This is a genomic window from Flammeovirga sp. MY04, assembly GCF_001682195.2.
GTDB lineage: Bacteria > Bacteroidota > Bacteroidia > Cytophagales > Flammeovirgaceae > Flammeovirga > Flammeovirga yaeyamensis.
On the sequence record NZ_CP003560.2, the window covers coordinates 2,479,874 to 2,537,544 of the forward strand.

The 57,671-nt window shown below is 35.5% G+C and carries 59 protein-coding genes and 1 pseudogene (2 of these 60 running past the window's edge); 18 read left to right on the forward strand and 42 right to left on the reverse strand.

Annotated features, from left to right (window positions below):
* From gldA to MY04_RS09970, 3 genes are all read left to right on the forward strand, one after another.
* Positions 1–433 carry the final stretch of a gliding motility-associated ABC transporter ATP-binding subunit GldA gene (gene gldA / locus MY04_RS09960; RefSeq protein ID WP_066209207.1) on the forward strand. Its footprint begins 476 nt before the window's first position, so the window shows 433 of its 909 coding nt (coding positions 477–909); its start codon lies beyond the left edge, outside the window; its stop codon occupies positions 431–433.
* A gap of 137 nt (positions 434–570) precedes the next feature.
* A complete protein-coding gene (locus MY04_RS09965; protein WP_066209209.1) occupies positions 571–1,377 on the forward strand; it encodes a DUF2490 domain-containing protein in 807 nt (268 codons plus the stop codon).
* Positions 1,378–1,386: 9 nt separating this feature from the next.
* Positions 1,387–2,277, forward strand: a complete 891-nt coding sequence (locus tag MY04_RS09970; protein WP_066209211.1) for an MORN repeat-containing protein — start codon at positions 1,387–1,389, stop codon at positions 2,275–2,277.
* Positions 2,278–2,359: 82 nt separating this feature from the next.
* Here the strand turns inward: MY04_RS09970 and MY04_RS09975 are convergent, their stop codons facing one another.
* From MY04_RS09975 to MY04_RS09990, 4 genes are all read right to left on the reverse strand, one after another.
* Entirely contained in the window at positions 2,360–3,913 is a 1,554-nt protein-coding gene (locus tag MY04_RS09975; protein WP_158297641.1) for a M20/M25/M40 family metallo-hydrolase, read from the reverse strand.
* 143 nt (positions 3,914–4,056) lie between these two features.
* The gene (gene murI, locus MY04_RS09980) at positions 4,057–4,836 is read right to left on the reverse strand and encodes a glutamate racemase (protein WP_066209216.1); all 780 of its coding nucleotides are present in this window, start codon (positions 4,834–4,836) and stop codon (positions 4,057–4,059) included.
* Complete coding sequence (locus MY04_RS09985) at positions 4,836–5,744, reverse strand: hypothetical protein (protein ID WP_066209219.1); 909 nt, start codon at positions 5,742–5,744, stop codon at positions 4,836–4,838. The genes murI and MY04_RS09985 overlap by 1 nt, the downstream gene beginning before the upstream one ends.
* Positions 5,745–5,747: 3 nt before the next feature.
* Positions 5,748–6,842 carry a DUF1573 domain-containing protein gene (locus tag MY04_RS09990; RefSeq protein WP_066209221.1) on the reverse strand — a complete coding sequence of 365 codons (1,095 nt, stop codon included), beginning with the start codon at positions 6,840–6,842 and terminating at the stop codon, positions 5,748–5,750.
* A gap of 393 nt (positions 6,843–7,235) precedes the next feature.
* Between MY04_RS09990 and MY04_RS09995 the strand changes: the two genes are divergently transcribed.
* Positions 7,236–7,793 (forward strand): SiaB family protein kinase, encoded by a 558-nt coding sequence (locus tag MY04_RS09995; RefSeq protein ID WP_066209227.1) that lies wholly within the window; start codon positions 7,236–7,238, stop codon positions 7,791–7,793.
* Positions 7,794–7,806: 13 nt separating this feature from the next.
* Positions 7,807–8,184, forward strand: coding sequence for a DUF1987 domain-containing protein (locus MY04_RS10000; protein ID WP_066209229.1), 378 nt, complete (start codon positions 7,807–7,809; stop codon positions 8,182–8,184).
* Between the two features lie 63 nt (positions 8,185–8,247).
* Here MY04_RS10000 and MY04_RS10005 read toward each other — a convergent pair whose 3' ends face one another.
* The 3 genes from MY04_RS10005 to MY04_RS10015 all read right to left on the reverse strand — a co-directional run bounded on the left by MY04_RS10005 (position 8,248) and on the right by MY04_RS10015 (position 10,132).
* The gene (locus tag MY04_RS10005; protein ID WP_066209232.1) at positions 8,248–9,156 is read right to left on the reverse strand and encodes a site-specific tyrosine recombinase; all 909 of its coding nucleotides are present in this window, start codon (positions 9,154–9,156) and stop codon (positions 8,248–8,250) included.
* A 2-nt stretch (positions 9,157–9,158) separates the two neighbouring features.
* On the reverse strand, positions 9,159–9,455 hold the full coding sequence (locus MY04_RS10010; protein ID WP_158297642.1) for a hypothetical protein: 297 nt from the start codon (positions 9,453–9,455) through the stop codon (positions 9,159–9,161).
* Positions 9,456–9,523: 68 nt separating this feature from the next.
* Positions 9,524–10,132, reverse strand: a complete 609-nt coding sequence (locus MY04_RS10015; RefSeq protein ID WP_066209240.1) for a hypothetical protein — start codon at positions 10,130–10,132, stop codon at positions 9,524–9,526.
* A gap of 223 nt (positions 10,133–10,355) precedes the next feature.
* Here MY04_RS10015 and MY04_RS10020 point away from each other — a divergent pair, with 223 nt between their 5' ends.
* The 7 genes and pseudogenes from MY04_RS10020 (at position 10,356) to MY04_RS10050 (ending at position 17,183) form a co-directional block, all read left to right on the forward strand.
* Positions 10,356–10,673 carry a thioredoxin family protein gene (locus tag MY04_RS10020; RefSeq protein ID WP_066209245.1) on the forward strand — a complete coding sequence of 106 codons (318 nt, stop codon included), beginning with the start codon at positions 10,356–10,358 and terminating at the stop codon, positions 10,671–10,673.
* Complete coding sequence (locus tag MY04_RS10025; protein ID WP_066209248.1) at positions 10,673–10,912, forward strand: DUF6952 family protein; 240 nt, start codon at positions 10,673–10,675, stop codon at positions 10,910–10,912. Before MY04_RS10020 ends, MY04_RS10025 begins: the two co-directional genes overlap by 1 nt.
* A 58-nt stretch (positions 10,913–10,970) precedes the next feature.
* A pseudogene (gene hisE / locus MY04_RS10030) lies at positions 10,971–11,243 on the forward strand (phosphoribosyl-ATP diphosphatase); the annotation flags it as partial.
* Positions 11,244–11,320: 77 nt separating this feature from the next.
* Positions 11,321–11,671, forward strand: a complete 351-nt coding sequence (locus MY04_RS10035; RefSeq protein ID WP_066209249.1) for a hypothetical protein — start codon at positions 11,321–11,323, stop codon at positions 11,669–11,671.
* A gap of 412 nt (positions 11,672–12,083) precedes the next feature.
* Entirely contained in the window at positions 12,084–13,589 is a 1,506-nt protein-coding gene (locus MY04_RS10040) for a helix-turn-helix domain-containing protein (protein WP_257794090.1), read from the forward strand.
* Between the two features lie 163 nt (positions 13,590–13,752).
* Entirely contained in the window at positions 13,753–16,320 is a 2,568-nt protein-coding gene (locus tag MY04_RS10045) for a TonB-dependent receptor (protein ID WP_158297643.1), read from the forward strand.
* Between the two features lie 2 nt (positions 16,321–16,322).
* Positions 16,323–17,183: a DUF4249 family protein gene (locus tag MY04_RS10050; RefSeq protein WP_066209257.1), complete on the forward strand. Its 861-nt coding sequence runs from the start codon at positions 16,323–16,325 to the stop codon at positions 17,181–17,183.
* Here the strand turns inward: MY04_RS10050 and MY04_RS10055 are convergent.
* The 3 genes from MY04_RS10055 to MY04_RS28095 are packed head-to-tail and all read right to left on the reverse strand — an operon-like array spanning position 17,170 to position 19,197.
* Complete coding sequence (locus tag MY04_RS10055) at positions 17,170–17,724, reverse strand: hypothetical protein (protein WP_066209259.1); 555 nt, start codon at positions 17,722–17,724, stop codon at positions 17,170–17,172. The two genes, MY04_RS10050 and MY04_RS10055, sit on opposite strands and share 14 nt — an antisense overlap.
* A 5-nt stretch (positions 17,725–17,729) precedes the next feature.
* A complete protein-coding gene (locus MY04_RS10060; protein WP_066209262.1) occupies positions 17,730–18,581 on the reverse strand; it encodes a hypothetical protein in 852 nt (283 codons plus the stop codon).
* Positions 18,582–18,588: 7 nt separating this feature from the next.
* Positions 18,589–19,197: a hypothetical protein gene (locus MY04_RS28095; protein ID WP_066209265.1), complete on the reverse strand. Its 609-nt coding sequence runs from the start codon at positions 19,195–19,197 to the stop codon at positions 18,589–18,591.
* Between the two features lie 205 nt (positions 19,198–19,402).
* Here MY04_RS28095 and hpt point away from each other — a divergent pair, with 205 nt between their 5' ends.
* Positions 19,403–19,948, forward strand: coding sequence for a hypoxanthine phosphoribosyltransferase (gene hpt / locus MY04_RS10070; protein WP_066209267.1), 546 nt, complete (start codon positions 19,403–19,405; stop codon positions 19,946–19,948).
* Positions 19,949–20,383: 435 nt separating this feature from the next.
* On the opposite strand, the gene MY04_RS10075 is transcribed toward hpt, so the two are convergent.
* From MY04_RS10075 to MY04_RS10160, 18 genes are all read right to left on the reverse strand, one after another.
* Positions 20,384–21,340, reverse strand: coding sequence for a Fic family protein (locus MY04_RS10075; RefSeq protein ID WP_066209270.1), 957 nt, complete (start codon positions 21,338–21,340; stop codon positions 20,384–20,386).
* A gap of 277 nt (positions 21,341–21,617) precedes the next feature.
* Positions 21,618–22,376: a linear amide C-N hydrolase gene (locus MY04_RS10080; RefSeq protein ID WP_158297644.1), complete on the reverse strand. Its 759-nt coding sequence runs from the start codon at positions 22,374–22,376 to the stop codon at positions 21,618–21,620.
* The gene (locus MY04_RS10085) at positions 22,366–22,521 is read right to left on the reverse strand and encodes a hypothetical protein (RefSeq protein WP_158297645.1); all 156 of its coding nucleotides are present in this window, start codon (positions 22,519–22,521) and stop codon (positions 22,366–22,368) included. Before MY04_RS10085 ends, MY04_RS10080 begins: the two co-directional genes overlap by 11 nt.
* Positions 22,522–22,826: 305 nt before the next feature.
* The gene (locus MY04_RS10090; protein WP_066209273.1) at positions 22,827–23,432 is read right to left on the reverse strand and encodes a hypothetical protein; all 606 of its coding nucleotides are present in this window, start codon (positions 23,430–23,432) and stop codon (positions 22,827–22,829) included.
* A 99-nt stretch (positions 23,433–23,531) separates the two neighbouring features.
* Complete coding sequence (locus MY04_RS10095; RefSeq protein WP_066209276.1) at positions 23,532–24,017, reverse strand: hypothetical protein; 486 nt, start codon at positions 24,015–24,017, stop codon at positions 23,532–23,534.
* 30 nt (positions 24,018–24,047) lie between these two features.
* Positions 24,048–24,485, reverse strand: coding sequence for a hypothetical protein (locus MY04_RS10100; protein ID WP_066209280.1), 438 nt, complete (start codon positions 24,483–24,485; stop codon positions 24,048–24,050).
* A gap of 314 nt (positions 24,486–24,799) precedes the next feature.
* On the reverse strand, positions 24,800–25,237 hold the full coding sequence (locus MY04_RS10105) for a hypothetical protein (RefSeq protein ID WP_158297646.1): 438 nt from the start codon (positions 25,235–25,237) through the stop codon (positions 24,800–24,802).
* Positions 25,238–25,401: 164 nt separating this feature from the next.
* Positions 25,402–26,253 carry a DUF4236 domain-containing protein gene (locus MY04_RS10110; protein ID WP_066209288.1) on the reverse strand — a complete coding sequence of 284 codons (852 nt, stop codon included), beginning with the start codon at positions 26,251–26,253 and terminating at the stop codon, positions 25,402–25,404.
* 351 nt (positions 26,254–26,604) lie between these two features.
* Positions 26,605–26,814 carry a hypothetical protein gene (locus MY04_RS10115; RefSeq protein ID WP_158297647.1) on the reverse strand — a complete coding sequence of 70 codons (210 nt, stop codon included), beginning with the start codon at positions 26,812–26,814 and terminating at the stop codon, positions 26,605–26,607.
* Positions 26,815–26,953: 139 nt separating this feature from the next.
* Positions 26,954–27,790 carry an abortive infection family protein gene (locus MY04_RS10120; protein WP_066209294.1) on the reverse strand — a complete coding sequence of 279 codons (837 nt, stop codon included), beginning with the start codon at positions 27,788–27,790 and terminating at the stop codon, positions 26,954–26,956.
* A 1,150-nt stretch (positions 27,791–28,940) separates the two neighbouring features.
* Positions 28,941–29,537, reverse strand: coding sequence for an SMI1/KNR4 family protein (locus MY04_RS10125; protein WP_066209297.1), 597 nt, complete (start codon positions 29,535–29,537; stop codon positions 28,941–28,943).
* A gap of 194 nt (positions 29,538–29,731) precedes the next feature.
* The gene (locus MY04_RS10130) at positions 29,732–31,198 is read right to left on the reverse strand and encodes a DUF1254 domain-containing protein (protein ID WP_101958140.1); all 1,467 of its coding nucleotides are present in this window, start codon (positions 31,196–31,198) and stop codon (positions 29,732–29,734) included.
* A 441-nt stretch (positions 31,199–31,639) separates the two neighbouring features.
* Complete coding sequence (locus tag MY04_RS10135; RefSeq protein ID WP_066209301.1) at positions 31,640–32,926, reverse strand: DEAD/DEAH box helicase; 1,287 nt, start codon at positions 32,924–32,926, stop codon at positions 31,640–31,642.
* Positions 32,927–33,000: 74 nt separating this feature from the next.
* Positions 33,001–33,207, reverse strand: a complete 207-nt coding sequence (locus tag MY04_RS10140; protein WP_066209305.1) for a YwbE family protein — start codon at positions 33,205–33,207, stop codon at positions 33,001–33,003.
* A gap of 5 nt (positions 33,208–33,212) precedes the next feature.
* Entirely contained in the window at positions 33,213–33,722 is a 510-nt protein-coding gene (locus MY04_RS10145) for an FKBP-type peptidyl-prolyl cis-trans isomerase (protein WP_066209307.1), read from the reverse strand.
* 98 nt (positions 33,723–33,820) lie between these two features.
* Positions 33,821–34,360: an FKBP-type peptidyl-prolyl cis-trans isomerase gene (locus MY04_RS10150; protein WP_066209310.1), complete on the reverse strand. Its 540-nt coding sequence runs from the start codon at positions 34,358–34,360 to the stop codon at positions 33,821–33,823.
* An 87-nt stretch (positions 34,361–34,447) separates the two neighbouring features.
* The gene (locus tag MY04_RS10155; protein ID WP_158297648.1) at positions 34,448–34,870 is read right to left on the reverse strand and encodes a hypothetical protein; all 423 of its coding nucleotides are present in this window, start codon (positions 34,868–34,870) and stop codon (positions 34,448–34,450) included.
* Positions 34,871–34,958: 88 nt separating this feature from the next.
* Positions 34,959–35,822, reverse strand: coding sequence for a lysophospholipid acyltransferase family protein (locus tag MY04_RS10160; RefSeq protein ID WP_066209315.1), 864 nt, complete (start codon positions 35,820–35,822; stop codon positions 34,959–34,961).
* Positions 35,823–35,954: 132 nt separating this feature from the next.
* Between MY04_RS10160 and MY04_RS10165 the strand changes: the two genes are divergently transcribed.
* On the forward strand, positions 35,955–36,542 hold the full coding sequence (locus MY04_RS10165; protein WP_066209318.1) for a Crp/Fnr family transcriptional regulator: 588 nt from the start codon (positions 35,955–35,957) through the stop codon (positions 36,540–36,542).
* A 664-nt stretch (positions 36,543–37,206) separates the two neighbouring features.
* Here the strand turns inward: MY04_RS10165 and MY04_RS10170 are convergent.
* From MY04_RS10170 to MY04_RS10185, 4 genes are read right to left on the reverse strand one after another with little or no spacing between them, the layout of a single operon-like run.
* Positions 37,207–38,610, reverse strand: coding sequence for an MATE family efflux transporter (locus MY04_RS10170; protein WP_066209321.1), 1,404 nt, complete (start codon positions 38,608–38,610; stop codon positions 37,207–37,209).
* Between the two features lie 51 nt (positions 38,611–38,661).
* Entirely contained in the window at positions 38,662–39,474 is an 813-nt protein-coding gene (locus tag MY04_RS10175) for a pirin family protein (protein WP_066209324.1), read from the reverse strand.
* On the reverse strand, positions 39,452–40,000 hold the full coding sequence (locus MY04_RS10180) for an NADPH-dependent FMN reductase (protein WP_066209328.1): 549 nt from the start codon (positions 39,998–40,000) through the stop codon (positions 39,452–39,454). Before MY04_RS10180 ends, MY04_RS10175 begins: the two co-directional genes overlap by 23 nt.
* 1 nt (position 40,001) lies before the next feature.
* Positions 40,002–40,427 carry a MarR family winged helix-turn-helix transcriptional regulator gene (locus MY04_RS10185; protein WP_066209330.1) on the reverse strand — a complete coding sequence of 142 codons (426 nt, stop codon included), beginning with the start codon at positions 40,425–40,427 and terminating at the stop codon, positions 40,002–40,004.
* A gap of 546 nt (positions 40,428–40,973) precedes the next feature.
* On the opposite strand from MY04_RS10185, the gene MY04_RS10190 reads away from it, so the two are divergent.
* Complete coding sequence (locus MY04_RS10190) at positions 40,974–41,552, forward strand: NAD(P)H-dependent oxidoreductase (RefSeq protein WP_066209333.1); 579 nt, start codon at positions 40,974–40,976, stop codon at positions 41,550–41,552.
* A gap of 689 nt (positions 41,553–42,241) precedes the next feature.
* Here MY04_RS10190 and MY04_RS10195 read toward each other — a convergent pair.
* From MY04_RS10195 to MY04_RS10210, 4 genes are all read right to left on the reverse strand, one after another.
* Entirely contained in the window at positions 42,242–44,008 is a 1,767-nt protein-coding gene (locus MY04_RS10195) for a cytochrome-c peroxidase (RefSeq protein ID WP_066209336.1), read from the reverse strand.
* 66 nt (positions 44,009–44,074) lie between these two features.
* Positions 44,075–45,745 carry a PhoX family protein gene (locus MY04_RS10200; RefSeq protein ID WP_236941109.1) on the reverse strand — a complete coding sequence of 557 codons (1,671 nt, stop codon included), beginning with the start codon at positions 45,743–45,745 and terminating at the stop codon, positions 44,075–44,077.
* Positions 45,746–46,425: 680 nt separating this feature from the next.
* Positions 46,426–46,956: a DUF1697 domain-containing protein gene (locus tag MY04_RS10205; protein ID WP_066209339.1), complete on the reverse strand. Its 531-nt coding sequence runs from the start codon at positions 46,954–46,956 to the stop codon at positions 46,426–46,428.
* A 1-nt stretch (position 46,957) separates the two neighbouring features.
* Entirely contained in the window at positions 46,958–48,163 is a 1,206-nt protein-coding gene (locus MY04_RS10210; protein WP_158297649.1) for a thioredoxin fold domain-containing protein, read from the reverse strand.
* 192 nt (positions 48,164–48,355) lie between these two features.
* Here MY04_RS10210 and MY04_RS10215 point away from each other — a divergent pair, with 192 nt between their 5' ends.
* The 3 genes from MY04_RS10215 to MY04_RS10225 all read left to right on the forward strand — a co-directional run bounded on the left by MY04_RS10215 (position 48,356) and on the right by MY04_RS10225 (position 52,123).
* Positions 48,356–49,699 carry a DEAD/DEAH box helicase gene (locus tag MY04_RS10215; RefSeq protein ID WP_066209344.1) on the forward strand — a complete coding sequence of 448 codons (1,344 nt, stop codon included), beginning with the start codon at positions 48,356–48,358 and terminating at the stop codon, positions 49,697–49,699.
* Between the two features lie 211 nt (positions 49,700–49,910).
* Positions 49,911–50,888 (forward strand): DUF481 domain-containing protein, encoded by a 978-nt coding sequence (locus MY04_RS10220; protein ID WP_169055528.1) that lies wholly within the window; start codon positions 49,911–49,913, stop codon positions 50,886–50,888.
* A gap of 62 nt (positions 50,889–50,950) precedes the next feature.
* On the forward strand, positions 50,951–52,123 hold the full coding sequence (locus MY04_RS10225; protein ID WP_066209350.1) for a hypothetical protein: 1,173 nt from the start codon (positions 50,951–50,953) through the stop codon (positions 52,121–52,123).
* An 82-nt stretch (positions 52,124–52,205) separates the two neighbouring features.
* Here MY04_RS10225 and MY04_RS10230 read toward each other — a convergent pair whose 3' ends face one another.
* From MY04_RS10230 to MY04_RS10255, 6 genes are all read right to left on the reverse strand, one after another.
* Complete coding sequence (locus tag MY04_RS10230; protein ID WP_066209353.1) at positions 52,206–52,568, reverse strand: helix-turn-helix domain-containing protein; 363 nt, start codon at positions 52,566–52,568, stop codon at positions 52,206–52,208.
* A gap of 53 nt (positions 52,569–52,621) precedes the next feature.
* Entirely contained in the window at positions 52,622–53,911 is a 1,290-nt protein-coding gene (gene argH / locus MY04_RS10235) for an argininosuccinate lyase (RefSeq protein ID WP_066209355.1), read from the reverse strand.
* 35 nt (positions 53,912–53,946) lie between these two features.
* Positions 53,947–55,023 carry a M20 family metallo-hydrolase gene (locus tag MY04_RS10240; RefSeq protein WP_066209357.1) on the reverse strand — a complete coding sequence of 359 codons (1,077 nt, stop codon included), beginning with the start codon at positions 55,021–55,023 and terminating at the stop codon, positions 53,947–53,949.
* Between the two features lie 546 nt (positions 55,024–55,569).
* Positions 55,570–56,352, reverse strand: coding sequence for an acetylglutamate kinase (gene argB, locus MY04_RS10245; protein ID WP_066209359.1), 783 nt, complete (start codon positions 56,350–56,352; stop codon positions 55,570–55,572).
* Positions 56,353–56,683: 331 nt separating this feature from the next.
* Positions 56,684–57,640: an N-acetylornithine carbamoyltransferase gene (locus MY04_RS10250; RefSeq protein WP_066209362.1), complete on the reverse strand. Its 957-nt coding sequence runs from the start codon at positions 57,638–57,640 to the stop codon at positions 56,684–56,686.
* A gap of 15 nt (positions 57,641–57,655) precedes the next feature.
* A protein-coding gene (locus tag MY04_RS10255; protein ID WP_066209365.1) for an aspartate aminotransferase family protein crosses the window boundary here: on the reverse strand, positions 57,656–57,671 show its end. Its footprint extends 1,124 nt past the window's final position; only the last 16 of its 1,140 coding nucleotides appear in the window; its start codon lies beyond the right edge, outside the window — the gene reads right to left on this strand; the stop codon is at positions 57,656–57,658.

Here is a 57,671-nt window from a genome sequence, read left to right on the forward strand (position 1 = left end):
ACCTACCACTGGTCTTGATCCTATTCAATTAGAAGATATCAGATCTTTGATAAAAAAAGTAAGTAAAAACAAAACCGTCATGCTTTCTACTCACATCATGCAAGAAGTACAAGCCTTGTGTGATAGAGTAGTCATTATTAGAAAAGGAGATATTGTCGCGAACGACAGTGTTGAAAATTTACGTCACTTAGGAGCTAAAACCACTATCAGTTTAACTTACGAAAAACCAACAAAAGCATCTTTTTTAAATTCTATCGAAGGTATAGAAAAACTCGAACTGATTAACGAACAGCAAATTTTAGTACACTACTCTCAAGACATAGATTTAAGAGGGGATATATTTAGGGCGTCGGCAAATAACAATGCAGCCATTATTGAGATGAATATGCAAATGCAATCCATGGAAGAAATTTTCCAGCAGTTGGCTCAATAATAGACCTTACTATCCTTTTTTTTATTATTTTTACTGCATTAACTGTATTGAGTAAATTAGAATTTTCATTGTTTTTAATACTGAGATGGTATTAAATCAGGGGCATTTTTTCTCTTCTTACTATTTATTTTTTTTACATGCTAAGAAAACTACAAGCTTTATTTATACTACTGAGTATAAGTTCATTCAGCCTTTTTGCACAAGAGGGACCAGAGGTTAATCTTGAGGAAACAGGCCTTTGGGAAGGTGTGTACATTAAAGTCAGATTTTCTGAGAAATTTGGCTATTATGGGGAGCACCACTATCGTTCGAGAAATGCTATCGACAATGTAAACTCATTTGTTGGAAGACCGAGACAGATCTATAACAGAGCAGGTCTAAACATATTTTTCAACGATTACTTTGAAGCCGTAATTGGTCCAACATACGTGGTCAATTATACTCCTGAACCTGGTAATGATGAAGAATACGAACCGTTCACAAACGAGTTCCGTATTTGGCATCAGTGGCTATTTAAAATGCCTGCCATGGGAAGGGTAAAAATGTATCATCAATTCCGTTTCGAACACAGATGGAAAAGAAAAAATGATATTGGTGCAGAATACGATTATACCAACAGGTATAGATATAAAGTTTTTGCCTATATCCCCGTAAACAAACCTAAAATTGAAAAAGGGTCAATTTTTGTTTCTCCAAGTGCAGAGATCTTTATGCATTCTGGAAAATCGATTGCTTACAACCCTTTTGAAGATTTCCGTACCTATAATGGTGTAGGCTATGTCATCAACAATAGCTTTACATTGTTTGCCGGTCATATGTGGACCATAGGACAAAAAACTTCTGGGTATCAATATAGAACAAGTCATATTTTCAGAATCAACGTATTTATTGGTTTAGATACCAGAAAAGGCGATGCTATTCCGAAGATCAACCTTGGTTATTAATTATCAGTTATGAAAAAAATACTTTATACTATTCCTTCTTTAATTATACTCATCGTAGTGGGTTTCTATATGAAATCTCAAATTGAAGAATTAGAAAAGGAAGTACTCGTATTGGAAGAGAAAAACGATGAATTGGAAAAATTATCACTAAAAAATAAAGCAGATTCTTTATTGATTAGTCATAATTTCACTGAAGCATTGATTCACTATCAAACATTGGATAGCATTCATCAAACGAGTGCGCATACGGATAAAGCCATGGAGTACATCTCCTCTCAGAAGGTGCCTTATAATAAAATCAACGAGTTAGAAGAGCGTTATTATCATAAGGAAAACCATATCTCTGAGTTGCGTTTTAATCAAGATGAATTATCGGATAGTATCTATTACTTGAAGAAAGTCAATAGAACACTAACCATCGATAAGGGACATTTAGAGTCTGATCTATTTAAAAACTATAAAGAGATCAAGAACCTGAAAAAAGAACTTGATTTAAAAGACAAGCAAATCAACCGTTTGGATATCATCAATTTTGATGGTGCCGAGATTAAATATATTGGTGAGGTGAGAAACGAAAAAGCCAATGGTTTTGGATATGCTGTTTTCGAGAAAAAAGGATTCTACGAAGGTCTTTGGGAGGACAACATGCAAAATGGTAAAGGTATTTATACTTGGGCGAATGGCGACCGTTACGAAGGAAACTATAAAAACGGTATCAGAGACGGTTTTGGAGTATATTACTTCCAATCTGGCGAAAGATACGAGGGTTTCTGGGCAAACAACTTAAGAGATGGTTTTGGTGTGATCTTCGATAAAGACAACAAAAAAATCTATGAAGGGGTTTGGAAAAAAGACAAGCCTAAAGGAAATAAGAAAGGAAAGGGTGAGAAGGAAATGTAATTCGCTTTCATCACTCATTATAAATAAAAAATCCCATCTTGATTTGCTCAAGATGGGATTTTTATTTTATCGGGACTTACGATTATTCATTCGCAATATCCCAAATATTTAAATAGCTTAATTTTGTAATTTCAGCTGCTTTATCCATCATAATTTTATCTGAATGATCAGAAACTTGATGGTAATCTTCATGACCTCCTGTATGGTACCAGAAATAAGGAATACCGTAGCTATCGAAGTTCACATTATCTGATCCACCGGCTTCACCTTTTTTCGACTTCCCATCAAACATTTCTAAGTTCAATGAATAATCTTTGATATTTTGCTCGTTTAGATCCCAAGTTTCAGGATGTTCGGCAGTGTAGATAAAGCTCACTTGATTGTCTTTTGAGTGCCAATCCCCTCTTCTACCAATCATATCAAAGTTAAGATACATCTTGATTTGTGATGGATCTTTATAATTCAGCAAGAAATTTCTAGAACCGTGCAAGCCTTTTTCTTCTCCAGTCCAAGAAGCAAATAACATCGTTCTTTTTGGTTGAACACCCGTTGCTTTCACGGCTTTTGCGATACCTAAAATTGCAGCCACACCAGAGGCGTTATCGTCGGCACCATTCCAAATATACCCCTCTCTTTTACCCAAGTGATCGTAGTGAGCACCAATGGCTACTACAGAGTCAGGCATCTGTCCCGTCACTTTTGCCAATACATTTCTCAGTCTTTTTCTCTCCACAATCGCATTTGATTTAAATGTGGCAGATTTTGCTGAAAGTGATGGGTTATACAGTTTTGTTTCACCCACACTCTTCATGTATTTAAACACTTCGTTCTTATTAATAAGACTAGCCATTAAGTATTCACCACCCATAAACACTGGTGCAATTTCACTTGGCTTCGACACTGGACTATAAAATCTTGTATCGTAAAAAGAAGATAGTTTATGATCTCCCTCGTAGTACTTTCTATTGTCTCTGAATGGGAAGTTGGCGGCTGTTGTTGGTAACTGACCTAAAGCATCAATTTCAATAATGGCCAAAGCACCATATTGCTCTGCTAACTTCTCTTTCGTTTTATGTAATTGCTTTGCTGGCAGATCTTTTAACGCTTCACCTACTTTCCCTTTCGTCGGTTTGCCTTTTAATCTTAACCACACTTTCCCTTCCACATTCTTTTTGTAGAAGTCGTTATACTTTAAAGAATCGATATCTAAACCATAGCCTACAAATACAATATTTCCTTTCCCTGAAATAGAAGCAGGAGCCGCTTTCACTTCAAAATCGGTATGATAAGTAAACGTATGTTCTTGTCCATTATTCGTTTTTACTGATAAAAACTGCTTGTCTGCAGCTCTGTATTCGAGTACATCAAAATTTTGAAAATAAGTAGGCTGACCATCCACAGAATCACCTGCAGGCTCTAACCCCATAAATTCAAACATGCTTGCAATATATTCTGCGGCCCTGTAGGCACCCGGACGCCCGGCTTCTCTACCTTCCATCCAATCGGAAGATAAGTACGTTAATGAAGACTGAATTGTCGCCTCGTCAATTGCTTGTAGACCTTTATCTTTTGGAGATTGCTGTGCCCATAATGTAGAGGCACTCAATAGTAAAACTGAAGTAAGTAATTTCTTCATTCTCATTTAGGTAGTATGTAATCGTTTTTAGTATTCAACTTTTAGGAATACCGTATTTATGACACTAAAGTCGTTAATCTAGTTCTTAATTTAAATATTGAATCGTTAATATTAATTATCCTGATATAAAAAGAACACCTTGTTTATTCGTACATAAACAAGGTGTTTTCTTCATCAAGTTGAAGCAATTGAAGGATGTTCCTTCTATATTCTTTTACTTTTAATCCTGAAGTGATAAAGCGATAATACTTTTTGATTTCAGGTTTAGATTCATCCTTTTGATATAACCTTTGTGCTTGTTGGGCTACCGCAGGGGAAGGATCAATTAATCTGACCTTATCTCCCAACATCTTTTGAATGTCATCTTTTAAGAAAGGATAGTGTGTACACCCCAATACCAAATGATCCACACGATGTGCCTTCATTTTAGCAATAATTGGATAAAGCACTTGATGCGCTTTATAGGTCCCCATCAATCCTTTTTCAACCAACTCTACTAATCCTACTCCTTCTTGAATGATGACCTCCACTCCTTGTGCGAACTTTTCTTTTGTTTGCTTAAATAGTTTCCCAGAAAATGTTCCTTCTGTCGCCAATACTCCCACTTTTTTTGATGTTGAGGCCAAAGCTGCAGGTTTAATCGCAGGTTCCATTCCCACAAAAGGAATATCGTACTTTTCCCTCAACGTATCTATAGCAGCTGCTGTCGCTGTATTGCAAGCAACAATAATTAACTGTGCTCCTTGTTCAATAAGTGCATCGACAATAAAAAAAGCTCTTTCTATCAACTCTTCCTTAGATTTTCTACCATAAGGACAGTATTGATGATCCGCAAAATAAACAATAGATGTGGTCGGCATCAATTGCATCACTGCTTTTTGAACTGATAAGCCACCATATCCAGAATCAAAAATTCCAATCATTATTTACCTCTTTTTCTTGGGTCATTAGCATCAAAGAAATGCCAAGAAACAAACATATCTTGAACTTGGTTGGGCGATAAAACACCTACCTCTTTTGTTAACGGAAAATAGAAGAAAACATTATCATCAAATGGAAAAACTTTAAATGAGGTATTGTAAGTAGGCACCATATCAGACATTTCTATTTCACAGAAAGGCTTAAACTTTTGAACCGTATCCTCATAAAATTGAGTTCCGTCTCTATATTCTTGCACTTGTAATTTAGGCAAAGCCGATATAAACTGATATACCGCTGCAGAATCTAAAGCAGTGACATCCTCTACCGCATAGAAAGGATCTTTGAATAGAATATTGACATTGTTCTCTGGGTTCAGTCTGTAATTCATACTGAATGACTTTAGGGTCTTCCAAGAAGTTCTAAAGACTGTTTTATCTCTCCAGCTAGTGTTAGCATCAAATAGTTGTTCTATATTGATAAACTGCCCTGGAATTTCTATCTGATAGGTTTTACCATTTTTCTGTCCAAAAGAGGATGCATCCCCTGAAGATGCAATCACACCTTCAAAAATAGTGGCTCCTCCCGTCTGTACTTTCACTTCAACTCCTTTTGTTGGCAAAGCTGCTTCAGATTGTTGGATGATAGAAGTTTGTTGAATGGCTTGGAATAAGTTGCCGATCATTCTCGGTGCCACATCCACTTTATTATTCAGCAACCATCTTCCATCATCAGTACGTTGGATTTGTTGTCCATTCAAAACAAAACCATCGACCACAGATAAATCCATGATACTAAAGAAAGTGGTTCCTTTATCTTTCTCTCCAATACTTTCTAAGGAGATAAAAGAGAAACCTATGGCCAAAAGAAGACATAGGTTCACTCCGATTAATATTTTTATTCTTTTTGTCATTTTCTATTCCTCAGCAGATTTAACATCAGCAGAAATTTGCAATGTATTTTCTGGATGGTCCGGATCGTTTGTAATTACTGTAATCGATTTTGTTACAGATCTATTGTAGTTACCCGCAGTAAAAGTAACATCCAATGTAGTCGATTCTCCAGGAGCTAATTCTGTTTTATTCGGCTTAGTCGCTGTACATCCACAAGAAGCTTTTACCTTACGAATTAATAATTTGGTTTTACCATCGTTTTTAATCGTAAACATCGTTGATGCTTTATCTAACGCCTTCATCTCGCCAAAATCGTGCTTTTTCTTATCAAAAGTTGCTTTAGGCCATTCTGCTTTTTTATCTGCCACACTAGAAAAGTCTTCTTTAATATGTGCAGAAATATTGATACGTTTCTTTGGTTGTTTTACGTCTGATGTTGGCAGTTGGAAATACTCGAAAATATATCCGTAATCTGTTTTCTGTGAAGCATCATAGCTTAAGTAAACCACAAGTGTGTCTTCCGCCGCAACAGTTGATTTATCACCCCAAAAAGCCATATGCTTAGGCAATTTGACTTGATCGTAATATAATTCGATAGGATTTTTAGTCTGGTTATAGATAATTGTTGATAAAGTATCCTTCTCCGTATTTTTGATATTATTGAAGACAAAATGAGTGGTTTTGAAACGTAAACTCCCCATTTCCATAGGATACCAGTCTTTCGGACCCTTTGGTCTTGGAATCACATTACCTTTAATAGATAATAAAAGTACCTGTGGTGTTCCATTTGTTCGCACAGAGATGGTTTTATTAAATTTCCCTGGTCTGCTTTTCGTTGAATATTTTACATTAATGTATCCCTTGGCATTTGGAGCCACAGGATCGGTAGACCAATCTGGAGTGGTACATCCACAGCTGGCTTTTACTGAAGTTAATGTAAGTGGTTTATTACCTGTATTTGTAAATTCAAAAACGACATCTGCATCTCCGTCGCTTTCCTGAATTTCTCCGAAGTCGTGAATGTTTTTATCAAATTGAATTTTTGCTTGTCCGAAAACTAAAGAGTGATGAAATAAAATTCCTACACAAATGACTAACCAACTGATTTTCCCTTTCATCTTATTATTTGTTGAAATATTTTTTTAATAACGTAAAATTAAAAGATCATTTATATACTGACAATCATTTTTTACCGTTATGACAATAAGTGGCAAAAAAGTTGTAGCAATAAAAGTAAATAGAGTGTAAAATTTCTATTTTGAAGTGAAAAACATCATTTTATCAATTATTTAAATGTAAAATGACTAAACTAAAAGGATCTTTTTTTACAGATGTAACCATGTTTTAAAAAATGATTCAATTTTTTCTTTCAAGAATTATGCTCTTTTTTTAAGTTTATTATTTTTAAAATAGTATCTTGGATGCTATCCTGAGCAACATAATCAGTTTTTTAACTATTGCCTAATTGATAGTTTTTACAGATTTTTTAAACGACAAAGAGGCCGATACTTATGGCATACATAGAACATTTCAGTGTTAAGACTTTTAAACAGCAATTGTCCGAAAGAAAAATATCTTTGGCTTTCCAAGGAATTTTCTCTCAGGATGTTCTTGCTCTTATAGGTAAAAGTCTTAGAAATACTCCTGAAAGTAGGGTTATAGCAAAACGTCTTTTCGCTATCGTCATCGAAATGGCTCAAAATATTCATCACTATTCTGCCGAAAAGCAATATTCTGAAAAAGATGGCAGAGATATTGGTGTAGGAATTGTGGCTATTGCAGAAGATGAAGATCACTATATCATCACTTCAGGAAACTGCATCATTAAAACAGAAGTTCCTCCTCTAATCGAAAGAGCGAACTACATTAATGGTTTGGATGCTGATGAGTTGAAGAAATTCTATCGCGAACAGCGTAAAATGCCTCAAAGGGAAGGTAAACCTGGTGCAAACCTTGGCTTTATCGACATGGTTAGAAAATCGGGTAACCCTATTGAAATAAACATAAAAGACTACGACGAAACTAGATCATTCTTTATTTTGTCGGTAAAAGTTAACAAAGAACTATAAAAAACGAATTAGCATGGAGAATTTCCATATTGACGGATCAACTTATATACCTAGAATCGATTTTAATGCTCAAACTGGAGTATTAGAACTTGAGGGTGAATCATATCACGAATATACGACTGAGTTTTTTGGACCAATTTTTAGTTGGTTAGAAGATTACCTTGAAGAAGCAGGAAAAACAATTACCTTAAACTTTAAAATGTCATATTTCAATACGTCATCTTCGAGACGTTTCTTAGAAATTTTGACAATGTTAGAAGATTATCAAAACGATAAGAGTGGTAACGTTACTGTAAACTGGTACTACGAAGAAAACGATGTAGATATGTTGGAAAGTGGTGAGGAATACTCTGATGATGTAGAGTTACCTTTCAACCTTCTTCCTTATTAAGATATAAGTATCTAAAAAATCTGTAAAAAGGGACTATTTCAATAAAATGAAATAGTCCCTTTTTTAGGTCTGAATTCTTGGATGGAAATCCGTAATTATCTGCTGTAGGTAATCTTTATTTAGGTGAGTGTACACTTCGGTCGTAGTAATTGATTCGTGACCCAACATTTCTTGAACTGCTCTTAAATCTGCTCCTCCTTCGACCATATGCGAAGCAAAAGAATGCCTAAAGGTATGTGGAGAGATGTTTTTACCTAAATCAATAGCTAAGGACAACCTTTTGATAATCGTAAAAATCATTACCCTTGTTAACCTTGCCCCTCTTCTATTTAAAAACACAATATTCTCTTCTCCCCTTTTAGGTGATTTTGTAATTCTATCGTTTTCCAAATAAAGGGTGACTTGTTTCATAGCTTCATAGCCAATCGGCACAAATCGCTCTTTATCGCCTTTACCAATGACTCTGATAAACCCTTCCTCAAAAAACAATGCGTCCAACGTTAGATTGACCAATTCGGAAACACGAATGCCACAACCGTACAATACTTCTAAGATGGCTTTATTTCTTCTTCCTTCGTAGGTAGTTAAATCAATTGCTCCTATTAAAGCATCAATTTCTTCCACATCTAAAGTATCGGGTAATTTGCTAGGCAGTTTAGGTGCCTCTATCAGTTCTACAGGGTTATTTTCAGTTACATCTGTTTCGTTTAGATAATTATAAAACGATTTAATGGCAGATAACAACCTTGCCTGTGAGGAGGTAGCGACATGAAATTCTTTGTTCAAATAGGCTAAAAAGGTAAGCACATCACTTTGTGTGAGGGTAGCCGCAGTCAGCTCACTTTCGTTCATCAAAAGATAATTCGATAGTTTAGAAACATCCCTAATATACCCCTCTATGGTATTTTCAGACATACTTCTTTCTAATTTCAAGTACATCCCAAAATCCTTAATCAACGCATTCCACTCCATAATTACTTACTCGACCAACGTTCTCTCATTTTCACTTTTTCCCATTCCCTACGTAAGGCAAGACGTGCTAAAGCATCGGCAATATCCGATAGACTACCTTCTTGGAAGGCCTCTTTCACTAAATCTTCTCTTACATCTATTCGGTAAAGTCCGTTCATTAATTTACTGGAGTCTGTTCGTAATAAATGCTCAAAATACTCCGAAAGTCGATCTGCTGTTTCACCAAAAGATTCGGCATCAAAACCATCTTCTTCCAGTTCAAATCGATCACATATTTTTTTCCACGCTTCTATGTACATAAACATCAAGTTATAAAAAAAGAGTAAAGTTTCCACCTTACTCTTTAGAATATATTTTCGAGATTGAACTAAACCCACTCGTCTGTTTCAATCGCTTCAAGCACTTCCACTAGACCGTCGAAAGTATTAACGCCAACACTCACTTCAGATCCGCCTTTTAAGGCAATACCTTCAGGCGAAGCTTGATCCAAAAGATCATTTACTGTGTTTTCATCAAAACCACCACCGATGATCACTTTATACTCTTCAGTTAATGATTTAATTTTTGAAAAATCTTCTGATGATAAAGTATTAGAAAACTCTAGCACAAACGTATCTACATCTGCTTCCAATAATGCCATTTGATGTTCCACCGCATCAAAGTCTTCCACCTTAATTTTGTACATCAAAGACTTACCTTGACCCGCAAGTTCATTTACTAAAGCTGGATTGTCTGTAATTACTGACTCGATGGCATCATAAGCAGATAGATCTACATTTGCAGCATCATAGATTTCGCCTGCAAACTTAATTCCTGCCAACCAACTTGCAATTTCTTTGAACTTATCGGTAGAGACAAAACGAGGATGGTTTTCTTCAATCGGAAATCCAATCATTTCCACACCCATACCTGCACAATATCTTCCATCTCCTAAGTTATCCACATCGGACACATACACACGTGTTTTTAATCCCATCTTTGTATTTTTTATGGATGCAGCCTATTTAATCAGCTCAAAATAAGAATACTTTTTTTGCTGAAACATACTCTACCACATTCCTAGAATTTCAATATTTATTTCTATTTTTGCAAAGGTTATAAAATAGATTGAAAGGTGAAAATTAAGTATTCATTTTTATGTCTTAAAACCCTCGATCTATTTAATTTTTAGTAATATAAACACCCTAAAATAGATACATATGCCAGTAATTGATGCTAATGATAGCAATTTCAACACACTTATCAGCGAGAATGATAAAGTTGTCGTAAAATATTTTGCAGGATGGTGCGGAAGCTGTCGTTTATTTAAACCAAAATTTAAACGACTATCTGGCGATGAAAGGTTCGAAGGAATAGCATTTTTAGATGTAAATGCAGAAGAAAGTCCTGAAGCTAGAGCCTTGGCAGGTGTAAACAACCTTCCATTTTTTGCCATCTTTAAAGACGGTAAATTAGTAGAAGGCGGACCAATGTCTAAAGAAGACGCCGTTGTTGAACTTATTGAAAAATTGAAATAATGAAGATTCCGGTAATTAAAAAATTGGTCGAGACCTATAGTCTTGAGCAACTTCAAGCAGCTGAAGAAGCACTTGCTGAAGAATTAACTCCAGAGATTAACATCGAAGGAGAAGATGAAGGCGAACAACTAACACATGCTTTCGCTGCCATTTGGATTAAGGAGAAAGTAGAAGCTGGAGAGGAATTTAAAACCGCCTTAAGAGCCTATACTCAAATGGTGAGAGGAAGTATCTCATAGAGTTTAGAAAACATTTTTAGATAAAATAAATTATAATAATAAGACTATGGCTTTAGAATTTATAGAGGCACTAGAAAAAACAATTAAGGATAGACACGAGAATCCTTCGGATACATCCTACACTAGTAGCCTTTTTGCTAAAGGAATTAATAAGGTAGCCCAAAAAGTTGGAGAGGAAGCAGTCGAACTTGTTATTGAAGCAAAAGATGACAACGAAGATTTATTCTTAAATGAAGCCGCTGACTTATTATACCATTATATTGTATTATTAAGAGCAAAAGGTTACAGCTTAGAAGATGTGACTAAAATTTTAGAACAACGTCACAAATAAATTGGCTTCTGAAGTAGCTTTTTATTATCTTATTCTTATCTACAGAATAACATAATTTGCCCTACTACTTTATACAGATGAAGACCCTAGAAAACCTATCATTTCACAATATCACGCTCATTGAGGACTACTTTGATGGAAAGCTATCACAACACGAAACAGAAAAGTTTCTCAGACGACTAATCTCTGATGCAGAACTTCGAGAAGATTTCGATCTTGTTATAGAATTAAGCCCTCAAATGGTCACTTGGTCATTAGACAAAAAACGTAGAGTTCGCTTAGCTTTCTCTACGAGACACTATGGTGCGGCTGCATTACCGAGCAAAGGTAATTTAGCAAAGGATCTTGTGGCTTATGGTACGGCAACTGTTGCCGCTGCTGGATTGCTGGTTTTCATCTCCGGATTATTTGTATTTCTAGCCTCTTAGGAAAAATATAAAAACTAAAAAGCCTATCCTCTGAAAGGATAGGCTTTTCTGAAAACGAAAAATTATATATCTGATTATTAGCTTTCCTTTTCTGGAAAAAGAACAGAAGAAAAGCATATATATTATTTGCTTTTAATCGATTCGCTAATCTTTGATACAAAAATAAATAAACGTAACAGTAAATAAAAGCGAAATTTCGCAAAACATTATATTTTTTACTAAATCTGTCCTAATTTTACAGTTATTATCTATTTATGCTGAAAAATCAGAACTTTTTTAGAGTAACTTTATAATAATTCGTAGATTGATAGAAATAAAACACCCTACACCTGCGAAAATTCAAAGTTCTATTTTGTCGTTGTAGATAATATAGACTGCAATCATTTAACCAAGTGCGAAAGAAGCCAAGCCTGTGATTTTAGAGGAAAATATCCGTCTCATATTCGGACTAAAAATCCGTATGTATAGACAAGAAAATAATTTTTCATTATCGGAGTTAGCCAAGAAAGCCGAGATGTCTGTTTCATATATCAATGAAATTGAAAAAGGAAAAAAATATCCAAAAAGGAATAAAATTACAGCTTTAGCCTCCTCTCTTGGTGTAAGTTATGATGAGTTAGTATCACTCAAAATTTCCAAAAAACTTGGTGCTATCTCCAAGCTTTTAAATTCCAACATCCTTCAAGAATTACCTTTAGATGTTTTTGGTCTAGAACCAAGAAACCTACTAGAGTTAATGTCTGATGCTCCTTCAAAATTATCGGCCTTCGTCAATACTATCGTTGAAATTTCTCGTAACTACAACCTTACGGTAGAGAATTTCTATTTCTCTGTATTAAGATCGTATCAAGAAATTCATGATAACTATTTTGAAGATATTGAAAAAGCAGCTCGTGAATTTAGAAAAAAGCAGATCAACGACGATGAACCTTTAGAACAACAACTCTATTCTTACCTCAGAAATTACTGTGGGTATGAAATTGATGATGAGTCTTTAAGTGAACATCAAGCGTTGGATACTTTCCGATCGGTCATTAAAATGAGTGACGATGGTATTCCAACCTTAATGATCAATAAAAAGCTGAATTCTAGACGTAAAACTTTTATTTACGCTCGTGAAGCGGCTTTCCAAGTATTAGGTATCAAAGAGAGATCTTTGACGTACTCTTGGATGAATGTGAAATCATTCGATATGCTTTTCAATGATTACATGGCGACGTATTTTGCTGGTGCTTTATTGATTCCTGAAGATAAAATCATTGAAGATGTAAGGGAAATTGTAGAAAGCAGAACTTTCTCTTTCGATGGTTTCATCGATTTGATTCTTAAGCACAATACTTCTCCAGAAACATTCCTATATCGTCTTACTAGTATTCTTCCTAAACATTTTGGTTTAAGTAAAATATTCTTCTTACGATTGGATCATATTCCTGGAAGCAATAAATATACACTTACAAAAGAACTTCACTTAGACGGTCTTCATAGCCCTCACGGAACTGTACTTTCAGAACACTATTGTAGAAAATGGGTGTCGCTGAAAATCTTTGAAGATCTAGAGAAAAACAGAAAAGAAGGTATCGACCAAAAATACCTTTGCGATGCACAGGTTTCTCGATACATTACTTCTGGAAAAGAGTATTTCTGTATCTCTGTGGCTCGTGCCCTTCCTTTAGTTGACGAAACTATTGATACAAGTATCACGATTGGCTTCTTAATGAACGACGACTTTAGAAAGAAGACCAATTTATGGCAATCTGAAAAAGTAAGAATGGAGTTCGTGAACGAAACTTGCGAAAGATGTCCATCAGTGGACTGTTCAGTTAGAGCTTCTGAAGCGGATGTTTTAAAGAAACATCAACAAGAAAAGGAAAGAATTACTGCCTTAGAATCAATTTTAGGAAAAGGAGTTGTATCTTAGTAAGATAAATGCTTTTTATTTTAGATGAATATCATCTTCAATGTTAATAATTTCCTATTACATTTGAAGATTGTTATTGCTCAAAGCCTTCTCTAAATTGATAAGAAACAAATTCATATACCTATTTTTTATCTTTTTATTTCATTTCCTAACATCCAATAATTTGGTTGCTCAGGAGAAGAAATACCCTTTTGCTTTTAGAGAAGCCACCTATCTTGAAGCCATCGACGCTATTGCTAAAATGTGTGAGGTCAACTTTATCTACAGTGATGACAACATCCCTATGGTAAAACGTATTAATTTCAACAAAGAAGCCTCTTTGGTCGAAATTCTTCACTATATGTTTGATGGTAAATTCCTCGATTTCCGAATTGATGACGATGATGTCATCGTCACCGTTCGTAGAATACCTCTTGATTCTAAAGAAGGCCGACGAATGGCCAAATATACCGTTAGTGGTATTGTTCGAGAGAAATTCACCAACGAAACCATTATCGGTGCTTCCATTTATTTTGACGACCTCGATATCGGTACCGTGACCAACGTCGACGGTTTCTTCTCTATTTCTGTCCCTCTAGGAAAATATAACATTCGCATCAAATCTTTAGGGTTCCAAGGAATTGACACTGTTATTCAAGTCAATAAAGAATACCAACTCAACATGAAGTTGGATGTTCGCGAAACCAAACTCAAAGAAGTCCTTATCCTTTCCAGTAACTCCGAAATTTATGATGGTGTGCTGGAATTAAGTAATATCACAAAGGTATCTCCGGAAATCACGAAAGAACTCCCTATGATTTTAGGGGAAGGTGATGTGATTAAATCATTACAATTGATGCCAGGCTTTAAAAGTGCCAACGAAGGAAGTAGCGAACTATCTGTAAGAGGAGGTAGAACTGATCAAAACCTATTTCTCATTGATAATGTACCCATATACAACGCGACCCACAGTCTAGGGTTCTACTCAATTTTTAATACCAACTCCCTTAAATCAGTTAAAACCTATAAAAGTGGATTACCTGCCCAATACGGAGGTAGAGGATCTTCTGTAATCGATGTGCATTTAAGAGAAGGAAACAGTCAGAATTATAATATTTCTGGAGGTGTAGGAACAATATCTGCGAACTTAACATTGGAAGGCCCGATAAAGAAAGATAAATCGTCTTTTATTATATCAGGTAGAAGACCCTACACCGATTTATTTCAGATAAGTGGTGAAGGTTTAAACTCCATTCTATTTTATGATTTAAGCACGAAGCTAAAATTCCAATTAGACGAAAAGAATACCATTACAACATCAGGTTATTTTAGTAGAGACCGATTAGCCTTTGAGGATGTATCAAGTAGTGAGTGGGGAAATAACACTGCAAACGTGACTTGGACTTCCCTTCTATCATCAAAATTATACAGCAATCTAAGTTTATGGTACACCCATTATAATGTCTCAAACATTATCAATTCAGTACCCGAAACAAGTTATAGAACATCCTATACCATCGACGATCTTGGTTTAAAATACAACCTTGAACATTACCTTACTCCTTTCCTTACTTTAAAAGGTGGAGTGGAAAGTATGTTCCATTTATATAATTCGGGGGATATCACTCCCTACGATCAAGAAAGTATTATTACGCCTACAGAAGCACAAGACATTCGGTCTTTAGAAAGTGCCGGATATTTTGATGTGGAATGGAACATTGCTGATAAAGTGAAATTAGGTATTGGTGGTCGTTATTCTAGGTTTGATAATTTCAAAAACAAAAGAGAATATATCCCTATTGCTACTCCTTTAGGAACAGCAGACACTCCTACGACCACAGCATTGCAAGATACAATCTACAATGAGGGATTACAGATAAATAACACTCATCACAACTTTGATCCTAGATTATCGATTAGTGTTGGACTAACCAAAACACAATCGGTTCGATTGGCCTACGACCGCATGTCGCAGTATGCCCAAGAGTTAAACCTGTCTACATTACCAAGTAATGCCGGGGTTTGGGTACCCGCGAATGAGGACATTAATCCGCTGATCAATAATCAATTCAGTATTGGATACATCAATAAAATAAAAGACGGAGCTTTTGATATTTCTTTGGATGCCTACTATAAGGATTCTGAAAATATATTAGAACTAAAGCCAAACGGTCAGTTTGTATCTCCAGATAATTTATTAAATGATGTCTCCACAGGTATTGGCAGAAGCTATGGTTTTGAGACTTTGTTTAGAAAAAGAAAAGGAACGGTAACTGGATCCATATCTTATACTTGGAGTTATTCTCAAATGCAAGTAGACGGTATTAATAACAACAATTGGTATGCAACCAATCAAGATCAAAGACACGTTTTTAATATCTTGGCTTCCTTCGAAATTACGAAGCAGATTCAGTTTTCGGCGGTATGGAATTATGCTTCAGGTCGACCATTTACATCACCGATAGGAAAACACCATAAAGATGGGTATGTGATTCCTATTTATGGCGACAGAAATGCAGCCCGTTTACCGAGCACGCATCACTTGGACATCTCTCTTACTTTCTATAGAAAAATGCATGAGCAGAAACGAAACGAGAGTAGTTTCAATTTTTCTATTTATAATGTGTATGCTAGAAAAAACACTTATTCATACATATTTAGAAGTAATAGTGTAAATCCGGAGCAATTAGAAACCGTTAAAGTCTATTTGTTTAGTATATTGCCGTCATTCAGTTATAACTTCAAGTTCTAACAATGAGGCTAAGAGACATATTACTATTCTTTTTACTTTTATTTCTATGGGGTTGCGAAGAACCCATATTTCTAGATGTTCCTACAGGAGCAACTCGAACAATCATAGATGCAAATGTATCAGAAAGTAGTTCTTTATCTAGGATCGTACTATCGAGGTCATTGCCCTTTAACGATACCACATCTTTTCCTCCGATCGAAAACGCATCCGTAGTATTATTCCCTACCAATTTTGGTACGAATACCTTTCCTTTTACCTATGAAGGCACTTTTAGCTTTGGAGCGTTATATGTCCCTCAAAACCAAATTCGATTAATTCCTAAGCAATTCTATACGCTTAACGTCTTCCTTCCTGGTAACGAAGTGGAACAAGATACCCTATTTCAGGCACAGGTAAAAGTACCTACAGAGGTACCTATTGACCGTATTTCATTTCGAGAAAGTGATCAGAATTATATTGTAAGAATACACTTTACCGATCCCGAAAAGGAACAGAATTACTATAGTTGGAGGGTTTCTCAAAAGATAAACGGACAGTTTGTATTACTTACTCCTACCCGAATTCCATTAAGTACCGATCAAGGGATTGATGGAAAAAGTGTGTTTGTGGAATATCCGTTTACTTCCTTTAGTACTTTGGATACCATACAGGTACATTTAAAAAGTATCGATGCTTCCGTCTATAATTATTATGTGGCGGTAAATAACTTAATCGAAGCCTCTGGAACGAACGCTTCGGTAGAGAACCCACCTTCCAATTTTGCATCTACGGAGGCGGGTCAAAGTCCATTAGGTTTTCTTTCTGTTGAATCGGTTTCTGATTCTGAAGTTTTTGCAGTAATTGATTCCCTTACGAATAAATAGCTTTTTCTTTTTTCTTGTTTTCCTGCTTTTTCAGTATCCTCTCCACAAATTTCTTGATGTTGAAAGCGAATCTCAACAATTTAGGAGCGACTACTTTCAATACCTTTTTTCTTACCACACCACTTAATACAGGCAATAACAACCAATACAAAGTGGTTAAGATGTTCTCGAAATCCATCAAAGAAAATAAAGCGATGACATTACTTCCCCATAAGATGATATCGGAGAGTAAGTACCAAAGTTGTCTACTCGACCCTAGTTTATAAAAGGCAAATTCAACTTCATACCAATGCCTTTTGCTCACATTTTCTAGCTTTCTGCTGTATAGGTTGAAATCGGCATCACTAATATTCGGAAAGTAATTGATCACATCGGCATCCAACTGTATCAACGTAGAAAAGGCATACGGCTTCCCATTTAAAGTAAAAGGGGTATGAATCGTCACCCCTCCTTCTTCAAAAGAATTCCATATTAACTGTGCCGCCTCTTTGGAGGCTTTTAAGGATTGTAATTTTTCTTCAGCTTGTTGAGAAGTTATCATTTACGCTATTTTTTTCCGAATAAAGAAGAAAATGCTTGTCCTGTTAAATCGGCCAACACCTTAAACAAAGAACTCCAATGTGCGGTCGCTTCATTGGTCGAACTTTGATGGAAATTCATGACCATATTTCTTAATTCAGGGGGAAGGTGTACAAACTTAGGAGTTAGATAAGAAGTAACGTCTCCATCAATTTGGACCACGGTCTGAAGCAAGACTTGTTGAGTGCCTAATTCCCATGCTTTTCTTATGGCGGTAATCTGATCGGTATCTAATTCTAGATTCGGAACGGTATTCATTTCCTGAAGGGTAATGTCGTTGTTCCAAGCATGCGATTTCATTTGTGAAGGAAACGGATTCAATGCATCGTTCACTCCTCCTTTATCAAATTCTTCGGCAAAGCCTTCCTTCCTACTTTTTATTTCGGAAGCGTATTTTAGTCTTTGATTCTTAAAAAGCCCAATCATTCCAGACGACTGTCTTTCGATACGATAAAGCATTTGAATCCTGTTTTTCAGAAATTCCAACTCTTCATCAGATTGCATTTTACTTTGAAGTCCTTCGTAATAATTTTTTCCTTTTACAGCAGCGTGCTTCACTTCAATAAATGAATATTCCCCTGCCCCTGTGCATTGCAATACCGTTTTCTCAAAGCCATTCTTATCGGTCTGAGGTGAAGCAATAGGAGCCTTCACAGCCACATCGTATTCCAATAATACTTTTCGATAACGCTCTATGATATCTCTTAAAGCCACACGTTTGTTCACAGGCATTTTTGCCCCTGTCGTGTTTTCTTTAAAGATGGTATTTACCTCTAAGGTGAGAAGTTCGCTTGCTAAAGATTTTAAAGAATTCTCCATTGATCAGTTATTGTTTAGGCGTATCGTCGCCTTCATCGGCTATTTGATTAAAATCGTCTGCAGGTGCTTCAAAATCTATGGCTTGATCTGCGGGAACATCTGGAATTTCGGGATGCACTTCTGCTGCTGCCTCGAAGGTTGGTGGTGGAGGTACCGCTTCCACAGGATTAAACGATGCTTCCTGAGCCGTATAAGCTGCTGCCGAATGTTGTGTTAGCTGAGGTTGAGAAGAGTAATTCTCCGGTGCAGAAACAGGCACATTCACCCCTTTAGTTTTTTGATACAATTCAAAAAGACTGTAAATCGCTCGGATATTATCGTTAATGATTTGATGACCGTGTGCTTCTTTTTGTGCATGGAAATCTCTTACCCAAGCATATTTATCCTGAATCAAGCTTTCACTTACTTTAGAGGTAATGTCCCCTTTAAGTAAATGAATCTCACTACTCATCACTTTAAACTCTGAATTATCCTCTTTGATTACTTCATCCTTCTCCCCTTCCACTTTAAAGTCTCCAACAATGGTTTTTACCTCTAAAGTCACTAGGTTGTTGATGTAGTCTTCTATATTATTGACGAATCTTGAAAAAAATCCTTTTTTATCTTCTGTAGACATATCTAATTTTCGTAATTATTAGTGGGTTGATGGTCTAATTGTGTTTTTCAACCTAATAAAGTTGATTGAAATTGATGAAAAATCCAAAACCTTGAAATAATCTATTCTTTTAGGATTTACTCACAATTAATATTGCGTTCAACATATTATATTTGTCTCTTTAAAACAATATTGAAAAAATATCAATCATTATAGAATTTCACTCATGGCTGAAATAACAAAAGTTCTTGATAAAGAGTTTGTTCCGTTTATTAGTAGAGAACAAATTGCTGAACGTATCCAAACTTTAGGTGAAGAACTAACTGCGGAATACAAAGAAAAAGAGGTTCTTTTTGTAAGTGTTCTAAACGGTGCTTTTATGTTTACCTCTGATCTAGTAAAAGAAATCAAAACTCCACTTGAAATTTCTTTTGTGAAATATGCTTCTTACGAAGGTACTTCGAGCACAGGTAAAGTGAAACAACTGATTGGTTTTAATGCTGATCAAGTAAAAGGTAAGCATATCGTTATTGTAGAGGATATCGTGGATACAGGACGTACAATGCAAGCGTTAATCCAAGACCTAGAAGGAATGGAACCTGCTTCTGTAAAAGTAGTAGCGTTATTGTTCAAACCTGAAGCATTAAAAATTCCTATTACAGTGAATTATGTAGGTTTTGAAATCGATCCTCGTTTTGTGGTAGGTTACGGTTTAGACTACGATGGTTTCGGAAGAAACATTCCAGAAATCTTAGTACTAAAAGATAAATAAATATTGATTCGAATTTAACCTAATACGTAAATTCACTTATCAATACATAAATAGCAAAGGTGATATTCATTATGAGTATCACCTTTTCTTTTTTGCACAAAAAAACACCCTAACATCATAGATATTAGGGTGATCTGAACTTAACTCTCTCTCAATTTTTTTCACTTATCTACTAAGCGTATTCATCTAACTTCTGATTATATATACTGTCTTAGTTGAAATATTGTTTCAATTCAAACAAATAAAAATCTAAACATATTTAAATGCTGGGGTTTGGGTATAAAAAAACGTATCAATAACCCAGGAATGAATTCCTGGGCTTTTGATACGAGATGAGATCGAAAAGTAAAATATTAATTTTTAAAAGAAATTTTTTGTTCATGAATTCGTTAGGATATTACATCGTAAAGTCTGTACAAGAGAAAGCTTTGAAATTTATTTATATCTATATCTCGTTGTATTCTTATCTCCAATTTTTTCAATTATTCCATTCTTAACAGCAAAATTCAGATCACGGCTTGCGGTTGCTGAGGATATTTCCTTGAAATTCTTTAAATAATCTTTTCGTTTAAAATAATCGTCTTTAACAATAGTCTTGAATAAATTAATCCGGTCAATATTAGTTAAGTTGATATTCTGAATACTCAATAATTCCTCAAGTGATTCGAGAATTATTTCAAGCATAAATTCAACGAATATTGTGGACTCACCCGACTTATCAGAAATAGCAAGCGATTCATAATATTTTTCCTGTTTTTCTTTTATCAATGTTTCAATTGGCAAAAACTCAAAAACAGGATAAGTTTCTTTTAAAATCAACGTTTGCCATAATCTACCCATTCTTCCATTTCCATCAATAAAAGGATGAATAAATTCCATTTCATAATGAAATACACAACTTTTAATTAAAACTAAATCATCATCATTTTTTATATAATCAAAGAGATCATTCATTAAAGGTTTAAGCATCTCACTAGGTGGAGCTATATGTGCTACCTTTGAACCTTTAACAATACCTACTGATTTACTTCTAAGTTTCCCGGCTGATTCTATAAGTCCATTCATCAAAATTCCATGGGCCTCACAAAAAGATTCAAATTTGTAGGGATCCAATTTGTCTAAATAGTCATAAACCGAAATTGCATTTTTAACTTCTAAAATGTCCTTTTTAGATCCAATTACTCTTCTATTTTCAATGATTGCTGTTATTTGCTCAATAGTAAGAGTATTCCCTTCTATTTCAAGAGATGAATGAATTGTTTTAATTCTATTTCTCTTTCTTAATTCAGTCGGTGGTTTATTTAAATGTGCAGAATTCACTTCACCAATCTTTTCAGATATCGAAGCTACTAACTTTAAAATCTTACTTGTTATTTTATAAGGTGGTTTCATTTACAAATATATTTGATAGTATCATATGATACTATCAAATATATAATTTATTAATCATTTTCCAATTGGTTTCATTCATATTCAATACCCAGGAATGAATTCCTGGGCTTTTGATACAAGATCAATTCTTAAATTTACGACTCACATCCTCCACCGTAAATTCCGTTTCCATAGAAATATGACGCACCTTTCCTTTTGCCGTTTTCAAAGCTTCCGTCACATTCACCTGACATACTTGCTGACCTTGATACGTCTTAAAAGAATAGCTCAGATTTTTTTAATCGACCACAGTAGTCCATGAAGTAATCTCATTAAATACTTTTGTCCCATTTTCTGTTTTAACTACCTCTCGTACAGAACCCACAGGGATATCAAAGTTATTCATTAAATGAAAAACTTGAGGTACAGCTAATGAGGCGGTTTCCTGATGGATGGCGGTTTGTGAGTAAATCGCTGCACGAACAAAACGTGAAGAAGGTGTTCCATCACCCGGTAAACCTCTTAAACCACTTCCTTCACCCGGTGCTCTTAGTTTTAGACCTGCAAAGTCGAATGGTTCTACATTGACTACAGAGAGGTTTATGTAATTATTTAGGTTGGTCATGTGCCAATCAAAAGTAGGTGAGTTCGTAAATACACCCAATGGGTTATCATAAATGACCAAAGTCTTATTTAATGGTTCTATGACCACACAGGCACCTGACTTATCATGAACAATAAAATGTGCTGGTAAGCTTATATTACCCAATACTTCTAAGGGGTTTTCGACTAGAACGACCTTATTAAAATTGGCTTTCACTTCTTCGACGGATGCAAAATTTGCCAACAACCAAGTGCCATAGTCTTCGGGAGCCATGGATACCTCGTACTTTGAGGAGTTAGGTTCGTTGTAACTCGCATATCCTGGAAAATAATGTAGTCCAACATATAAGCCTTTTTCGTTGACACCATCAGCGTGAATATCAAATCCAAATCCATTGGCACCGACAATTCCATACTTGGATGTATAAGAAATACCTTTTGATTTATCGGCCAATAAACTCGTATTTTTTTCCTGCAGGAATCACCAAGATGTCAGATTTTGGATCAAGGCCAAACTCTAAAGTTCTACCAACCACTACTCCACCGTCTTTGGCGATTAACCGTAAACTAGTACACGCATTGGAGTTGAATACTAACATTGCATTCATGCAAGAAACAGAAGTCCTGCTGTAATTTTAGTTTTCATAATTAATTTATTTTAGTCTGAGTAATAATAAAGGGAGTTTATGTTCTTTATTCTTTCTTGATGAGAGAAGCATTTGTTGAAAAAGAGTAAAGTTATGTTTTTGGTTTTAAAATTTTATTGGAAAATCTATTTCTGATTAAAGAGAGAGAAGCGGAGATTCCCTAGGGTAAATTAATGATTCTGTGATTTTTATCAAAGGGAAGGAAATAGGTTTATAGATTAATTAATGTTGGGTATGAAAGTAATATCATTAGCTACTCATAGTTTTATTACATTTCTATCAATTTTATTCACCCAAAGTTTTTTCGGAATAGTATCATTCATACTCCTAAAGAGATACAAATCTCCTCCATTATATGAATTACTGTCTTTATTATAAATCGCAAACTGAAAGCAATTATCACATTTAAAACGGCCATTATAAGTCAAATTAATTGTATCATTTATTATCTGATAAGTACCGTTACATTGATCAATACCAAAACAAGCATTACGATAAGTAAAACTATTATCATCGAAAAATTTCAAACTTGTTCTACAATTAGCGACTCCTTCATAAGAAGCATATAAACTTGGAATACGGCTTTCTTGAAATAGAGAAAGTACACCTGTTGGAAACAAAAAACAGATAATTAAAGTAAAATACATCAGCCCTGCTGTGATGTTATCTTTTCGGTCTTTGAATTTATCAAGCAACAATCGAAAAGTCCATATCAATGCAAAAAAGGCTAAAATCAAAAAGATAAAAACTAAGATTAGAGAAAAGACAAAATCTCCTGCACCAGGTAATTGTACCCAGAAATCGGATAAATTAACAGCAATTAGTAATGCTATAGATATTGTATTTAAAATCTTGTTTTTCATGGTTTGGTGTAACTCTTAATTGAAGCTTCTCTTTTGTTTATTTATTGCTATCGTAAAAATATTCGAGATAAACTTCAGTGATCAAGCAATTATAATCTATCAAAGACAATTATTAAAACATTCAAATAAGGCATTATTTATAGTATCAGAATTAATCTCATTTGCATTTAGTTTAATTTCCTTATCCGAAATTTCAGTAAACCCTTTTTCTTTACCTACTGTACCTCCATTCTTCATTGGGGTAAATTGTATTTCTGAGTTTTCGCGATAAACTTGAACTACCTTGGCATCCTTCATCTGACTTTTCATTGACTTTCTTCCCACAATTCTTTTGTAGTTTTCAGTCATCTTATTGTAGTCAAAATGCTTAACTTTCACCATTTTTGAAGCGTCTAGATGTTTCATTAAAAGTTCAAAAAAATTAATACTAGGCGTATCTTTTGTTACAACACTTACAATATCAGTTCGATTCCAAACCCCAGATTCCATTTTAAAATAAGTCTCAAATACAAAACTATCAGGATATTCAATTACTGAAATAAGTTGTTTGTTGTTCTTTTTATTTCTTTTTAAAAAATTAAACATGGTGAAGCTTACGATTTATTAAAGGTGTTATTATTTGGTCAGATTCATATATTCTATAAATAGCCTTTTATATTCTGTTTTTTCAAATCTAAAAGGACCTATATTTTTATAGTCAGAAAAGTCTATATCTAATTCAATATTATCTTCATCTCCAAATTCAGTCCAGATGATTTCTGTTTCAGTCTCAATTAATTTAAAAGTCGTTCCACCACATCCAATATCACCACATTCAGAACAGACAAATAACATGATCCTTCCACTTTTTAGCTCTTTATTTTCTTCTTCATTAAGAAACTGTCTAAAAAGACTTTTATTATAATCATTGCTTAATCCCCAACCTAAACTTCCAATTCTATCCGATTTCTCCATATCACAAATATCAAAAAGTGATTCTCCGTCGATTGAGAAATCGTAGAATGAATTTTGAGTTCTTGGACAAATTCTGGTTTTAAAAGATAGTGTGTTCATTTGTTTGTGTTATTTCAAGTCATATCAACTTCTTTACTTTGAAGATATATCAATATGTCTTATTTATAATTTGATACTGAAAATAAAGATGGTTTTGAAGTTTCCCTAAGTAGTTCTATCAGTACTAATATTCATATTTATAATTAAAGTATTGAACTTCTTCATTGTAATGTTCCATTACATTGAGAAAGTCTTCGAGTGTCTTGATTTGTTTTACTTCAAATGCTCATCGTTTGATAGGTTATAATACTTAGACCCAATTAAATAGTGATTAAAAATAAACCCTTATAGAGATCTTTCAATCAAAACTAGGATTATTGTATACGTGGTTGGTTTTCCAACCTCACGGCTTCCAAATTTATCATGTATGCTTCAATTAATTTTGCAAAAAAGCTTGATGTCATTGGAGAATTGTATGTTATATTTTCTTTTCTATCTGTGATGAAATAAGCAGCTGTTGTAATGGTATTGCTTTCCATTCTACCTAATGAAGGGTTATATGTAGATGTCGTACGATTAAGTTTATTTAAGTCAAAAACATATCTGTATTTTGATGTGTCTTTATACTTATCAGAATATATCTCATCTCTTAGTACAAATTCATATTTTCCATGATATTCACTTGATACATACCTTTTCATGTATTTATCATAGCTTTTTTTCCCAGTTATCACACATATTAGAGTAGATTCATCTTTCCCAAAATCTGCAGGAATAGCTTTATTTTCGGTTGTGATCTTTGAAATAGCCATTGATTTTACCATCCCTCCACAAGAGGTAAGTAAAAACGCTAAAGCAATTGAGCAAATTATCGAGGAATAATTCTTTGATATCATACCTATCTTATATTATGTGAGTGTCGACTAAAGTTGAGGAAAACGCACCTATAGCCAATGTTGCAGTATTCTTAACTTATTTACTTAGTGTGGTGGTCAATATTCAGAAACTTTTTTGAAACCCAACCTGAATCATTTTCATATTTTACATATAGCCACTCTCCGTTTTTAATCTCACTCTCAAGTATCTCTACTTTTTCATTAAAAGGTATCTGAGTTAAAATATTACTTTTTACATTTCCGTCTTCCCTTAAATTAAGTCCAACTTTTGGCGTAACTATTCCAACCTTTGTTTTATCATAGATACCTACATCTTCTGTAGGAAGAAAAATATTATAATTGTAAACAATTAATTGAGACGCAAACAACATTGCAATCACTCCTTTGAACACAAATAAAACTCGTTCTTTTGTACTTAATGATGCTCTTATATTTGTGTAAACTTTGGTATCTCTATACCCATCAATTCTTCTACCTGTTTTGTAACGTCTATCTCTTACATAAACAGGAACTGAATCATTGTAATAAAATTTAACAGACTTTTTAAATAAGTTTCTTAGTGCCACATACCACCAATAGATAGCTCCTATTACTGGAATAAACCCAAAAGGTACTAATAGAAAATATAAGAAGAAACTATTTTTTAATTTTTCAGATTTGTACTCTCCTTCTATTTCTTGCCTATTCTCTACAAATACTATTTCATTATCATTTTTAGTTTCCATTTCGAAATTGTCACTATTTTCTATATTAGAAGAACTAAAATCTTTTCTATAATAAAGCCCTTTACGACCTGCATGGACATATTTTTTACCATTTGATTTTACGCCAAACCTCAATCCCTTAACTCCTACAGATGCTCCTACGCCACTTTTGGATAGGTTTAGTCTTATCGGACCTACTTTTACTGACTTTCTGAAAAAAAATCCCACTTAATTAATATAATTTATGATGAATATAATTTGATTTATTTTGTAGACAATTATTAATGCCAATGTTTATTACAATTAGGTCACTAGAAAGCAATAACTTTTCAAGTTTGTGCTGTGCCAAATCAACCCTTTGGTAGTGTATCAAATAACCACTTAAATCTTGTAAAACACCGAACGCCCAATTTTCTATATTTCATGTAGTGCAAAGTTTTGTTTGTTCTTTTCAATCCAAATCTTACTTCTTGAACTACAATTTGTTCAATATTACTTTTTATAACACTGTCTCAATAGTGATAAAATTCAATGACTTAATAAGACAAATCATCCCAAGTCTAATTAAGTTATTAGAAATCAACCCAAACCTTCATAATCCCTCATTTGGCAGGTCACATACAACTCAATTAGATTTTCACGAATTCCTTCTTTTTTGGCAATTTGATGTATGTAAAAACTGGCATTACTTAAAATCACATTATCTCCAGTTTTCATTTGTAAGCCAAGTTTTGTAACAGTGTCTTTGACATAACCTATAACTTCAAAGTAATTAGTAAGCTTTTTCAATACAACGAGCATGAATAATGAAGAACTTTCTTAAACAAGCTCCCTCTTACTACCACCCAGTCGATGCTCCCATTCGTATCAACCTACTTAATTTATTCAAATGCAACTATCTTATATGTCAATTCGCTTATCATATAAATCAAAATGGTATATCTGACCAATCTGTCTGTTCAGTTGATTCAGTTTGTTTTTTCTCCAAGTCAATTTTCTCTTCAATTGATTCAATGAACTTGATAGAGTTTGTGACATTATTGAAAATTAAAACACTTTCTGAGTAGTTCAATATAGGATTGTCATGAGCAAAACTTTTATTGTTACGTATATCATTAAATGCATCTAAAACATTGATTGAATATTTCAATATTTTTTCTGCCATTACGGATTCAATTTTCTGATTAGAAATAATGAATTTTATATACTTGCCATAAAGGGCATTTAGTGATTCTTCTTTCGACAACCCTATTTCATGTTTTTTACATAACTTCCGTATATATTTCATGGCATACGTATGTAATCTATCTAATGCAGCTTCAGGTTCATTTTGCTTAATACTTTCCTTAATTTGCTTGGCTAAAAGATTGAAGTCTTTGTCATTTGTGTTATCGTTGATTACTTCAATTTCTTCAACAATAGTAGCTTGGAGAAGACGCTCATAAATTTTAACACACTCATCGAAAAGGTTCTGCTCAGATTTAGAGATTTCAAATAAGTTTAATACTTTTTCCTCATGCCAATTTGTTAATAGTTCTTTAGTGAGCTTTCCAACATTATAATTACTCTCAACATCCCAGAACGCTCTTAGTCTATTTGCTTTTGAACCACTACCATATTCGTATTTGTCGTCATAAATCTCAATTCTAAGAGATTCATAAATGAACTCACTAAATGTGCGATTTGAAAATTCTAATACATAACCAGAATCCATTCCAAAGAACTTTTCTAGTTTTCTTTTTTCAATTCTTGATAGGTCTGACATTTTTTAATTCTATTATGCACAATTCATTGAATAAACACAATGGCATCTATCCACCCAAATTTTCTTGATATACATCACATGGCATACAGCCAACAGCCTAGTTTACCCTTCCAAGATATCAACCAAATTTCAACATTCAAAGTTATCTATCAACAATTCTAATATAGAATACAAAAATCATAAACCACATAAAACCAAGGGAATGTACACACTCATTTTTATTTCATTATAAATCAAAAGCGTCTTTCATGTTTTTTTGACTTGTTAATTTAACAAAAGTATTTATCTTAGTAGTCTATACCTTGTTGCTCAAAAGCTTTGATAACTAAAAGCCTCAATAACTTAATTAATTTTATAAATAATAGTTACTGAGATGAAAAAAAGAGACAATATACGAAAAGCGAAATATGTTGTCCTTAGTTAAAAAAATGTTTGATCTAGTGTATCAAAACATGACCGATAGTGGAAAGTTATCTTCAACTTTTCAAAACTACATCCTTACAAACACTTGTATTTAAAAAAAATCTCACTTGAACTTTCAGATAATCAAATTTATGATTATCTGCTTCTTCTCTAATGTAGAGCTATAGAAAAGCTAGATCTTAAACCAAAATGTTTTAAAAGAATATATCATTTTAGATTTTACAATGGAGCTATTAATAGAAAGTAACTCAAATTAGAACATCTATTGGTCAAAAACCTCATGAAATTAAGTAATGGAATTGGATTAAAATATAAGTAGAAAAACTAGGGTATAATATAAAAGTATACCCTTTCTACAAGGTAAGAAGCATGGTGATAATGCCAAATTATGCTTCTCAAAGAGCTCCTCAGAAGAGGATAATCTAAATGCAGCTACATTAAATTAACTCCATCTTTTACCAATTTTCCCCTTGTGAAAATAAGCCTAAATTCTTACTCCGTATACTTTATACTTTTAGTTGGATTTCTTTATCTAAAAACTCTCAGGAGAAGACGGTCTGAAAATGATTGAAAAATAAGTCACAAAAAAGACCTTCCATATCAATGAAAAGTCTACCCTAAGTTCCATACAGACATCGACGTGTAAACCACCGCCTTTGTTCAACTAGGGCTTAATTTTAGGTCTTTCAGACCAAAATAAGCCCTAATTATTACATGGCGTTTTATTTTATAATTCTTCTTTATTTATGATTCCACCCCAATCTTCTGAATAAACATACTTTCCTTTTTCCAAATCATTCACATAATTAGATATCCATTCTTTAAATGAATTAGCAATCAATTCTCTTTCCCCTGAATCATGCCACATTCGGATTATTTGTCCATTTGTTCCACTTGAGCTGGGGTCAATATCAATGCAATAATGATTTCCGTTCCCATCATAAGTTATTGGAATCCATTTTGAATTCCACCAATCTGGTTTTATTCCTTCATCAGGTTCTGATTCACTTTCCTTAAAATCACCTTTATCCAGTAAATCTTTCCATACAGACCACTCCTCAATTACACGATCTGTTGATAAGAATTCTTCAGTATCAATTAAACCTTCACTATCTCGTTCTTGTCCGTTGTGAATTTTCAAAAATTCGATATAATCTTTAGGGAGTTTTCCGCCAATCGTTTTTTCAAGCTTGGTTATGTCAACTTCTGATGCATTAGTATTCAGTTCAGAGTTTAGGTGAGATGCGTTTTTAGATAACCATTTTTCGAAACGACTCCAAATTGATGGAATGTCATCTGCTTGTTTCTTAAAGAATGAAAACATAGTGAGTGATAATATTAGTATTGCAAATGTCTTTTTCAATTTCAGGTCGTTTATATGCCATGTAACGTTCCGTATAAATGCAGTAGCGGATTAAGACACTTTTTTTTTCGAGTTCAAACAGACTTAATTAAGCGCAGATAGCGGTTCAAGTTTTCACTCGAACCGCTATTGCATTTATACATTGTTGGCAAACGTTAATTAATTTTTACTACGTCATCCGGTTTCCATGTTTGGTCGAAGAATTCAGTTCCTGTTCCAAATAACCTGACTGCAGTTAGGAAATTGCGCCCTTCTACTGTTTTAATGTAATTGCTTTCAGGTGCTCCATTTGGTAAAGTTGGACCAAAGTAAAGATCAACTGATCCATCTTTATTCTTTTTATAATTGTTATACTGATTTATTGATGGCATCATTTGATCTGTCTCAGGCATAGTGCCGTCAGTTACATTATACAGCGTTACTGCCCAGAACAATTTAGCAGGAATGCCGGCAGGTAAATGAAGTTTATAGTGGTTGCTTCCGTTCAAAAACTCACCTTCCGCATCTCTTGCAGTTACAGGGTATTTTGCTCCTCCATCAATTGCACGTTTTACCATTGAGGGAGAAGTGCTGTAGGCAAATTGCATAAATGTTGCTCTTTGGTCTATATCCAGATAGCTATCCTGCATAAATTCAGCTGTTGCACCTGACCATACTCGCTCGTACTGTCTATCGTTGTAGTAGAAGTTTCGCCCGTCCGATCTTCCGATTTGTCTTGATGCAAAGATCATTTTAGGAGCAACTTCTAGAGCTTTGTTTAAAGATTCTCTTTGCTTGGCAGTAGGATTGAAAGGTTCTCCTTTTTTTATCCCTAATGACGCCAAAACACCACGAGTATTTGCTGGGATAGCTGAATAAGGTTCATAATCTACAAACTCTTTCATTTTAGTCCAGAAATCAAATTCTGTTTCGTACATCATGTTAATTCGTTTACCCGATGCATTTGGGAATTGCATGGCTGGAATATCTTTCTCTACTTCCCACAATGGATATATCCGAATTTTTTCTGCAATTGCGGCAGCTTCTGATGGGTCTGGACCATTTTTTCCTTGCTTCATCAGAGTGCGGAAAAATATAAATACATTGTAAGTAGAAGACTCGAAAGTAAAATATCCTCCATTTGGAATCGGTCCATCATAATTAGGAGGAAGTAAAAGGTATAGGCCACCTTTACCCTCATCAGGACCTGCAAGCCCCACATCTGTAATCGTTCGTTGGAAAAAGTCAGTTAACATACTAACATTTTTTGGAGGAGCTGCTATCACTAGTGGCCCAGTTTCTTTAAGGTCAGCATATCCCATTGAGTATACTACATCCGCATTTGGTGTAGGTACCCATGCTCTCGCGTCCATTCTTTGTTTCCAAACCGGAATCACATTGTAGCCTTTACCAAACACGACTTCTGACCCGTCTCTTAAACCGATGGTATTCATGGCCGGTAACATTTCGTAATAGGCCTGAATGGCTCGCTGATAATACAACTCATCGACCAACTCTTGAGCTTCATTTTGCTCCAGCCAATTTCCATTGTTGATTTGTTTCATTAAAGGAGGCATCTCCTGTGCTTTTGATAATGTAATGGTGAATAGTGCCATTAGCATTAAGATTAATTTTGTCTTCATAATTGAAATATTTTCGTTTTTAATTGGTACAAAAATCTGAATATATAGAAATTCTACTCTTAGAGAATAACCAATTTTAAGTAATTAGGTAAAATGCCTATTTCCTAGAGAGACTACAGCAATGTTTGCCAACATTGAATAAACACCATAGCGTTTATCCACCCAAATTTTAACATTCAAACATATTTATTAATAATTCTAATATAGAATACAAAAATCATAATCTACACAAAACCAGAACAATGTACATACACATTTTCATTTCATTTTAAACCTTAAGCTCCTATCATCTTTTTTGAATTACTAATTTTAACAAAACAACCCTCCTAGCAGTCTACACCATGTTATACATGTATTTTCAACTAGCCCTAAAACAAAAAAAGACTCTCCCTCTTACGGAAAAGTCTTTCTCTTTCATTATTTCATCAAAAGCTAAAAAGATTATTTCTTCTTCGCCTTCATCGCTTTCTTTTTCTCTTTTTTACGATTGGCTTTCTTCTTCGCTTCTTTATAAGAATCTTGATCTGCCGCAATCTCTTTCATAACGGTTTTCCAATCGGTAGAGGTTTCTTCTGAGTTGCCGACGATGCCTGCGTACTCCCCTTTGTCCATTTCGTGAATGGCAATTTTGGTATTGGTAAACTCTTCGATGGCTATCAACAATTCCTTTTCGTTTTCAGAACAGAAAGCAATGGCATCTCCTTTTTGGGTACCACGACCTGTACGACCTACACGGTGAACGTAGTTTTCTGGTTCTTCTGGCAAATCGTAGTTCACCACAAACTGAACGTTAGGAATATCGATACCTCTTGCGGAAACGTCTGTGGCGATCAGCATTTTTACGTCTCCGTTTTTGTAGGTTTTCATGGCTTCGAAACGTTCTTTCTGGTCTTTACCTCCATGAATACTAACGGCCTTTACCTCCACTCTTTCCATGGCTTTGAGCACACGTTCAGCTCTTACTTGCGTTCTTACAAATACAAGCACTTTTGCCTCAGGGTTTTCTTTGGCGATTCGTTCTAAGAAGAAACGCTTATCGTCCATAGAAACGAATACTACTCCGTGGTTAACGTTTTTAGAGACAGGATCTTTTGGTGAGATCTGAATTCTGATGGCATTTTTTACCAACGAATACGCCAACTTCTTGATTTGCTCATCAATAGTGGCAGAGAAGAATAGGGTCTGTCTATGTTTTGGTATTAATTTGATAACGTCCTTGATATCCTTAATGAAACCTTTCTCCAACATATGGTCGGCCTCATCCAATACCAAAATTTCTACACTATCCAGTTTGATGTATCCTTGGTGGTTTAAATCAAACATTCTACCGGGAGTAGTGACCAAGATGTCCACTCCTTTTTCTAATTTCTCGATTTGTGCCTCTTGTGGTACGCCACCATAAAGACACAAAGTAGTTAGTTTGGTGTACTTTCCTAAAGATTCGAACACCTCTGTAATTTGTTCTGCCAACTCCCTTGTAGGAGCCATCACCAAACTACGAATGGTTTTCTTTCTTTTACCTCTCACAGGTTTGTTCATCAACTTTTCCATGATTGGAATAGCAAATGCTGCCGTTTTACCGGTACCTGTTTGTGCAATAGCCAACACATCCTCACCTCTTAGGATAGGTGGGATAGATTTAAACTGAATATCAGTTGGCCTTTTGAATCCCTTTTCTTCTAAACTTTTCTTTAGACTCTCAGAGATACGATATTTTTCAAATTTCATTGATAACGAATTAAATGTGAAAGGATTTGGAGTGCCATCGATCTTTTCACCCTAATCCCTTATTGTAACGGATACTAAAATTCTCCGTCCTCTAAAATTTGTTTTACTCTCCCTACTTCTCCGGTCTCTAATTTTACTTTAATTCCATGAGGGTGAGTAGACGATTTTGTAAGAATTCTTTCTACAAAACCTTCCGTAAGATCGCCTGTGCGTTGATCTTCTTTTAGGACGATCATCACATGACCGCCTATTTTGATATTGCTTCTTTTCTTTCCGTCCATAGGTATTATGAGGGCATGATTTCAACACCTTCACCATCGAAATCGCTTTCTTCTTTGGTAGGCTTTCTTACTTCAATAATTTTTCCATCAAAGAATAAGTCCATCCCTGCCAATTCGTGGTTCATGTCCATCACTACATCTTTCTTATTCAATTGGATGATTTTACCGTCGTAAACATCACCATCCTGATCGGCAACAGAAAGGATATGTCCCACTTGAAGGAAAGCTTCCTCTTCTTCCTTATCGACAAAACCAAAAGCCGCCTTATCGACTTTTACATTTTGATATTGCTCGATAATTTCTCCGTAAGCATCCAAATAGCCCAAAGCTAATTTGAAGTTATCCCCTTCTTCTTTACCGATTAAGGCCTCTTCGAATTTTGGCAGCACTCCGCCAGAACCCACGTAGAACAAGAAAGGCTCATCAGCTGTTGCTTCTTCGATGAACTTTCCGTTGGCATCTTTTTCGTATAATTTATAGGTCAATGCAACGACCAATCCTTCTTCAACTTTCATGTTAAAGTGATTTATAATTTCTATTCTATATAAACTTACAAAGCTTCCTATCGATTTTTAGTTCGTTAGGAAGCTTATATATATGATATATTATGACCTTATTGAGGTAAATCGCTTAAATCTAATCCACCAAGATCATTCATATTTGCTTCCGCTTGTTTTGCTTCTGCCAATTCTTCCTCAGTTGCTTCTCTAATATCAAGAATTTCTCCTGTGAAGAATAAGTTTTTACCCGCTAATGGGTGATTGAAGTCCATCACTACATGATCAGCGTGTACTTCTTTCACTTCACCTTCCATCGGCATCTCGTCTGGACCTACCATTGGAAGTACGTTACCCACTTTAAGAATTTCTTCTTGATCTACTTTATCTTCAATATTGAACACCTCTTTTGGGATCTTGATTACCGCTTGAGGTTGGAAGTCTCCATAGGCCTCATCTTTCTCGATACCAAATTCGAAAGTAAATCCTTTTTCTTGATCTTTCAATGCTTCTTCGAAGTGAGGAAGAACATCTTTATAACCAAATAAAAACTCAAATGCGTCGTCTGATTTTACTTCTTGTAATAATGTCCCTTCGGCATTTTCGTCGTATAAGTTGTAGGCGATTTTGACTACAGAATCTTTTATTGCTTTCATGATTTTTTCTATTTTCGACAAAGGTACAATTTTAATACTGTATAGTATGCTTAAAGTTGATTTAAGAAAGGGTTATTAGGGAAATTTCTACTTCTTTACCCGATTAATCATCATAGATAGTCGAGCATAGCTACTTTCTGTGAAGTCATCTATAGTAACGACCAACTTTGTGTCCTTATCCAAACGTGCCACATAATGATGTTTCTTCCGCCAATTCTGGATATTTCTATCAAAATCAGTACTATACATTTTCCTCAAATTATACATAAAGTCGCGGAAGTCTTTTTCTTCAACATGTCGTGGAGTAAAACCATCATAGGAAGGCACAAAACCAATAGAGATGATCTTGTCATTATCATCCGTGTAGATAAAAATGACGCCATCCAGATTTCCCACACGAGTGAAAATCATGTCCTCGCTGCTTGTGAAATTATCTCCTAAATTATAATCAGTAATGGATTGGGAGAAGGCAAAATTAGATACTAGAATAAATAAAATGATGTAACGCATAATCTTGGAAGAGTGAAGCTTAGTACTCCTCTAAGATACAACATTACATCATCTAAGTAAAATATAATACGAATTTCAGTTTACCACATTAAGCCACTTCCTCCCTAGTATATTTCCAGCGCTTATGCGACCACAACCAATTCGAAGGTTGTTCTTTGATATTTTCCTCCACTTGTTTCGAAAACTTTTTGAGTATTTCGTTCGAACCTTTTTCGTAATCAGATCCATCGTGAAGGTCAACAATAGTGATTTCGTAATACCCTCTTTTTACTCTTCTAATTTTTGAGAAAATCACAGGGTAGTTCATAAACTCTGTTACTTTTTCTGGTCCAGCAAAGAACGCCGACTCTTTTCCGAAGAAATCTAACCAAATTTGCTTTTTGTCGTAACCCGGAGGAGATTGATCGGCGACCATACCAATGGTGAAAACTTCACCTCTTTTATGCTTCACCAAAATTTCCCTCATCGTCTTTTCCATGGGAACAACATAACCGCCAAAATTAGATCGGATTTTCTGCATCAGATTTTCAGAAAATTTGTTTGATAGTGGCTTGTAAACGGCACCAATTGGCGCATTCATAATGACAGTATAAGCCATTAATTGCCACTCCCAATTAGAAAGGTGGCCTGTCATCATTAAAATAGGTTTACCCGCATCGTGGTACTTCTTAAATTCTTCGGGGTTTGTAATTGTTATGTGTTTTTTCACATCTTCTTTACTCATTGATAGAGATTTCAAAGACTCAAATCCAACATCACAAAGGTTCCTGTAAAACCCCCGAATGATTTTTCTTTTTTCTTTCGCTGAAATGCCAGGGAACGCAGTTTCAACATTTTGAGTTATTACAGTTCGTCGATAACGAATAATGCTTCCCGTAAAAAATGCTATTATATCGGAAATCAAATAGATAATTGGGAAGGGTAATTTAGAGAATAGTCTAATAAAAAACATTGAAATAATTTAATTTTTCAATACTAAAATAAATGATGTTGAGGAATCATCAAAACTTCAAGAGAAAACGTTTAATTAATGAATAAAGTTGATTAAATTAAAATACTATAACCCCATTTAATATAATTTAAAATGTGCCCTGATCTATTCACTATTGATGTTTTTAAGCAACTATTCCTCACCGAAAACGAAAAAGAAGCTATCCGAAAATGCTTCCATTACAAACAATTTAAGAAAGGCGATACCCTCATTGTCAATGGAGATGATGTCGAGATCATGTACTATGTGCTGAGCGGCTGTATCCGCAATTACTTCATCGATGAAAAAGGCAAAGAACACACCGTCCAATTCGCCATCTACGATTGGTGGATCACCGACCTCATCGCCTTCTTCTCCAAAACAGAAGCGGTCTACAACCTAGAATGCTTATCAGACGCCGAAGTCTTTGGCATCCGTTTTCATGATATCGAAAAACTATCCATTCAAATACCCGAATTCAACAAACTCTATAGAGCCAAACTCCAGGCCTCCATTGTGGGCTACCATCGAAGAATCATCGCCAACTTATCCAAAACCGCCGCCCAACGCTATGAAGAATTCGTAGAACGATACCCCGATATCGAGCTGAACATTAAGAACTATCATTTGGCGTCTTATCTGGGGATTACGACGGAGAGTTTGTCTAGGGTGAGGAGGGAGATAAGTCAAGGTAGCAGGTAGCAGGTAGCAGGTAGCAGGTAGCAGGTAGCAGGTAGCAGGTAGCAGGTAGCAAAATTAACGCTCGTTTTTTTAGGTAATAAGTAATAACTAATAGGTAAAGGAGAGCTAAAACTGGCGCAGATGTTAAGCGACAGCGTCATCTGTGCCCATAAACGTTAGAGGTCTCCCGACCTCGTATTTTTATTAAGGAACTAAGGAACTAAGGAACTAAGGAACTAAGGAACTAAGGAAAGATACTTTGTTAAAGTTAATAACGTATCAAAAGCCCAGGGTTTTATTTCTAAGGGTAGAATATTTAGGTAAGAGGTAAGAGGTAAGAGGTAAGAGGTAAGAGGTAAGAGGTAAATTTCGGAATAAAGCACTTCGACTTTAACCTAATACACTTGTTTTTTCGACTAGGGGTGCACCCCTTCATACTACAAATTATCTGCAAAACTCTATCATTAACCAATACAATACTTACTTTTACCATCTTATCTTAACCCCACCTCCAAAACGAGGGGTGCAACCCCTCGTTACACGAACTATTAGCAAAACTCCATCATTAACCAAAACAATAATTACTTTTACTACCTCATCTTAACCCCACTTCCAAAACGAGGGGTGCACCCCCTCGTACACGAACTATTAGCACCACTGCCCACTCGTAAACCATGGAGAGTAACTACAACGGCTTCGCCGTATTCCTCACTATAAAATCATTCTTATAATCCTGCAAAATATCCACCCCTTTCAAACTCGATGACGAATTATTGATTTCTTTTCTCATCATGTAACTCGCATAGATTCCGCCAAGAATATTACTTAATCCAATACCCATGAAGATACCGATGACTTCATAAAAATAAGAGCCGATTAATGCTAGTGGGACGGTGAATACCAATGTCTTTATCACCATAATTTGCAAGGATTGTTGAGGCTTTTGCAATCCATTTAATATGGAAGTGGTGACTAAAAACAATCCATAGAAAATATAGGAAACGCTTACCCAAATGAAGTAGTCCGAAGTGTAGTCAATGACTGTAAGATCATCACTGAATAGTTGGGCGATATTTTGATTAAAGATGAATAAGATAAGTACTACGATGATCCCTAAATATACTGCTGCTTTACCTCCGAAAACAATAGCTTTATCGATTCGATCTTTTAGTTCTGCCCCTAAATTTTGAGCGATAAAGGGGGTAATTGCGGTACTTACTCCTAGTATTCCTATCAGGGATAACATCTCTATTCTACCCGCTACACCAAAGGCGGCAACGGCCATTGAGCTGTGGTAAGCCAATAATAATGTGAGGAATAGCTGTGTTAATGGACTCACTAAGTTACTAAGCATGGTGGGTACGCCAATCTGTAATATATCTCTTAGGTGTTGGGTGAATGGAATAGTAGTTATACTAAAGTTTAATTTTAAAATGGATTGGTTGAGGAAAAGTAAACTCATCATGATCAAAACGAAGACCCAAGAGATGACTGTGGCCAATGCGGCTCCGGTAATTCCTAACTCGGGTAATCCCCATTTTCCGAAAATTAATCCATAATCCAATACCAAGTTGATCACCCCAGCCACGGCCATTACTATTTCTGGCTGACTTACACTTCCTGATGCTCTAAGGATACTTCCCATCAATAAACCAATGGTGAGTAATGGAATACCAATCATTAATGTATGCATGTATTGATCAATTAATGGAAGCATTTCTGAAGGGGCTCCTAACCATGTAAAAAGGGTAGCCTGACTCACATCTATAAAAACGGAAGCACCTACTGAGGTAAACAGGGTAAACAACAATGAAGTGATGATGATCTGCTCCATTTTTAGGAAGTTCTTTTCGCCAATGGCTTTGCCTACCAATGTAGAAACTCCTATGGATAGCCCCATAAACGTACCGACAATAATGAAATAGACCACTGAGGCAAAACTTAATGCGGCCAAGGCGTCTCCTCCTAATTGCCCCACAAAATAAGTGTCGATCACCTGAAATAAGAAAGTAGAAAGCATCCCAATACTAATTGGGACACTCATTTTTGTTAAAGTTGGCGTTACTTTTCCTTCGAGAATAGCGTTCATTTTCTATTGCTTTTACAACTATTGTACATACAATAGTTTGTTGAAATTTTTTTAAACTGCCTGAGCAATTTTTCTAATGTTATCTTGTGCTTTATTGAATGATGCTCTATTGGTATGAATAGAACCACCTCCCAACACAATGTCGTATGATTTTGGTTGCGTCAAACCTACCACGAATTGGGTATCTTGAAGGGCTTTAAAGTGTAACTGACCTTCGTTCTCTTCTAAAATCGAAAGATGATTTAGGGATACTTCTTCTTGGTCCAACATCAAATGACCTGTTCGAGGGAAGACAAAGCCTCTTGTTTGACCTTTTGGTGTATCGATCGTCAACTCCTCTCCTGCTTTTAAAGTGATGTCGTAATACGTCAAATCATAAGGAACATTCAATGGCGATTTCACTCCTTGATATTCACCCGCAATTACTTTCACATGATCGACTACTGGTAAATCTTCTGGCTGTAAATTCATATATCCCGTCTCTCCTTCTTCCAATTCAGGCGGCAACTGCAACCACAATTGGTGGATGGCCAAATCCCAAGTCTGATGCTTCTTATCTTCCGGTCGTTGATACCCTTCCGCATGGAAAATACCATTCCCCGAGTTGATCCATTGCACTCCTCCACTTCGGATCACATCGTCGTTATTACCTGTATCCTGATGTACTAGATTTCCACCTTCGAAATAGGTAATGATACCGATGCCCGAATGAGGGTGCATACCAAAGAACATTCCTTCGTCGTCTCTTTTATTCTTTCCTGCATCAAAGAATACGAAAGGTTGAAGTTCTCTTCTTGTCTGTGGGTCCATGATGTACTGAAACCCATTTCTTCCTGCATGCTTACGCTTTAACTGACGTTTCATGAATTTCTGATGTAAAGTTTGAAAATGCTTCTTGGAACTGTGCTTTTAGCTCATCATTTGATATACCATTATCAAAATTTGAAGGGAATGATGGCAATGAGAAACTGCCCACTACATTGGCTCCTGCATAAGGTAAAGATGATGTTGCAATGTTCAATACCCCTGCTCCACCTCTTGGACCCGGAGAAGTTGCCATCACAAATACTGGTTTGTTAGCATATACTAAACGCTCAGCTCTTGATGCCCAATCGAAGATATTTTTATAAGCAGCAGAGAAATTACCATTGTGCTCCGCAAAAGAAACGATAATACCATCGGCCGATGCCAAGTCTTCTAAAAACTGATTTGCTTGTACAGGAATACCAGATGCCATTTCTTTATCGATACCATAGATCGGCATTTCATAATCGTTCAAGTCTAAAACTTTCACTTCAGCATCTTCCACTTGCGCTCCTGCCCACTCCGCTAATTGTGCATTAATTGATGTTTTTGAATTGGAACCTCCAAATACGACTAATTTTTTCATGTTATTCTCCTTTGAGTTTTTTAATTAATTTTTCTAATGTTTCTGCCTCTTCAGCAGTTAAGTTTTGTGTGTAAGGTACATGGAATTCAATTACTTTCTGATCGAACCTTTCTAGTTCTTCCAATCCAAAAGGAGTAATTGTAATATCCATTTTTCTACGATTGGTCGGGCATTCTTCCCTTTTCACCAATCCTTTATCCAATAATTTATCGATAATTCGAGTCACGTTACTCGAACGCTGAACCATTCGCTCCTGTATTTCTTGAACAGTAATCGGCGATCCTTTCTGTCCTTTTAATATTCTCAAAACATTAAACTGTGGTTCAGTAATCTTATCTTCCTTTAGAACTTGACCTACAGCATCTGTGATCCAATGTCCTGTTTTTATGATTTCATGAATGGCTTTATAATATGATTTTGTATTCATTATTTGTTTAAACGATTAATGTATATACAATTATAAAGGATGATTTTAATAAATGCAAATGAAATTTCGGTTTTTATATAAATAATTTTTTGATTGGTGGAGGTTTTAGAGTGAAAACGGGGTTTTTAAATGAAAAATGAAAAGTTAATCTTACGAGTGAAGAGCGATGAGTGAAAAGTGAAGAGCGGAGTTTTAAATGAAAAATGAAAAGTTAAAAATGAAAAACGTGAAATGTTGAGTGTTTCGTAGAGAAAATTTGTTGGGTCATTCAAAAAGCAAGTAAAATGACTAGCGCGAGTTTCCGAACTCGTGCCCGCGTTATGAGGAGCGTAAATTCAGCACCTATTAGTTATTACCTATTACTTAAAACAAGGTCGGGAGACCTCTCACGTTTATGGACACTAATGACGCTTCGCTTAACATTGGCGCCAGTGTAGTATTGTTGTATAACATCGTCCAAAGAAACGAGCGTTAGAGCAACATTTCACGTTTTTCACTTTTCATTTTTAACTTTTAATTTATTTAGTTTTGTAAAAACTAATCGATATGAAAAAAATACTAATAATAAACGGTCATCCCGACCAAGAGAGTTACAACTTTGCATTGGCAAAAGCTTATGAAGAAGGAGCATTATCTACGGGAACTAAAGTAGATCGAATCAATATCAGAGATCTTGATTTTAACCCCAACCTACAATTTGGCTACCGCAAAAGAACCGACTTAGAACCTGACTTAGTCGATGCAATAGAAAAAATAAAATCGGCCGATCATCTAGTATGGATTTTCCCCTTATGGTGGTACAGCTACCCTGCCATCATGAAAGGCTTTATCGATAGAACCTTCCTTCCCGGCATCACTTACGAATTAGTTGAGGGACAAGCATTACCCAAAAAGCTCCTCAAAGGAAAATCAGCAAGAATAATCGTTACAGCCGATTCCCCTAGTTGGTACAATAAATTATTTATGAAAGATCCCGCCATTCATTCCTTAAAACGAGGAACGTTGGAGTTCTGTGGAGTATCACCAGTGAGGGTTAGTTATGTAGCTTCGGTGAAGGGATCTTCGGAGAAGTTTAGGAGTAAGTGGTTGGAGAGAGTTGGGAAGCTGGGGAGAGAGGTTTTTTAAATTAAAAATGAAAAGTTAAAAATGAAAAACGTGGTTAGTTAGGATAACGCGAGCAATATGTCCATCGATTATTTTAGTCATGATGTTTATTATTTACACTTACGTTCCAATGACGAGGTCGGGAGACCTCTAACGTTTGTAGGCTCCGATGACGCTTCGCTTAACATCGGCGCCAGTGTAGTGTTGTTGTATAACATCGTCCAAAGAAACGAGCGTTAGAACTACATTTCACGTTTTTCATTTTTCATTTTTAACTTTTCATTTCAAAAAAAGTCCCACCGCTTAAAAAACGATAGGACATTAACACCTAGACTAAACATGGCACCTCCCGCCATGTGGATTTACAAGAAAATTTGGATCAATCAATGATCCAGGAACAACTTATGGTTTTTATTTCAGTAATAGTTTGTTTAAGAAAGCGAACAACGAGATGGGAGACCTAAATCTTAGCTCTCACTAGTTTCCAAACTAGAGACCGCGTAATGAGGAGTGTAAATTCAGCACCTATTAGTTATTACCTATTACTTAAAACGAGGTCGGGAGACCTCTAACGTTTGTAGGCACCGATGACGCTTCGCTTAACATCGGCGCCAGTGTAATTTAACATCGCCCCTTAGAAACGAGCGTTAGAACAACATTTCACGTTTTTCATTTTTCATTTTTAACTTTTCATTTTTAACTTTTCATTTCTAAATAGGATCACTAAGCGCCCCCAAGAACAACTTAAGATTCTCCATCTCGCTTGTAGTAAGATGCAACGAATCCGTCGGTAGGGTTTGGTTTTCGAGAGTGATGCCGATACCATGACCTCCTCCCATATTGTAAAATTGAATGACTTCGTCTAAGGTGTTGAAGACGCCATTGTGCATATATGGAGCGGTTACATTGATGTTTCTTACGGTTGGTGTTTTGAAGGCGAACATTTTTTCTTTTGCTTTCGAAATGTCGTACCTGCCTTTATCTTGGTCGATTTCTGCGTGTTCCCAAGCCACAGTTTTGGGTACTCCCAATACTTCTAGCTCGCTATGAGTGAAATGTGGTGGGACTGTTCCGTTAAATATTGGGGCAAAGTGACAAGTTCCGCATTTGGCTTTACCCATAAATAGGTTGAAGCCCTCTACCTCCTCTTCGGCTAAATCTTCACCTATGTTGGATATGGCTTTGTCGAACTTGGATTGGAAAGGCGATAAACTATGTACGAACATGGCTAGTGAGTTTCTTACTGCATAGCTATCGACTTCTTTATAGTATTTCTGAAGTTCCTTCACGTAAGCTTCGTTCTTTTGAACTGCTTCTACTACTCCATCCATATGATGATCGAACTCGTCTTTATTATCAACTACAGCTTGAATCTGAGTTTCTAAATTCGATTGACGGGCATCATAAAATTGTGAGGCTTGAAGTCCAGCATACATTAATGTAGGTGCGTTTCTTTTGTTGTCTTTTCCTTTATTGGTGATGGATAGTTTTCTACCATCGGTAAAGGCCATTTTGGGATCATGACAAGAGGCACAACTCATTTTGTTATTTCCAGAAAGGGAAGCATCATGAAAAAGCTGCTGTCCCAATTCTACTACTTCATCATTGAAATCAACACTGTTTCTAGACATAAAGCTATTCGTATTGAATGTCTGAGGATGAAATAGTGATAAGGCTTCGTAGTTTACTTTTTGATCGAATGGAAATTCTACTTTCCAATCTTTTGAGGTCGTTACCCACAACCCCATGAGGTGATGAATATGATCTTTGATGAAGTGATAGCGATCGAATCGATCAAAGTTAGGTCCTTGCTTTAGTGTTTGCTTTGCGTTGTCTAATTCTTCATCCCAACGTTCTAAGATTTTTTGATCTTGGAATAGATAGGCATTTTGGTCTAGTAGATCTTGAATTCCTTGTAGTGCATAAACGTTTTCCTCCAAGCTATTTAAGTATACTGGAGAATCAAATCCACTAATTCCTAAAGAGGTAATTCTTATTAATTCGTCTCTTATCGACCATAATAGATGATAGGGTTTTAGTACAGTTATTTTATCGTTTCCTAATTCCAAATCGATCGTCATCAACATCTGATTACATTGTTGATGGATACCAACTACATCAATTTCGTCGGTAAAAAGCATTTCTTCGATGACTTGAAAACCTGTGGCATCTAAGACTTTATCTGCATTATCAAATTCTTCTACTTCTGGCAAATTGGGCGAGTTTAGCATCTTGTAGGTTCTGAAAGAATAGAAACACATAATGCTTTCGATCTTCTTCAATGATTTACGTCCTTCATCAAAAGCCATGATCAAACTGTCTTTTTGAGAAAGGGTCGACATCTTTTCTATAGACGATCGACAATCCTTTAAATTAGAATAGTAATAGTCCTCAACATTTGATTTTAGGTCTTGCTTTTTTGTTTCACAAGACATCATCAGAATACATCCAATAAGTAAAAGCAGAAGTTTTTTCATAAGGCAAAAAATTAAAGAACCCAATGATCATAAAACTGATCATCGAGTTCTAAATTGAATTGATAATTATCTTTCAAGTCCTTTTACGACTGTTAGAATACTACCTTCGTTAATAGTGTTCGCTGGGTTTGTTTTATCCAAGAAATCATCTGATTTCCATGAGTGTGCTTGTTGGATTAACAAGAAAGTACCGTCCATTCCCAATTGCTCAGAAACATCGATCATACCTGTCAATTCCCATCTTCCCCAACGGTCGTCCATGCTAGCATAACCATTGTCAAGACCAGTAGAACCTCTGTGATCTGACTCAAGAACAACTTTCAATACACCTGTTTTTAAGTTGTACTGATGTAAGTAAGCATCGTGTTGTTTAGAAGCAACATCGTCGTATCCATTTGGATCTTCTTGGATATATAAGAAGTTCTCTGTCGCCAAGATGTTATCAGGGCTGTGTAAACGATGCGCTTTACCTTCTAAATTGTCCCCATCAAGAATTACCTCTAGAGTACCTGATAATGGATCGTTTTCATCAAGCACTAATTTGTAGATTCTACCATACTTAGTTCTTGTATCGTTGTATTGACTTCTACCAGTTGCCGTGAAATATACTTCTCTGTTAGCAGAAGCATCACCTTTTCTGTAATCGATATCTTCCACTCTGTTGAAAGCCATCACACCTTTAGCGATACATTCAGTATTTAAGGCATCATACGTTCTTTCTTCTAATTCCACGAAAGAAACCGCTACTGCAGCCTCAGCATCCACCAATTCGTTGTCCGTCATAGAACCGTCGCCTAACTTTAAAGCATATAATTTACCTCCGTCAAGATCACCTACAGTTTCAGAAACATACATTGCTAACGCTCCACCTGCATCGCCGTGGCTATCATCACCGATAAGAACAACTGTTTTCTCAGGGTAAGCATTTTTTCCAAGAGGAACTGCATTTTCAACAGTCCATTGTCCCATAGCATCCAAAGTTCTACCCACAGATTTTTCAGAAGCAGCTCTGAAAGGATCTGTTGCAAAAACGTTTGTAGAAGAACCACCCCATTCTCCACCAGAAAGGTAGATTGGGCCAAAACCATGCTCTTCAGGAGTCACAAGAGTACCCGAACATTGTGCCGTGTTTGCAGTAGCAGTAGCATCCAAGATGATCTCCCCTTTCATAGGTTTGAAAGTTTCATCAAAAGATATTCTAGCGACAGAATAGTGTGCCTCGATGTTGTTGATTAAAGTGAAAGTACCGTCATCGTTCTTTAATAGACCAGCACCATCCGCCATTGAACCATAAAGGAAGTCAGGCGACTCTTCCAAAGCATCCTCTGATGATAATAGAGAGAAAATCTCTAAATGCTCAAATCCAGAATGTCTCTTCAATAAGTGAGGAGTCATAGAATGATTCATCAATTTCACCGCTGATACCTCCTCAGCAATATCAAAAACCATTTGCGTACCGTCTGTTAATGTGATCGTCAACTGACCTGTCACTGGATCAAATGTGATATTTTGAATTCCAATTCCATCATTTCCATTGACCGACTCATTAAAATTGATAACAGAAGTTTTTCCGCTTGCGAATTGAACTAGCACTGACATACCATCGTCTGCCAATTGATAACTTACTACCTCATAGTTAGCAGCATCTGTGTCTTGTGGATCTTGTGTTTCTTCGTTAGAAGTACAAGACATAAAGAAGGCTAATGAGATAAAGATTGAAAATAGAAGCTTTTTCATTTTGTGTTAATTAGTTTGTGTATAAAACAATCGACACAAATGTATAAAAGCCAAAATCCCAATCGGTTAAGGCAATTTTATATCTTCATCATCAACACATTAACTATTAAGTCCGGTTTTCACAGTTTCTTAAAAAGATATGTTTTCCCTCTTAACAAAACTTGATCTTCTCTTAACATGAATACCTATTCATTATTATCAAAAATCAATTAGACATAAAAAAACACAATATATGTCATGTATTGTGTTGCGGAGAAGTTGCTTAATAATTTGCTTTCTTCATAACATTGTAAAACTGAACTAACTTTTTGGAAACTTAATTTTCTAAATGAAAAATGAAAAGTTAAAAATGAAAAACGTAGTTAGTTAAGCTAACGCGAGAAGTATGCCCAAAGATTGTTTTAGTTTTATGATTAATTATTTCTCGCATCTAGCGCTAGTTTCCGGACTAGTGCCCGCGTAATGAGGAGCGTAAATTCAGCACCTGCTACTTACTACCTACTACCTACGACCTACTACCTACTACCTACTACCTAAAAAAAATGACGCTTTTCTTAACATCGGCACCAATGTATTATATGTCCGATACATTGTCCCCCAAAAACGAGCGTTAGAACAACATTTCACGTTTTTCATTTTTCATTTTTAACTTTTCATTTCTACCCCTTCATCATAAACACTTAGGTTTCCAAAAGGCTCCTTACTTTCCCCACAGTTTTCCAATTCCTCGTCGTCGCCTTCACCCCAAGCTTCTTCTCAATCACGTTGTTTCCTAATTTCGTTTCGTGGTATTTTCCTGCACAGAACAAATACACTGCTTTGTGGATGATTTGATATTGATCGGCTCCGCTTTTTACTTCGGCGAGTTTTTGTTTGTTTTCTTCTTTGGGTAGGCTGTCTAGGATAGTGACGTGAAGTTGATTGATTTCTTCGTTTTTGTAGGGGTTATTATCAATTAATTCTTGCCATTGTTGGTGCTGAAGAACGATAACTGGAACATCGTACCCGAAAGTATCTGCTATTCCTTTTTCTAATCGTTTTGACCAAACTTGAGGGTCAGTTTCATCGGAAGAAAAAATAACATTACCGCTTTGTATGTAGGTGGTGATATCAGTTCCTCCTAGTTCTCCGACTAATTTCTTTAGGTCGGCCATGAGGATCTTTCTTTTTCCGCCGACGTTTATTCCTCTTAAAATAGCAACGAGTTTCATGTTAGTTTAATTTGATTTGTTGAAGCAGGTCTGTCATTTTTTTACTATCCACACCTTTTTTATCGTAGGCGTTTTTCACTTCGATGGCTACTTTCTCTGCTTTTTCGAACATGCCCAATTTATAATATAAATGTGCTTGAGTATCCATCATATCGAGTGTATTGTGATCTTCGCTTATACCATATTCCACCCAGCTTAATGCGTTATTTAGGTAGCTTGGGTTTTCTGATGTGGTATAGATCATCCATGCCCAATCGTTACAATGACTCATGACTTTATGATCTTTGATCTTCTTGGCAGCTTCGAAGTTATCTTTAATTCTATAGAAAGCTTTTTGATGATCTCCTATGGATAAGTAGAATTTCGGTTCGTAGATAAAGGCTGCTTTTACTGAAAAATGATTGGGTAGGTATTGCTTTAAAACATACATCTCCTTCTCAAATACTACGGGGTTCTTCTCCTCCAGATTCTTTGATAATGTATTCTTTACTAATTGTGTGTAGATGTTTTCTAAATTCTTTGTTTGAATATGCGAGAGTAATTTATCGTGATGCTCCACAAAAAACGTAAATGCTTGGTCTCTCACATTTGAATGATATAGGGTATGACAAACGACATCCATCACTTTAGGATCAGCTAATTTATCTTCATCCAATAGCTTGATAAATTCTTCGCATGCTTTTTCGTCTTTTACTCCTAATTCGAAAGTACTTGAGCAATAATTAAGGTATTCTTCGAAGGTCACTTCCTCCTCACTACGTATTTTATTCTTGATTGTATAATATTGGTAGGAAGGATCTTCTACTTTTTTACATCTTGATAAAAAGACATTTGGGGGCATTGCTCCTTTCATCAAATGAATGAGTTGACCTTTTTCATTGAAAAATAAATGAGCAGGAAACGATCGAATACTGTACCTAGACACAAACTCTTTGGAGAGCTGATCTTCTAAGTCTCGATTCACATTGATGAATTCTTCGTTGAAATATTCGCTTACTTTCTTGTCTTTATAAACGTTTTCTACAAAGTTTTGGCAAGGCTGACTCCACTTTGTGGTGATGCCAAAATAGATGAGTTTTCCTTCGTTTTCAGACAGTTGTAATATTTCATCCCATTCTTTTGTTTCGAAGTGAATAGTATTTTGTGCATATGCCATAATACTATACTGAAACAATAGGAGCATTGTTAGTATTATTTGCTTATTCATTCTGATAATTGACGATAAATGTTTCTCCTGATAATTTTGAAATCCCCCTAGTCAAGGGATTATATAGATGTGTTAGTATGTGCAAGATACAATTATTTCTAAGACTATGTCAATGTCTGTTATATATCGCCTCTAATTTTTCCCTTTTCAAATATAGAAATATACCTTTGTGAAAATTTAAATTTTATTAAAGTGACTTTCGAAGAATTAAAACTTAATAATTTCCTTAGAAATGCTATTGAGGATCTGGAATATGTAAATGTTACTCCTATCCAAAAAGAAGCTTTTCCTGTTATCGGATCCGGTAAAGATATTATAGGTATTGCACAAACGGGTACGGGTAAAACGATGGCTTACCTCTTACCTATTTTGCAAAATCTTAAATTTTCGAATCAAGACGATCCGAGAGTTTTGATTGTTGTGCCTACGCGTGAATTGGTAGCACAAGTTGTGGAAGAGATTGAGGCACTCACCAAATACATGTCAGTAAGAACTGTAGGTGTATATGGTGGAGCAAACATCAATACTCAAAAACAGAAAGTACACGAAGGTCTTGATATCCTTGTGGGTACTCCAGGTAGAGTATTGGATATCGCTTTGGCTGGCGTCTTAAAATTTAAATCACTTCAAAAATTTGTTATTGATGAAGTCGACGAGATGTTGGATCTAGGTTTCCGACCTCAGTTAACGCGTATCATGGATTTACTTCCTCATCGTCGTCAGAACATCATGTTTTCTGCAACGATCACCGATGATGTACAAGAACTTATCAACACATTCTTCAGTAAACCTGAAAAAGTAGAGATTGCAAGAACAGGTACTCCTGCAGATAAAGTAACACAAAGAGCCTATCACGTCCCTAACTTCTACACGAAAGTAAATATGCTAGAGTATTTACTGGATCATGAAGAAGACATGGAGAAAGTGTTGGTCTTTGTTCGAAATAAAAAATTAGCCGATCGTTTACACGAACATGTGGAGAAGAAATTCCCTGAACAAACAGGTATTATCCACTCCAATAAATCTCAGAATTATAGATTTAGAATGTTGGAGAGCTTCGAGAACGGTACGTTTAAATTCTTAATTGCCACAGATATTATTGCACGTGGTTTGGACATCAAAGGAATTACTCATGTAATTAATTTCGATACTCCAGAAGTTCCAGAAGAATATATCCATAGAATTGGTAGAACGGGTCGTGCCGATGAGAAAGGTTTGGCCATCACTTTTATCAATGAAGCTGAACAATTGTATCAGATGCAAATTGAGGAGTTGATGGGGAAAGCCATTCCTTTAGAGCCTATGCCGGAAGAGGTAAAGATATCCGACATCTTCTCTGAGGAAGAAAAACCAAAAATTTCTGATAGAGATTATTTACAAGACATTCGTCCGAAACGTTCTTCGGGTGGCGGGGCATTCCATACCAAACAGGGCATCAATAACCCTGAGAATCAAACGAAAAAAGTGCATCGTGGTCCTAAGAAAACCAAGCCTGTCAATAGAGGAAGGTTAAAAAGGAAGTTTAGAAAGAAATAAATATCAAGAAGTCTAACTCAATTAAGGGTTAGACTTTTTTTAATAATTCTAAAACTATTTTAAATTAACACTCTACAAATCGACATTTACTCGAAACTATATCAAACTTCAACAGTTTTTTTAATTATACTTCAAATAACTTTCAATCTGAGACATGAAAAAGGCGGTCACCCTTCTCTTAATAATCTTACCTCATTATATTTTCGCACAAATGGACTCACTAGAAATGATTAATGGTGATGTTATCGTGGGTGAAATAAAAAGTTTAGATAGAGGTGTTGTAGAAATTGAAACTGATTATTCTGATGCTAATTTTAAAATTGAATGGGATGGCATCAAAAAGATAATTTGTAACACTAAGTTCTCCGTAACCCTTTCTAATGGCGATAGATATTATGGTAGTATCGTTTCTTCTGATGATGGTCTATATAAAATCATTTCAGATGATAGTGTTCAGCATTCCATCAATCCAAAAGATGTGGTGTATTTAAAATCCATCAATCAAACGTTTTTAAGTAAACTATCTGCAAGTGTTGATGTGGGATATAATTTCACAAAAGCCAATAATTTGTCACAGTTGAATACCAATATTTTTATTGCTTACAATACCAATAAATGGATATTAACCCTGAATGTAAACAGTATCCGATCTGTTCAGGATAATGTCGATCCCATAGTAAGAGATGAAGGTTCTTTTACGGGTAATTACTTCCTCCCTAAAGACTTTTATGCCACTGCTAGCATCAGTTATTTAACCAATACAGAACAGTCAATCAATCTTCGATTAACTACATCAGGTGGTTTTGGTAAATATGTATTGCATACCAATAAAGCATATTGGGGCTTTTCTACGGGTGTTTCTGTTTTGAATGAATCCTTCAATCAAACATTGGATGAAGATGGAAATCCTTTTACCAAAGCATCCACTACCAGTTCCGAATGGTATTTGGGCACAGATCTAAATTTATTTGATATTGGAGATTTATCGTTTAATGCAACAGGAAAAGGATACCGTTCTTTGGATAACAATAGTCGTTGGAGGGTTGATGCCGGAGCCAACTTAAAGTACGATTTACCTTATGACTTCTACATCAAAACAGGATATAAAATGAACTTCGATACACAGCCTGCTGAAGCTGGTAAAGAGTTGGATTATCAGTACACTTTGGGATTTGGGTGGGAGTTGTAAAAGTTTAATTCCTATATTTACTCTTTGATTATTTTTTAAACTTTCTAATTGCTATACCTCAAATGAAACTACTATTCAAGCTTCTATTTTTATTTCTACTTTCTTCATGTTCAATTCTTGAAGGATTAAAAGAAGATGATATTCAAAATTATAACACCTTCGAAAGTAATCTTACAAACTTAATACACACCCAAAATATTTGGTCTTATAACATTGAGCATGTGTATACTAATGATAACTTGACAGAAAGTAATTATATAGAAAAGTATCATCTAATTGAAGAGTTAGATATTCAGTTTACACACGATTTTGATGATGATGGTAGAATATATCGTTCAAAAGTGCAAGAATCCAATCAACCTATTATTTACTATTATTACTCCTATAATAGTATTGATCAGATTGAATCTATTCAGATAAAAAATATAAATGATAAACTAATTGAAGTAGTCAATATCACTTACAACGAAGATGGATTGATTAATGAAAAAGTAGAGGATGTCTCTAATACTATGTATTACTACTTTTATGATGAAAATAAAAACATCAATAAAATAACTACAGTTGGTCCTGATCGTCAGTATGAAGAAACATTATACGAATACAATGTATATGATAGACATATTAATGAGATTCATTACAATAACGGAGATGAAGAACACTTTTCTTACGCTTTACATAGTATCTCCTATTTATACATTCATCATTTTTATAAGAGTAATGGTGAAGCAACCATAAAAGAATACATAATACCTGCAGGTTATTCTTTAGATATTAGAATCGATATAAAACACTACGTAAAAGATCATGGGTATGTCATTTTCGAGCATGAAGGTTATATAGAAAAAGAGGAAAATAAATATCAATTAATAAACAAATCGTTCAATATTTATTACGGTACAGCTTATGAAAATATTCGTTATCAAATTACCGATAGATACCTTGATGATGGTTCGATATCTAAAAGAGAAATCTATGTTTTAGAAGACAATTTAGGGTTTACTACTTACCTAAAACCTACCGAATATTTTGATGATCAGAAAATTAAATCAGCCGATGTAATTTATGATGGTAGATTTAGCTTGGATCAAACTCTAGGTTCGGTTACCTATGTACAAGATCAAAACGGTGAGATTATTGGTCACAGCTTTTATAATATAGAAGGTAAGTTAGTAAATAATCCCGTTTTTGAAGCAACAGAGGTTGAAGCACTTATTTCTCATTATGGTTATTAAATGATCAAAAATAGAATCATAAAAAAGGTTGACCTAAAAATTATTAGATCAACCTTTTTTTTATATTCTTTAACTTAAAATATTACTTAATTAATAACTCAACAGGAATATCTAATTCCGTTGATAATGTTTTTATCATGTTTAGATTTAATTGTCTCTTTCCATTCATTACCTCACTTACCACTCCTGAACTTCCAATAAATGATAGATCTTTTTGTCTCAGTTGTAATTGATCCATTCTAAATTTTATGATATCTATTGGAGTTAAACTTGATAAATCAACAGAATGATTTTCTTGTTCATAAGCGTCAATTAATATAGATAAATGCTCTAACTGAGTTTCTTGATCTTTAGAAAGTGACTCTTGTTCCATTAGATCGTCCAATCTATTTATATAAGCATCGTATTGAGATTTACTCTTGATGGGTGTTAAGTGAGTTATCATAAATACAATATAAAAAAAACAGCTTGATCCTAAACCAAGCTGTTCTAATTTATCTAGAAGTTATACACTTCCTCCATTCTTTTCTTAATAATATCATTTCCAAGATTGCCAATCGAACCTTCGTGGTTATGATTGACCGATCTTTCTGGGTTGTATTCTCCTTTTTCGATCCCCTCTCCTACAATCACGTAAGCTTCTCTGAAAGGAATACCTTGAAGAACAAGTTTGTTTACTTCTTCTACTGAGAACAAGTAATCGTAGATTGGGGCTTCTAAAAGATCTTTTGTTGGCTCCATCTTTTCGAACATCAACTTCGTCATCTCCAAGCAGTCGTTCAACATTTCGAAAGCCGGTAACAACATCTCTTTGATTTGTTGAAGATCTCTGTGGTAACCTACAGGAAGGTTACTTAAAACTGACATGATTTGAGTTGGTAAAGAAGTAATTTGATTACACCTTGCTCTAGTCAACTCCAATACATCAGGGTTCTTTTTATGAGGCATGATACTCGATCCTGTGGTGAATTCGTTAGGGAATTTCAAGAAACCGAAGTTACCGCCAGCATACATACAACCGTCCATTGACAACTTGGCCACAGTAGCAGCTACGGATGCCATAGCATTTGCTACATGATATTCCGTTTTACCTCTACCCATTTGTGCATAAACTACATTGACCGCCATTGTTTGGAAGTCCATCAACTCAGTAGTTCTTGTTCTATTTAATGGGAATGATGATCCATAACCTGCTGCAGAACCTAGAGGGTTTCTATCTGTGATATCGTAAGCCGCTTTTAGCATTACCATATCGTCAACTAATGACTCAGCGTAAGCACCTAACCATAAACCAAAAGAGGAAGGCATCGCTACTTGCATGTGCGTATAACCCGGCATCAAATAGTCTTTAAATTCTTCTGATTTCTCTACTAGAGTATCAAAAAGTGATTTCGTATGGTCGGCCACATTTTTGATGGCATCACGCAAGTACAACTTCAAGTCCAATAAAACTTGGTCATTTCTTGATCTACCCGAGTGCAAACGCTTCCCCACATCACCATAACGTTGCGTCAATAACATCTCTACTTGAGAGTGTACATCTTCCACACCGTCTTCAATGACAAACTCCCCTCTTTCGATCTCCTCGTATATTTCTTGTAAACCTTTTAGTAAAGTGTCCTTATCTTCCTCCGTTAATAATCCCACTTCTGCCAACATAGTAGCATGTGCCATGGAACCTTTCACATCGTAAGGTGCTAAAAGGATATCTAGTTCTCTATCTTTTCCAACGGTAAACTTGTCTACTTTCTCGTTTACTGTATACGTTGATTTTTGCCAAAGTTTCATTCTAGTATTTTATTTATGAGTGATGATTTATCACTTTATTGACGGTAAATAATGATTGCTCCTTCCAAGACTTTGATGTATCCTTCAACGCCTTGAGCAATCTCAGACAAATATATGAATTCATCCGCAGTATGTGATCTTGCGGAGTCGCCAGGTCCCATTTTTAATGAAGGAATTGGCATTAATGCTTGATCTGATAAAGTTGGAGAGCCGTAGGTTTCTTTTTGAAGATTCAACCCTGCCTTAATTACTGGATGATCCATAGGTGCACCCGACGGATTTAAACGTGTTGATCTTGGCGTTACCGTACTTCCCACTTCCTTTTTGATGATCTCTAAGGTTTCCAAGTTAGAGTAAGCATCCGTTGTTCTCACATCGACCACAAACTTACATTCTGAGGGCACCACATTATGTTGAGTTCCAGCATCAATGACTGTTACCGACATCTTAATTGGTCCCAAAGTAGGCGATACCTTCGGAAATTGATAATTTCTAAACCAATCAATATCTTTAATGGCTTTGTAAATCGCATTCACTCCTTCATTCCTAGCAGCATGACCCGATTCTCCTTCAGCAACACAATCCAAGACCATCAACCCTTTTTCGGCCACTGCCATTTGCATCAAAGTAGGTTCACCGACAATGGCAAAATCAATCTTAGGCAATTGATCCCAAACATCAGCAATTCCTTCGTTACCCGATACCTCTTCTTCTGCAGAGGCACAAATCACTAAGTTAAAAGGAAGGTCGTCCCTCTGATAAAAATAAAGGAAGGTCGCGATTAAACTCACTAAACACCCTCCTGCATCATTACTCCCTAAACCATAAAGTTTATTATCGATTACCTTTGGTTCAAAAGGATTTAAGGTCCAATCCTTATTGGGCTTTACTGTATCAATATGCGAGTTCAGAAGAATGGTCTCCTTCTCCTCATCAAAATGTACATTCTGAGCCCAAATATTATTTTTATATTGATGTATTTCTACTTCATTTTCAATAAAAAAGCGAGCAACAATTTCTGCCACATCATCTTCTTCTCTACTTAAAGATTCTGTCGCAATCATTTGCTTTAATAATGCGGTCGCTTTTTCTACTAATTCAGTATGTTTCATCTTGTTTTAATTGATTTACTATCAAGATATGAAATAATTAGGAGTTAGGAGTTAGGAATTAGGAGTTAAGATTTTATTTTAAACTAGCGCGAGTCTCCTGACTCGTGTCTGCGTTGTGAGGAGCGGACTACTTGTAATCTCGGGTTCGTTGTCATGTGATAGTACCACCTTACCAAATATACATTGTGATCCGGTACGTTGTCGATGAATCCTATCATCATAACAATTTATTTCGTAGCTCCGGTTCGTTGTCGAGGGGTTACACCCCTCGTTGGGGAAGAGTGGTAAACTTAGAGTTTCATTATATAGATCAATCATTATAAAGTTAAGCTCTATTATTGGAGAATACGAGAGGTTTTACCATCTCGTAAAAATGGAAGCTTCGATGATATAATTTGATTAATTATTTACTTCTTACCTCTTACCTCAATCTATGCATCCCCAGGAATAAATTCCTGGGCTTTTGATACACTCTCCCTTACCTATTAGTTATTACTTATTACCTCAAAAACGAGCGTAAACTCAGCAACTCCTACCTACTACCTGCTACCTACTACCTATTATTTTCGTCCCCACAGGCTCCTTCGAAAGCAACCCTTCTACTTTCCCTAACCATACTTCGGTTACGGATGCATCGATAGCATCAAATGCATTTTTTAGTTTTGGAAGCATTCCATCGGCAACGACTCCTTCTGCTTTGAACTCTTCAAACTTCTGAGGGTTTAATACTGGAACTAATGAGTTATCATCGTTGATATCCAAAAGAACACCTGCTTTTTCGAAACAGTATCTAAGCGATACTTCGTGTCCTGCCTGACCTAAAGCTACAGCGGTTGCCTGTGCCATTGTATCTGCATTGGTATTGAGTAACTGACCTTCGCCGTTATGAGTTAAAGGAGCTACTACAGGAGTGATTCCTTGCTCTAGTAAACCGATAATTGGAGAAGCATTAGCTTTACGCACGTCACCTACAAAACCATAATCGATCTCCCAACCTGTTCTTTTATCAGATTCTATGATGTTGGCATCAGCACCTGTTAACCCAATTGCATTTGTTCCTTTGGCCTGAAGTTTAGCAACAATATTCTTGTTTACTAATCCACCATATACCATCGTTACTACTTCTAAAGTATCTGCATCGGTAACACGTCTTCCATCTACCATTTTTGGTTCGATTCCCAAACGCTTGGCCATTGCTGTGGCTAATTTACCACCGCCATGTACCAATACTTTTGGTCCTTCCAAAGCAGAAAACTGATCCAGAAAACTAGCTAAAGCTTGCTCGTCGTTAATGATGTTGCCACCAACTTTTATTACTGATATTTTCATCAGGTTGTTTGTTTTATTAATTTCTAAATAAAACAATGACGTTGGGTTTCAACGTCATTGTGTGTGTATGTCTTTGAATCAAATAGTATCATTAACCCCGACATCCCCCACCCACGAACTGAAGTCTAGATAGATGGAAAACTTAGTATAAAATACTATTTTATGAAGGCAACTATTTTCTATACAAAGAAATCACCTTTTCATATCCCCAGGAATGAATTCCTGGGCTATTGATACAATCTGGAATTTTAAAAATCTCGCCTTTACCTATTAGCTATTACTTATTACCTAAAAAACGAGCGTAAACTCAGCAACTCCTACCTCCTAATTCCTAACTCCTATCTTCCTCAAGGATTGCGTTCAACACCGCCGCAGCCGCAAACGTCCTGTTATTCGCTTCCTCTAAGATCAGAGAGTTTTCGCTATCCAATACAGCGTCGCTAGCCACTACGTTTCTACGGATTGGAAGGCAGTGCATAAATTTACCATTATCGGTTAATGCCATTTTCTCTTCCGTAATTTGCCAAGAGTTGTCTTTGCAAACAACTTTACCGTATTCTTTTGTAGATGACCAGTTTTTGGCATAAACAAAGTCGGCTCCTTTTAAAGCTTCGTCTTGATTGGTAGTGAAAGTCGCCTCTCCAACAAACTCAGGATCCAATTCGTATCCTTCAGGTGCAGTGATGACTAATTCTACATCATCAGCAGCATTCATCCACTCAGCGAATGAATTAGGTACCGCTTGAGGTAATGCTCTTGGGTGAGGTGCCCAAGTAAGTACTACTTTCTTTTTTGGTTTATCAGAATTTTCTCTGATCGTTACCAAATCTGCTAGAGATTGTAATGGGTGGCGAGTAGCTGATTCTAAGGATACAATCGGAGATTTTGCATACTTCACAAAATCTTTCATGATTGAATCAGAATAATCTTCTTCTTTATTTTGAAGGTTAGGGAAAGAACGAACACCGATGATATCACAATATTGACTGATTACGGCAGCAGCATCTTTTAAATGCTCTGCTTTATCACTGTCCATGATTACACCTTCTTCTGTTTCGATTTTCCAACCGTCTTTATCAATGTTCATCACCATCACGTCCATTCCTAAATGACGAGCGGCGCGTTGTGTACTTAATCTTGTTCTTAAACTTGGGTTGAAGAACAATAGACCCAACATTTTATTTTTTCCAACATCCCCGTAGGCTTCAGGGTTGGCTTTTATCTTTAATGCACTTTCAACGATTTCATTTACATCTTGAACATCGTTTACAGATAAAAATTTTTCCATTTTCTATAGTGGGATTTATGCGATTTCTTTA

What these genes read in the sequence shown, in the direction of transcription:
- MY04_RS09965 (WP_066209209.1), top strand. Translation starts at nt 571, where the DNA reads ATGCTAAGAAAACTACAAGCTTTATTTATACTACTGAGTATAAGTTCA.
- MY04_RS09970 (WP_066209211.1), top strand. Translation starts at nt 1,387, where the DNA reads ATGAAAAAAATACTTTATACTATTCCTTCTTTAATTATACTCATCGTA.
- MY04_RS09975 (WP_158297641.1), bottom strand. Translation starts at nt 3,913, where the DNA reads ATGAAGAAATTACTTACTTCAGTTTTACTATTGAGTGCCTCTACATTA.
- murI (WP_066209216.1), bottom strand. Translation starts at nt 4,836, where the DNA reads ATGATTGGAATTTTTGATTCTGGATATGGTGGCTTATCAGTTCAAAAA.
- MY04_RS09985 (WP_066209219.1), bottom strand. Translation starts at nt 5,744, where the DNA reads ATGACAAAAAGAATAAAAATATTAATCGGAGTGAACCTATGTCTTCTT.
- MY04_RS09990 (WP_066209221.1), bottom strand. Translation starts at nt 6,842, where the DNA reads ATGAAAGGGAAAATCAGTTGGTTAGTCATTTGTGTAGGAATTTTATTT.
- MY04_RS09995 (WP_066209227.1), top strand. Translation starts at nt 7,236, where the DNA reads ATGGCATACATAGAACATTTCAGTGTTAAGACTTTTAAACAGCAATTG.
- MY04_RS10000 (WP_066209229.1), top strand. Translation starts at nt 7,807, where the DNA reads ATGGAGAATTTCCATATTGACGGATCAACTTATATACCTAGAATCGAT.
- MY04_RS10005 (WP_066209232.1), bottom strand. Translation starts at nt 9,156, where the DNA reads ATGGAGTGGAATGCGTTGATTAAGGATTTTGGGATGTACTTGAAATTA.
- MY04_RS10010 (WP_158297642.1), bottom strand. Translation starts at nt 9,455, where the DNA reads ATGTACATAGAAGCGTGGAAAAAAATATGTGATCGATTTGAACTGGAA.
- MY04_RS10015 (WP_066209240.1), bottom strand. Translation starts at nt 10,132, where the DNA reads ATGGGATTAAAAACACGTGTGTATGTGTCCGATGTGGATAACTTAGGA.
- MY04_RS10020 (WP_066209245.1), top strand. Translation starts at nt 10,356, where the DNA reads ATGCCAGTAATTGATGCTAATGATAGCAATTTCAACACACTTATCAGC.
- MY04_RS10025 (WP_066209248.1), top strand. Translation starts at nt 10,673, where the DNA reads ATGAAGATTCCGGTAATTAAAAAATTGGTCGAGACCTATAGTCTTGAG.
- MY04_RS10035 (WP_066209249.1), top strand. Translation starts at nt 11,321, where the DNA reads ATGAAGACCCTAGAAAACCTATCATTTCACAATATCACGCTCATTGAG.
- MY04_RS10050 (WP_066209257.1), top strand. Translation starts at nt 16,323, where the DNA reads ATGAGGCTAAGAGACATATTACTATTCTTTTTACTTTTATTTCTATGG.
- MY04_RS10055 (WP_066209259.1), bottom strand. Translation starts at nt 17,724, where the DNA reads ATGATAACTTCTCAACAAGCTGAAGAAAAATTACAATCCTTAAAAGCC.
- MY04_RS10060 (WP_066209262.1), bottom strand. Translation starts at nt 18,581, where the DNA reads ATGGAGAATTCTTTAAAATCTTTAGCAAGCGAACTTCTCACCTTAGAG.
- MY04_RS28095 (WP_066209265.1), bottom strand. Translation starts at nt 19,197, where the DNA reads ATGTCTACAGAAGATAAAAAAGGATTTTTTTCAAGATTCGTCAATAAT.
- hpt (WP_066209267.1), top strand. Translation starts at nt 19,403, where the DNA reads ATGGCTGAAATAACAAAAGTTCTTGATAAAGAGTTTGTTCCGTTTATT.
- MY04_RS10075 (WP_066209270.1), bottom strand. Translation starts at nt 21,340, where the DNA reads ATGAAACCACCTTATAAAATAACAAGTAAGATTTTAAAGTTAGTAGCT.
- MY04_RS10085 (WP_158297645.1), bottom strand. Translation starts at nt 22,521, where the DNA reads ATGTTAGTATTCAACTCCAATGCGTGTACTAGTTTACGGTTAATCGCC.
- MY04_RS10090 (WP_066209273.1), bottom strand. Translation starts at nt 23,432, where the DNA reads ATGAAAAACAAGATTTTAAATACAATATCTATAGCATTACTAATTGCT.
- MY04_RS10095 (WP_066209276.1), bottom strand. Translation starts at nt 24,017, where the DNA reads ATGTTTAATTTTTTAAAAAGAAATAAAAAGAACAACAAACAACTTATT.
- MY04_RS10100 (WP_066209280.1), bottom strand. Translation starts at nt 24,485, where the DNA reads ATGAACACACTATCTTTTAAAACCAGAATTTGTCCAAGAACTCAAAAT.
- MY04_RS10105 (WP_158297646.1), bottom strand. Translation starts at nt 25,237, where the DNA reads ATGGCTATTTCAAAGATCACAACCGAAAATAAAGCTATTCCTGCAGAT.
- MY04_RS10120 (WP_066209294.1), bottom strand. Translation starts at nt 27,790, where the DNA reads ATGTCAGACCTATCAAGAATTGAAAAAAGAAAACTAGAAAAGTTCTTT.
- MY04_RS10125 (WP_066209297.1), bottom strand. Translation starts at nt 29,537, where the DNA reads ATGTTTTCATTCTTTAAGAAACAAGCAGATGACATTCCATCAATTTGG.
- MY04_RS10130 (WP_101958140.1), bottom strand. Translation starts at nt 31,198, where the DNA reads ATGAAGACAAAATTAATCTTAATGCTAATGGCACTATTCACCATTACA.
- MY04_RS10135 (WP_066209301.1), bottom strand. Translation starts at nt 32,926, where the DNA reads ATGAAATTTGAAAAATATCGTATCTCTGAGAGTCTAAAGAAAAGTTTA.
- MY04_RS10140 (WP_066209305.1), bottom strand. Translation starts at nt 33,207, where the DNA reads ATGGACGGAAAGAAAAGAAGCAATATCAAAATAGGCGGTCATGTGATG.
- MY04_RS10145 (WP_066209307.1), bottom strand. Translation starts at nt 33,722, where the DNA reads ATGAAAGTTGAAGAAGGATTGGTCGTTGCATTGACCTATAAATTATAC.
- MY04_RS10150 (WP_066209310.1), bottom strand. Translation starts at nt 34,360, where the DNA reads ATGAAAGCAATAAAAGATTCTGTAGTCAAAATCGCCTACAACTTATAC.
- MY04_RS10155 (WP_158297648.1), bottom strand. Translation starts at nt 34,870, where the DNA reads ATGCGTTACATCATTTTATTTATTCTAGTATCTAATTTTGCCTTCTCC.
- MY04_RS10160 (WP_066209315.1), bottom strand. Translation starts at nt 35,822, where the DNA reads ATGTTTTTTATTAGACTATTCTCTAAATTACCCTTCCCAATTATCTAT.
- MY04_RS10165 (WP_066209318.1), top strand. Translation starts at nt 35,955, where the DNA reads ATGTGCCCTGATCTATTCACTATTGATGTTTTTAAGCAACTATTCCTC.
- MY04_RS10170 (WP_066209321.1), bottom strand. Translation starts at nt 38,610, where the DNA reads ATGAACGCTATTCTCGAAGGAAAAGTAACGCCAACTTTAACAAAAATG.
- MY04_RS10175 (WP_066209324.1), bottom strand. Translation starts at nt 39,474, where the DNA reads ATGAAACGTCAGTTAAAGCGTAAGCATGCAGGAAGAAATGGGTTTCAG.
- MY04_RS10180 (WP_066209328.1), bottom strand. Translation starts at nt 40,000, where the DNA reads ATGAAAAAATTAGTCGTATTTGGAGGTTCCAATTCAAAAACATCAATT.
- MY04_RS10185 (WP_066209330.1), bottom strand. Translation starts at nt 40,427, where the DNA reads ATGAATACAAAATCATATTATAAAGCCATTCATGAAATCATAAAAACA.
- MY04_RS10190 (WP_066209333.1), top strand. Translation starts at nt 40,974, where the DNA reads ATGAAAAAAATACTAATAATAAACGGTCATCCCGACCAAGAGAGTTAC.
- MY04_RS10195 (WP_066209336.1), bottom strand. Translation starts at nt 44,008, where the DNA reads ATGAAAAAACTTCTGCTTTTACTTATTGGATGTATTCTGATGATGTCT.
- MY04_RS10200 (WP_236941109.1), bottom strand. Translation starts at nt 45,745, where the DNA reads ATGAAAAAGCTTCTATTTTCAATCTTTATCTCATTAGCCTTCTTTATG.
- MY04_RS10205 (WP_066209339.1), bottom strand. Translation starts at nt 46,956, where the DNA reads ATGAAACTCGTTGCTATTTTAAGAGGAATAAACGTCGGCGGAAAAAGA.
- MY04_RS10210 (WP_158297649.1), bottom strand. Translation starts at nt 48,163, where the DNA reads ATGAATAAGCAAATAATACTAACAATGCTCCTATTGTTTCAGTATAGT.
- MY04_RS10220 (WP_169055528.1), top strand. Translation starts at nt 49,911, where the DNA reads ATGGACTCACTAGAAATGATTAATGGTGATGTTATCGTGGGTGAAATA.
- MY04_RS10225 (WP_066209350.1), top strand. Translation starts at nt 50,951, where the DNA reads ATGAAACTACTATTCAAGCTTCTATTTTTATTTCTACTTTCTTCATGT.
- MY04_RS10230 (WP_066209353.1), bottom strand. Translation starts at nt 52,568, where the DNA reads ATGATAACTCACTTAACACCCATCAAGAGTAAATCTCAATACGATGCT.
- argH (WP_066209355.1), bottom strand. Translation starts at nt 53,911, where the DNA reads ATGAAACTTTGGCAAAAATCAACGTATACAGTAAACGAGAAAGTAGAC.
- MY04_RS10240 (WP_066209357.1), bottom strand. Translation starts at nt 55,023, where the DNA reads ATGAAACATACTGAATTAGTAGAAAAAGCGACCGCATTATTAAAGCAA.
- argB (WP_066209359.1), bottom strand. Translation starts at nt 56,352, where the DNA reads ATGAAAATATCAGTAATAAAAGTTGGTGGCAACATCATTAACGACGAG.
- MY04_RS10250 (WP_066209362.1), bottom strand. Translation starts at nt 57,640, where the DNA reads ATGGAAAAATTTTTATCTGTAAACGATGTTCAAGATGTAAATGAAATC.